This is a genomic window from Haloarcula sp. MBLA0138, assembly GCF_055632455.1.
Genome location: NZ_CM145746.1, coordinates 1,747,681 through 1,804,279 on the forward strand (window position 1 = coordinate 1,747,681; position 56,599 = coordinate 1,804,279).

General features: G+C 62.6%; 53 protein-coding genes, 1 tRNA gene and 2 pseudogenes (1 of these 56 cut by a window edge). 28 read left to right on the forward strand and 28 right to left on the reverse strand.

The window, feature by feature from the left end:
- On the forward strand, positions 1–522 hold the 3' portion of the coding sequence (locus tag ACV7JO_RS09350) for an SAM hydrolase/SAM-dependent halogenase family protein (RefSeq protein ID WP_470353142.1). 252 nt of this gene lie to the left of the window's left edge; the window shows 522 of its 774 coding nt (coding positions 253–774); its start codon lies off the left edge, out of view; the stop codon is at positions 520–522.
- A gap of 73 nt (positions 523–595) precedes the next feature.
- Positions 596–3,034 (forward strand): DUF5059 domain-containing protein, encoded by a 2,439-nt coding sequence (locus tag ACV7JO_RS09355; RefSeq protein ID WP_470353143.1) that lies wholly within the window; start codon positions 596–598, stop codon positions 3,032–3,034.
- 384 nt (positions 3,035–3,418) lie between these two features.
- Here the strand turns inward: ACV7JO_RS09355 and ACV7JO_RS09360 are convergent, their stop codons facing one another.
- On the reverse strand, positions 3,419–4,738 hold the full coding sequence (locus ACV7JO_RS09360; RefSeq protein WP_470353144.1) for an APC family permease: 1,320 nt from the start codon (positions 4,736–4,738) through the stop codon (positions 3,419–3,421).
- Positions 4,739–4,832: 94 nt separating this feature from the next.
- On the opposite strand from ACV7JO_RS09360, the gene ACV7JO_RS09365 reads away from it, so the two are divergent.
- From ACV7JO_RS09365 to rad50, 3 genes are all read left to right on the forward strand, one after another.
- Positions 4,833–5,150 carry a DUF7966 family protein gene (locus ACV7JO_RS09365; protein ID WP_470353145.1) on the forward strand — a complete coding sequence of 106 codons (318 nt, stop codon included), beginning with the start codon at positions 4,833–4,835 and terminating at the stop codon, positions 5,148–5,150.
- Between the two features lie 102 nt (positions 5,151–5,252).
- Positions 5,253–6,521, forward strand: coding sequence for a DNA double-strand break repair protein Mre11 (gene mre11, locus ACV7JO_RS09370; RefSeq protein WP_470353146.1), 1,269 nt, complete (start codon positions 5,253–5,255; stop codon positions 6,519–6,521).
- Positions 6,522–6,534: 13 nt separating this feature from the next.
- Positions 6,535–9,219 carry a DNA double-strand break repair ATPase Rad50 gene (gene rad50 / locus ACV7JO_RS09375; protein WP_470353147.1) on the forward strand — a complete coding sequence of 895 codons (2,685 nt, stop codon included), beginning with the start codon at positions 6,535–6,537 and terminating at the stop codon, positions 9,217–9,219.
- Positions 9,220–9,222: 3 nt separating this feature from the next.
- Here the strand turns inward: rad50 and ACV7JO_RS09380 are convergent, their stop codons facing one another.
- Genes ACV7JO_RS09380 through ACV7JO_RS09390 form a run of 3 tightly spaced genes read right to left on the reverse strand, consistent with a single transcriptional unit; the run spans position 9,223 to position 10,437 of the window.
- A complete protein-coding gene (locus tag ACV7JO_RS09380) occupies positions 9,223–9,714 on the reverse strand; it encodes a DUF7346 family protein (RefSeq protein ID WP_470353148.1) in 492 nt (163 codons plus the stop codon).
- A 24-nt stretch (positions 9,715–9,738) separates the two neighbouring features.
- Complete coding sequence (locus tag ACV7JO_RS09385; RefSeq protein WP_470353149.1) at positions 9,739–10,200, reverse strand: DUF7322 domain-containing protein; 462 nt, start codon at positions 10,198–10,200, stop codon at positions 9,739–9,741.
- 45 nt (positions 10,201–10,245) lie between these two features.
- Positions 10,246–10,437, reverse strand: a complete 192-nt coding sequence (locus ACV7JO_RS09390; protein ID WP_470353150.1) for a DUF7331 family protein — start codon at positions 10,435–10,437, stop codon at positions 10,246–10,248.
- Positions 10,438–10,538: 101 nt separating this feature from the next.
- Between ACV7JO_RS09390 and ACV7JO_RS09395 the strand changes: the two genes are divergently transcribed.
- From ACV7JO_RS09395 to ACV7JO_RS09430, 8 genes are all read left to right on the forward strand, one after another.
- A complete protein-coding gene (locus tag ACV7JO_RS09395; protein WP_470353151.1) occupies positions 10,539–13,355 on the forward strand; it encodes a DNA-directed DNA polymerase in 2,817 nt (938 codons plus the stop codon).
- A 149-nt stretch (positions 13,356–13,504) separates the two neighbouring features.
- Positions 13,505–14,434: an ATP-binding cassette domain-containing protein gene (locus ACV7JO_RS09400; protein ID WP_470353152.1), complete on the forward strand. Its 930-nt coding sequence runs from the start codon at positions 13,505–13,507 to the stop codon at positions 14,432–14,434.
- Between the two features lie 32 nt (positions 14,435–14,466).
- Positions 14,467–15,897: a Fe-S cluster assembly protein SufB gene (gene sufB, locus ACV7JO_RS09405; protein ID WP_470353153.1), complete on the forward strand. Its 1,431-nt coding sequence runs from the start codon at positions 14,467–14,469 to the stop codon at positions 15,895–15,897.
- 2 nt (positions 15,898–15,899) lie between these two features.
- Positions 15,900–17,111 (forward strand): Fe-S cluster assembly protein SufD, encoded by a 1,212-nt coding sequence (gene sufD / locus ACV7JO_RS09410; RefSeq protein ID WP_470353154.1) that lies wholly within the window; start codon positions 15,900–15,902, stop codon positions 17,109–17,111.
- Positions 17,112–17,286: 175 nt separating this feature from the next.
- Complete coding sequence (locus tag ACV7JO_RS09415; RefSeq protein WP_470353155.1) at positions 17,287–17,763, forward strand: ferritin-like domain-containing protein; 477 nt, start codon at positions 17,287–17,289, stop codon at positions 17,761–17,763.
- A complete protein-coding gene (locus ACV7JO_RS09420) occupies positions 17,760–18,194 on the forward strand; it encodes a metal-dependent transcriptional regulator (protein ID WP_470353156.1) in 435 nt (144 codons plus the stop codon). Before ACV7JO_RS09415 ends, ACV7JO_RS09420 begins: the two co-directional genes overlap by 4 nt.
- 54 nt (positions 18,195–18,248) lie before the next feature.
- Positions 18,249–18,321: transfer RNA gene (locus ACV7JO_RS09425), tRNA-Gln, on the forward strand.
- Between the two features lie 239 nt (positions 18,322–18,560).
- Positions 18,561–18,758, forward strand: a complete 198-nt coding sequence (locus ACV7JO_RS09430) for a hypothetical protein (protein WP_470353157.1) — start codon at positions 18,561–18,563, stop codon at positions 18,756–18,758.
- Here ACV7JO_RS09430 and ACV7JO_RS09435 read toward each other — a convergent pair.
- Positions 18,749–19,477 carry a GNAT family N-acetyltransferase gene (locus ACV7JO_RS09435; RefSeq protein ID WP_470353158.1) on the reverse strand — a complete coding sequence of 243 codons (729 nt, stop codon included), beginning with the start codon at positions 19,475–19,477 and terminating at the stop codon, positions 18,749–18,751. The two genes, ACV7JO_RS09430 and ACV7JO_RS09435, sit on opposite strands and share 10 nt — an antisense overlap.
- Positions 19,478–19,938: 461 nt before the next feature.
- On the opposite strand from ACV7JO_RS09435, the gene ACV7JO_RS09440 reads away from it, so the two are divergent.
- Positions 19,939–20,655, forward strand: coding sequence for an HD domain-containing protein (locus ACV7JO_RS09440; RefSeq protein WP_470353159.1), 717 nt, complete (start codon positions 19,939–19,941; stop codon positions 20,653–20,655).
- Between the two features lie 95 nt (positions 20,656–20,750).
- Here ACV7JO_RS09440 and ACV7JO_RS09445 read toward each other — a convergent pair whose 3' ends face one another.
- The 5 genes from ACV7JO_RS09445 to ACV7JO_RS09465 all read right to left on the reverse strand — a co-directional run bounded on the left by ACV7JO_RS09445 (position 20,751) and on the right by ACV7JO_RS09465 (position 26,274).
- Complete coding sequence (locus ACV7JO_RS09445; RefSeq protein WP_470353160.1) at positions 20,751–22,007, reverse strand: RNA-guided endonuclease TnpB family protein; 1,257 nt, start codon at positions 22,005–22,007, stop codon at positions 20,751–20,753.
- A 1-nt stretch (position 22,008) separates the two neighbouring features.
- Positions 22,009–22,401 carry an IS200/IS605 family transposase gene (tnpA, locus tag ACV7JO_RS09450; RefSeq protein WP_470353161.1) on the reverse strand — a complete coding sequence of 131 codons (393 nt, stop codon included), beginning with the start codon at positions 22,399–22,401 and terminating at the stop codon, positions 22,009–22,011.
- A 139-nt stretch (positions 22,402–22,540) separates the two neighbouring features.
- Positions 22,541–23,248, reverse strand: coding sequence for a LysE family translocator (locus ACV7JO_RS09455; protein ID WP_470353162.1), 708 nt, complete (start codon positions 23,246–23,248; stop codon positions 22,541–22,543).
- Between the two features lie 37 nt (positions 23,249–23,285).
- Positions 23,286–24,176, reverse strand: a complete 891-nt coding sequence (locus ACV7JO_RS09460; protein WP_470353163.1) for a coiled-coil protein — start codon at positions 24,174–24,176, stop codon at positions 23,286–23,288.
- A gap of 259 nt (positions 24,177–24,435) precedes the next feature.
- Positions 24,436–26,274: a glycoside hydrolase family 2 protein gene (locus tag ACV7JO_RS09465; protein ID WP_470353164.1), complete on the reverse strand. Its 1,839-nt coding sequence runs from the start codon at positions 26,272–26,274 to the stop codon at positions 24,436–24,438.
- Between the two features lie 106 nt (positions 26,275–26,380).
- Between ACV7JO_RS09465 and ACV7JO_RS09470 the strand changes: the two genes are divergently transcribed.
- The 3 genes and pseudogenes from ACV7JO_RS09470 to ACV7JO_RS09480 form a co-directional block, all read left to right on the forward strand.
- Entirely contained in the window at positions 26,381–26,554 is a 174-nt protein-coding gene (locus tag ACV7JO_RS09470) for a hypothetical protein (protein ID WP_470353165.1), read from the forward strand.
- Between the two features lie 25 nt (positions 26,555–26,579).
- Positions 26,580–27,005, forward strand: coding sequence for a DUF371 domain-containing protein (locus ACV7JO_RS09475; protein ID WP_470353166.1), 426 nt, complete (start codon positions 26,580–26,582; stop codon positions 27,003–27,005).
- A gap of 50 nt (positions 27,006–27,055) precedes the next feature.
- Positions 27,056–27,604 (forward strand): annotated as a pseudogene (locus ACV7JO_RS09480) (endonuclease III domain-containing protein); the annotation flags it as partial.
- Positions 27,605–27,787: 183 nt separating this feature from the next.
- Here ACV7JO_RS09480 and ACV7JO_RS09485 read toward each other — a convergent pair.
- Complete coding sequence (locus ACV7JO_RS09485; protein ID WP_470353167.1) at positions 27,788–28,444, reverse strand: endonuclease III domain-containing protein; 657 nt, start codon at positions 28,442–28,444, stop codon at positions 27,788–27,790.
- A gap of 101 nt (positions 28,445–28,545) precedes the next feature.
- On the opposite strand from ACV7JO_RS09485, the gene ACV7JO_RS09490 reads away from it, so the two are divergent.
- Positions 28,546–29,535: a DUF7983 family protein gene (locus ACV7JO_RS09490; protein WP_470353168.1), complete on the forward strand. Its 990-nt coding sequence runs from the start codon at positions 28,546–28,548 to the stop codon at positions 29,533–29,535.
- A 120-nt stretch (positions 29,536–29,655) separates the two neighbouring features.
- Here the strand turns inward: ACV7JO_RS09490 and ACV7JO_RS09495 are convergent, their stop codons facing one another.
- Complete coding sequence (locus tag ACV7JO_RS09495) at positions 29,656–30,150, reverse strand: type IV pilin domain-containing protein (RefSeq protein WP_470353169.1); 495 nt, start codon at positions 30,148–30,150, stop codon at positions 29,656–29,658.
- A 739-nt stretch (positions 30,151–30,889) separates the two neighbouring features.
- On the opposite strand from ACV7JO_RS09495, the gene ACV7JO_RS09500 reads away from it, so the two are divergent.
- The 6 genes from ACV7JO_RS09500 to ACV7JO_RS09525 all read left to right on the forward strand — a co-directional run bounded on the left by ACV7JO_RS09500 (position 30,890) and on the right by ACV7JO_RS09525 (position 34,249).
- The gene (locus tag ACV7JO_RS09500) at positions 30,890–31,291 is read left to right on the forward strand and encodes a hypothetical protein (protein WP_470353170.1); all 402 of its coding nucleotides are present in this window, start codon (positions 30,890–30,892) and stop codon (positions 31,289–31,291) included.
- Between the two features lie 381 nt (positions 31,292–31,672).
- On the forward strand, positions 31,673–31,882 hold the full coding sequence (locus ACV7JO_RS09505) for a hypothetical protein (RefSeq protein WP_470353171.1): 210 nt from the start codon (positions 31,673–31,675) through the stop codon (positions 31,880–31,882).
- Between the two features lie 2 nt (positions 31,883–31,884).
- Entirely contained in the window at positions 31,885–32,355 is a 471-nt protein-coding gene (locus ACV7JO_RS09510) for an SWIM zinc finger family protein (protein WP_470353172.1), read from the forward strand.
- Positions 32,352–32,630, forward strand: coding sequence for a DUF8112 family protein (locus ACV7JO_RS09515; protein ID WP_470353173.1), 279 nt, complete (start codon positions 32,352–32,354; stop codon positions 32,628–32,630). The genes ACV7JO_RS09510 and ACV7JO_RS09515 overlap by 4 nt, the downstream gene beginning before the upstream one ends.
- 39 nt (positions 32,631–32,669) lie before the next feature.
- Positions 32,670–33,617 (forward strand): DUF4268 domain-containing protein, encoded by a 948-nt coding sequence (locus ACV7JO_RS09520; protein WP_470353174.1) that lies wholly within the window; start codon positions 32,670–32,672, stop codon positions 33,615–33,617.
- A gap of 83 nt (positions 33,618–33,700) precedes the next feature.
- Positions 33,701–34,249 carry a TATA-box-binding protein gene (locus ACV7JO_RS09525; RefSeq protein WP_470353175.1) on the forward strand — a complete coding sequence of 183 codons (549 nt, stop codon included), beginning with the start codon at positions 33,701–33,703 and terminating at the stop codon, positions 34,247–34,249.
- Here ACV7JO_RS09525 and ACV7JO_RS09530 read toward each other — a convergent pair whose 3' ends face one another.
- From ACV7JO_RS09530 to ACV7JO_RS09545, 4 genes are read right to left on the reverse strand one after another with little or no spacing between them, the layout of a single operon-like run.
- Positions 34,250–34,972, reverse strand: a complete 723-nt coding sequence (locus ACV7JO_RS09530; RefSeq protein WP_470353176.1) for a M48 family metallopeptidase — start codon at positions 34,970–34,972, stop codon at positions 34,250–34,252.
- Positions 34,965–37,940, reverse strand: coding sequence for a type I restriction endonuclease subunit R (locus tag ACV7JO_RS09535; RefSeq protein WP_470353177.1), 2,976 nt, complete (start codon positions 37,938–37,940; stop codon positions 34,965–34,967). The genes ACV7JO_RS09530 and ACV7JO_RS09535 overlap by 8 nt, the downstream gene beginning before the upstream one ends.
- Positions 37,933–39,303: a restriction endonuclease subunit S gene (locus tag ACV7JO_RS09540; RefSeq protein ID WP_470353178.1), complete on the reverse strand. Its 1,371-nt coding sequence runs from the start codon at positions 39,301–39,303 to the stop codon at positions 37,933–37,935. The genes ACV7JO_RS09535 and ACV7JO_RS09540 overlap by 8 nt, the downstream gene beginning before the upstream one ends.
- Positions 39,296–40,801: a type I restriction-modification system subunit M gene (locus tag ACV7JO_RS09545; RefSeq protein ID WP_470353179.1), complete on the reverse strand. Its 1,506-nt coding sequence runs from the start codon at positions 40,799–40,801 to the stop codon at positions 39,296–39,298. The genes ACV7JO_RS09540 and ACV7JO_RS09545 overlap by 8 nt, the downstream gene beginning before the upstream one ends.
- Before the next feature lie 125 nt (positions 40,802–40,926).
- On the opposite strand from ACV7JO_RS09545, the gene ACV7JO_RS09550 reads away from it, so the two are divergent.
- The 3 genes from ACV7JO_RS09550 to ACV7JO_RS09560 all read left to right on the forward strand — a co-directional run bounded on the left by ACV7JO_RS09550 (position 40,927) and on the right by ACV7JO_RS09560 (position 44,658).
- Positions 40,927–41,454 (forward strand): TATA-box-binding protein, encoded by a 528-nt coding sequence (locus ACV7JO_RS09550; protein ID WP_470353180.1) that lies wholly within the window; start codon positions 40,927–40,929, stop codon positions 41,452–41,454.
- Between the two features lie 243 nt (positions 41,455–41,697).
- Positions 41,698–43,485: a DNA primase family protein gene (locus tag ACV7JO_RS09555; RefSeq protein ID WP_470353181.1), complete on the forward strand. Its 1,788-nt coding sequence runs from the start codon at positions 41,698–41,700 to the stop codon at positions 43,483–43,485.
- A 3-nt stretch (positions 43,486–43,488) separates the two neighbouring features.
- Positions 43,489–44,658, forward strand: a complete 1,170-nt coding sequence (locus tag ACV7JO_RS09560) for an ISH3 family transposase (RefSeq protein ID WP_470353182.1) — start codon at positions 43,489–43,491, stop codon at positions 44,656–44,658.
- 801 nt (positions 44,659–45,459) lie between these two features.
- Here ACV7JO_RS09560 and ACV7JO_RS09565 read toward each other — a convergent pair.
- From ACV7JO_RS09565 to ACV7JO_RS09600, 8 genes are all read right to left on the reverse strand, one after another.
- The gene (locus ACV7JO_RS09565; protein ID WP_470353183.1) at positions 45,460–45,639 is read right to left on the reverse strand and encodes a hypothetical protein; all 180 of its coding nucleotides are present in this window, start codon (positions 45,637–45,639) and stop codon (positions 45,460–45,462) included.
- Positions 45,640–45,737: 98 nt separating this feature from the next.
- The gene (locus ACV7JO_RS09570; RefSeq protein ID WP_470353184.1) at positions 45,738–45,917 is read right to left on the reverse strand and encodes a hypothetical protein; all 180 of its coding nucleotides are present in this window, start codon (positions 45,915–45,917) and stop codon (positions 45,738–45,740) included.
- A gap of 636 nt (positions 45,918–46,553) precedes the next feature.
- On the reverse strand, positions 46,554–46,910 hold the full coding sequence (locus ACV7JO_RS09575) for a hypothetical protein (protein WP_470353185.1): 357 nt from the start codon (positions 46,908–46,910) through the stop codon (positions 46,554–46,556).
- Positions 46,911–46,990: 80 nt separating this feature from the next.
- Positions 46,991–48,190 (reverse strand): type I restriction enzyme HsdR N-terminal domain-containing protein, encoded by a 1,200-nt coding sequence (locus ACV7JO_RS09580; protein ID WP_470353186.1) that lies wholly within the window; start codon positions 48,188–48,190, stop codon positions 46,991–46,993.
- A 66-nt stretch (positions 48,191–48,256) separates the two neighbouring features.
- Positions 48,257–48,673 (reverse strand): TRAM domain-containing protein, encoded by a 417-nt coding sequence (locus tag ACV7JO_RS09585; protein WP_470355767.1) that lies wholly within the window; start codon positions 48,671–48,673, stop codon positions 48,257–48,259.
- 94 nt (positions 48,674–48,767) lie between these two features.
- Positions 48,768–48,923 (reverse strand): DUF7837 family putative zinc-binding protein, encoded by a 156-nt coding sequence (locus tag ACV7JO_RS09590; protein WP_470353187.1) that lies wholly within the window; start codon positions 48,921–48,923, stop codon positions 48,768–48,770.
- A gap of 564 nt (positions 48,924–49,487) precedes the next feature.
- Entirely contained in the window at positions 49,488–50,459 is a 972-nt protein-coding gene (locus ACV7JO_RS09595; RefSeq protein ID WP_470353188.1) for a tyrosine-type recombinase/integrase, read from the reverse strand.
- Positions 50,460–50,462: 3 nt separating this feature from the next.
- Complete coding sequence (locus tag ACV7JO_RS09600; RefSeq protein WP_470353189.1) at positions 50,463–51,041, reverse strand: hypothetical protein; 579 nt, start codon at positions 51,039–51,041, stop codon at positions 50,463–50,465.
- A 55-nt stretch (positions 51,042–51,096) separates the two neighbouring features.
- Here ACV7JO_RS09600 and ACV7JO_RS09605 point away from each other — a divergent pair.
- A pseudogene (locus ACV7JO_RS09605) lies at positions 51,097–51,384 on the forward strand (endonuclease III domain-containing protein); the annotation flags it as partial.
- Positions 51,385–51,417: 33 nt separating this feature from the next.
- Here the strand turns inward: ACV7JO_RS09605 and ACV7JO_RS09610 are convergent.
- The 4 genes from ACV7JO_RS09610 to ACV7JO_RS09625 all read right to left on the reverse strand — a co-directional run bounded on the left by ACV7JO_RS09610 (position 51,418) and on the right by ACV7JO_RS09625 (position 56,092).
- The gene (locus ACV7JO_RS09610; RefSeq protein WP_470353190.1) at positions 51,418–52,449 is read right to left on the reverse strand and encodes an aldo/keto reductase; all 1,032 of its coding nucleotides are present in this window, start codon (positions 52,447–52,449) and stop codon (positions 51,418–51,420) included.
- A 55-nt stretch (positions 52,450–52,504) separates the two neighbouring features.
- A complete protein-coding gene (locus ACV7JO_RS09615; RefSeq protein ID WP_470353191.1) occupies positions 52,505–52,915 on the reverse strand; it encodes a disulfide bond formation protein B in 411 nt (136 codons plus the stop codon).
- A gap of 40 nt (positions 52,916–52,955) precedes the next feature.
- Complete coding sequence (locus ACV7JO_RS09620) at positions 52,956–54,101, reverse strand: sensor histidine kinase (protein ID WP_470353192.1); 1,146 nt, start codon at positions 54,099–54,101, stop codon at positions 52,956–52,958.
- 92 nt (positions 54,102–54,193) lie between these two features.
- Positions 54,194–56,092, reverse strand: coding sequence for a beta-CASP ribonuclease aCPSF1 (locus ACV7JO_RS09625; protein ID WP_470353193.1), 1,899 nt, complete (start codon positions 56,090–56,092; stop codon positions 54,194–54,196).
- Positions 56,093–56,599 lie beyond the last annotated feature (507 nt).

Here is a 56,599-nt window from a genome sequence, read left to right on the forward strand (position 1 = left end):
GGCCCCGACAACGGCGTCCTCCGCCCGGTCGCGCGAGAACTCGCGGACGGCGACGGCGTCGAGGCGTTCGTCTGGGAGTACGAGGACCCGGCGAGTACGACGTTTCACGGCCGGGACGTGTTCGCGCCCGCGGCCGCCGCGGTCCACGACGCCGGGGTCGACGCCGTCGAGACGCTGTCTGCGACCCGTCCGGCCGATGGCGTCGTCGACCTCCGGTTCCCCGAGGCGACCGTCGGCGACGGGGCGGCCGAGGGCGAGGTGCTGGTCGTCGACGACTTCGGCAACGCCGTCACGAACGTCCCGGGTCGTGTCCTCGACGGGGCGTTCGGCAACTCGGTCACCGTCGAGAACGGCAGCCGGACCGCGGACGCGCCGGTCCGGCGGGCGTACGCGGCCGTCGGCGCGGGCGAGCGGCTGGTCACCGTCGGGAGCCACGGCAACGTCGAACTGGCGGTCAACCGCGGCCGCGGCGACGAGGCGTTCGCCGTCGCGGCGGGCGAGGCGGTCCGACTGACGCTGTAGCCGAACCGGCTGTTTTTAGGACTGCCAAAACTTCGACGGACTTAAGACGTTTAGGCCGACCTAACCTAGCTGTATGGAACGACGCGACCTGTTGAAGACAGTCGGCGTGGCCGCGAGCGGGATGCTTGCCGGCTGTCCCGGCGACTCGTCGACGGGGAGTACCGACGCCGCAACCGACACCGAGGCCGACGCGGACGGCGGCGACGGTGAAAGCGAGAGCGCAGTCGGTCCGATGACCGCGGTGGCGACCGAGTGGAACGTCTACCGGGCGCGGCTGTACGACGCTGTCGCGCTGGGACGAGCGGGGTCGCCCGGCCTCGGCGCGTCGGTGGCGCAGTCGGTGTTCGCTCGCTTCGAGGGCGCGAGCGGCGAGTACGGCGCACACGAGCGCCTCGAATCGACCGACGCCGAGGCCTACGAGGGCTTCGAGGGGGCGCTCGGTTCGGTTCGGTCGGCACTGCAGAGCGGCGACGTGGCGTCGGCTGCCGACGCCGCCGCCGAGGCGGCCGGCCACCTCCGGACCGCGCAGTTGGCGGCGACCGGTGAGTCGACCACGCAGGCGCTCGACATGCTGTGGTTCGGCACCAGAGCGGCCAACGCCGGCGTCGCGGCCCGCTCGGGGTCGGTCGACGCGGCGGGTGCGGTCGCCGAGGCCGCGACCGCCGACTTCGAGGAGGCCCCCGTACACGGTGCCATCGAGGAGGCCGACGCCGAGGTCTACGAGGCCTTCGAGGGGGCGCTCTCGGGTGTCGCCGACGCCGCGTCGAACGGCGACGGCAGCGGGGTCGTCGAACAGGCCGACGCCGCCCTCGCCGCGGCCGTCGACGGGGCGTACGCGCTCGCGCCGAGCGACGCCGTCGCCGGGGCCGCACACGTCGCCGCGCTGCAGGCCCGCGGCTGGGACGCCGCCGCGCTGGCCGGCACCGGCGGCGTCGGCGCGGACTACGCCCACGCGGCCACGCTGAACACCTACCGGAGCCGGGCCTACGACGCCGGCTGGCTCGCCCGCCGCGGCGGGACCGACACCGCGGCGGCGATGGTCGAGGACGCCTTCGCACACTTCGAGGGCGCGGCCGCTCACGACCCCTTCGAGGAGGCCGACGCCGAGGCCTACGAGGGCTTCGAGGGCGGGCTCTCGGACCTCTCGACGGCCATCGAGAACGGGAACAGTTCGGGCGTCGAGAGCGCCGTCTCGGCGGTCGACTCGAACCTCGTGACCGGCATCGAGGCGCTGGCCGGCGAGGCCGCACCGGTGCTGCAGTCGGGCTTTTTCAAGACCCGCTTCGCCGACGCCCGCGAACTGTACCGGCAGGACAAGAACGGACAGGCGGCGACCGTCGTGCAGGACCTGTTCGCCCGCTTCGAGTCGAACGAACTCGGCTTCCACGAGACGCTGGAGGAGAGCAGCGAGGAACTGTATCACACCTTCGAGGAGGAGCACCTCGCCAACCTCCAGACCGCGTACGAGGACGGCGACGACGACGCGGTGTCGACGCACCACGAGGGCGTGCTGGACGCGCTCCTGCGGTTCGAGAGCGAGTACAGCCCCGCCGTCGCGGCCGGGTCGGGCGCGGCGTACATGTCCGGGCTCGCCTTCGACGCCGGCGCGGTCGACGCGCTGGGCGACGACGACCGGGCCGCGGCCCTCGGACAGCGGGCGCTGGCCTTCTTCGAATCCGGCGCCGCGGGCTACCACGAGGCGCTGGAGGAGACCGACGAGGACCTCTACCACCGGTTCGAGGACGAGGGGCTGTCGAGTGTCATCAGCGCCGCCAACAACGGCGAGGACGTGTACGCGGCCGCGAAGACCTTCTACGGCGTGGCGCTGGAGACGGTCTCGGCGCTCGTCGGCGCGAGCAGAGGGAGCGACACCGGCGCGGCCGACGTGGCGAGCGGCGTCTTCGAGACGTTCGAGCAGGCGACCGTCCACGACGCGCTCGAATCGGCCGACATCGAGGCCTACGAGGCCTTCGAGAGCGCGCTGAGCGCGTACGTCGAGGGACTGAACGCCGGTTCGGCCGACGCGGCGGCGACCTTCGCCGGTGCCGCCCGGACCGCACAGTTCGCCGTCGTCGGCGCGAGCGACGCCGCGCCCGGCACCGAGGCCGACGCGGGCGGCGACTCCGGGACCGAAACCTCGCTGTCGGGCGGGCCGAACGTCGTCGAGGGCGTTCCCGAGGACGCCGACCACGTCGTCGACATGACGGCCGTCGCCTTCGAACCGGCGGACCTCACCGTCGGCGTCGGCGACACCGTCGCGTTCACCCACGCCGGCGGCGAACCCCACAGCGTCACCGCCTACGGCGCGGAGCTACCCGACGGGGCGACCTACTGGGCCTCGGGCGGGTTTGACTCCGAGGACGCCGCCCGCTCGGGGTGGGAGGACGGCGAGGGAGCCGTCCAATCGGGTCAGAGCTACGTCCACACGTTCGAGACGGCCGGCGAACACGGCTACTGCTGTATCCCCCACGAGGCCGCGGGGATGGTCGGGACCGTCGTCGTCGAGGAGTGATTTAGGCGTCCCGAAAAACCGACAGGTTTTTGTATTTTAGGCCCTCCTAAACTATTGTATGCCGGAGCACAGTCCCCGCTTGCGGTCGGCTGAGCCGAGACGGTACGGGAGCGGTTACGCTCCGGCGCTATCCGAGCTGCGAGGGGGTGGGGTAGTCGGGTGAGGGCACCGGAGTCGTTCGACCATCCTATCGCGGCGACGCGACCGTGGGCATGGCTGCCAGCCCGCCGTCGGGCGGTTCCCAGTGTCCGTCCGACGGTCGGGCTCCGTCGCCGCACAACACGGGTTCCGACTCGTGTCTGTCCCATTTTTGCCCGCTAACGCGGGCTACTCTTTCCGGTTCGGACCGCTCCCAGCGCCGGCCGTCGCGGCCGAGTTCGACAGTCAGAGCCGCTTCGCCGCCGTCCGCAAGCCGTCGGCCATCGTCTCGCGCTCGAAGTAGAGCAACTCGACTGCGGCGACGGCGACGCTGATGACGACGACAGTCGAGAACACCGTCGGCTGGCTCCGCGCCAGATGCCACAGCAGAATCGGGCCGAACGCGACCGAGCCGAGGACGCCCAGCGCCGGCGGGACCGCCGAGACAGCCTCGCGGTCGCGCTGGGTGAACGCCAGCCAACTCATCGCACCGAAGATAACGATGAACGCGAGCGAGCCGAAGGAGGTGATACCCTCCAGACTGCCGACCGCCGAGAACAGCGCCGCGCCCGCGCCCAGCGCGACGACGGTCCGTTCGGGCGCGCCGTCGCTGTCGGCGTCGCCCAGTCGGTCCGGGACCAGTCCGTCGGCGAGCAGCCGCTTGGCGAAGTGCGCCGCCGAGAACAGCGTCCCGTTGATGGCGCTGCCCGTCGAGAACAGCGCCGCGACGGCGACGAAGGTGAAGCCGATGCCACCGAGGAACGGCTCGACGGCCTGCGCGACGGCTATCTCCGGGTTGGCCTGAATCGTACTCCGGTCGGCGAGGTTGACGACGAGAATGGCGACCAGACTGTCGATGACGATTGCGCCGACGATGGAGATGTAGATGGCCCGCGGGACGTTCGTCGCCGCGTCCCGGACGCTCTCGTAGTCGTAGACCAGCAGCTGCCAGCCCTGAAAGGAGACGAACGAGACCGCCGTCGCGGTCACCAACCCGACCCCCGTCGCCTCCGCGAGGCCGAGCGAGACCGCGTAGTCGGGCGACTGCCAGCCGAAGTACAGCCCCCACGCGCTGATGCCCCCGAGGATGGCGACTTTCAGCGCCACCAACACCTCCTCCGACGCCCCCGTCGCCCGCGCGCCGACGACGTTCAGGACGACGAACAGAGCGACGGCTGCCACCGAGGCGAGGGGCCTGACCGGGACCGCCGGCCCGACGGCGGGGGCTAGCCGGACGGCGAACTCGCCGAAGGCGAACGCGTACATGGCGATGGCCCCGACGTAGCCAAACAGCAGCGTCCACCCGGCCATCCCGGCCAGCGTGTTGTTCCCGACGAACTGCTCTATCTGCGTCACCGAACCCCCGTTCTCCTCGCCCACCTCGTTCAGCGCGATGTAGGAGTACGCCGCGCACATCGACACCAGACTGGCGGCGACGAAGGCCAGCCACGCCGCCGGACCGGCCACCCCGACGACGACGCCCAACACCGAGAAGACGCCGCCGCCTATCATCCCCCCGAGCCCGATGGCGACCGCGCCCGCGAGTCCGAGTTTTCCGTCGCTCATCTCGTGGGTCGGTTCGACGCGGAGACGGGTATGCGCTGGGGACGCGACGGTTCGGTGCCGAGGTTTATCACGGATGCCGGGAGGACCCCCGACCATGGTGGAGACGGACCGCGCGGCGGCGGCACTCGCGGCGCTGGCGGACGAAACTGCGGCCGACGGAGAGCCCGCGGACCGAGAGCGCCACGGGGACGAGCGGCCGGCAGCGGGCGACTATCAGGCTGTCATCCGACGGGCGGCCGCGGCGACCGACGACATCGAGACCGCCGCGGCCTTCCTCGACGAGACTGGACTGGCCCGGCTCGAAACGGCCGTCGAGCGCGCCGAGCGGGAGGTGAGCGGCCGCGCCGCCGAGGGACGGGCGGCCGTCGAGGCCTTCGAGTCGTTCCGGGCCGCCGCGGCGGGCGAGGAGTGAGCCGATGCGGTCGGCCCGTCGGCGTGCCGGGCACGGACCGACACCGCCGCCCGCCCCCGCTCACGACACCTCTTTAGGCCGGGCTGGCATACGACCGGACAGATGACACGGGTGATACACACCGGCGACACGCACATCGGGTACCAGCAGTACCACGTGCCCGAGCGCCGGGAGGACTTCCTCGACGCGTTCCGGCAGGTGGTCGCCGACGCCATCGAGGACGACGTGGCGGCGGTCGTCCACGCGGGCGACCTCTTCCACGACCGCCGCCCCACGCTGGTCGACATCATGGGGACGCTGGACGTGCTGGAGGACCTCGACGACGCCGGCATCCCCTTCCTCGCGGTAGTGGGCAACCACGAGGCGAAACGGGACGCGCAGTGGCTCGACCTCTACGAGTCGCTCGGGCTGGCGACCCGACTGGATAGCAAGCCGACGCGGGTCGGGGACACGGCCTTCTACGGGCTCGATTTCGTCCCCCGCTCGAAGCGCGACGACCTCGACTACGAGTTCGCGCCCCACGACGCCGAGTACGCCGCGCTGGTCACGCACGGCCTGTTCCAGCCGTTCGACCACGGCGACTGGGACGCGGCGGAACTCCTCGACGCGTCGCCGGTGGCGTTCGACGCGATGTTGCTCGGGGACAACCACGACCCCGGGAAACGCGAGGTCGAGGACGCGTGGGCCACCTACTGTGGCTCGACCGAGCGAGCGAGCGCCAGCGAGCGCGAAGACCGCGGATACAACATCGTCGCCTTCGAGGACGACGTGCGCATCACGCGGCGTGGCCTCGACACCCGCGAGTTCGTCTTCGTCGAGGTCGACCTCGGCTCCGAGGAGGGGCTGGAGCGGGTCCGCAGCCGCGTCGGGGAACACGACCTCGACGGCGCGGTCGTCGTCGTCGACATCGCCGGCGAGGGCGACCCCGTCGCACCCGCGGCCGTCGAGGAGTACGCCCGCGACCGCGGCGCGCTGGTAGCGCGGGTCACCGACCACCGCGAACTGGCCGCCGAAGACGACACCGGCGACGTGAGCTTCGCGGACCCGGACGACGCCGTCGAGGAGCGCGTCCGCGAACTCGGGCTGAGCGAGGCGGCCCGCGACATCGACGAGACGGTGCGGGCGTCGAAAGTCGCCGACGCGAACCTCGCCGACACGGTCCAACGGCGGGTGTCGGACCTCCTCGAAGAGCGCCCCGACGCGCTGGCCAGCGGCCCGGACGGTGAGGGGGCGGCCGAGGCCGACGACGCGAACGCCGGGGTCGACGAGCAGTCGGCGGCCGCCGACGAGGACGCGGCGCTGGCACAGGGGGACGGCGACCAGCCGGCCGAGAGCGAGAGCGGGCAAGCGGACATGGGGGAGTTCCTGTGAGGGGGCGTTGCTGATGCGGTTCGAGCGCGTCCGACTGGAGCAGTTCAAGTGTTACGGCGACGCCGACCTGCACCTCGACGCCGGCGTCACGGTCATTCACGGGCTGAACGGCAGCGGGAAGTCCTCGCTGCTGGAGGCGTGTTTCTTCGCCCTCTACGGCTCGAAGGCCCTCGACGAGAACCTCGGCGAGGTCGTCACCATCGGTGCCGAGGAGTGCGTCGTCGAACTGTGGTTCTCACACGGCGGCGGCGACTACCACGTCACCCGGCGGGTCCGCGACACGGGCGAACGAGCCACGACGGCCGAGTGCGTCCTCGAAACGCCCGACGGGACCTTCGAGGGCGCGCGCGCCGTCCGCCAACGCGTGACGGAACTGCTGCGGATGGACAGCGAGGCGTTCGTCAACTGCGCGTACGTCCGGCAGGGCGAGGTCAACAAGCTCATCAACGCCTCGCCGAGCGACCGACAGGACATGCTCGACGACCTCCTGCAACTCGGGAAACTGGAGACCTACCGCGAGCGCGCCAGCGACGCCCGCGTCGGCGTCGGCCGCGTCCGCGACGACACGGACGGCGCGCTCTCGCAACTCGACGAGCAGATTCGGGCCAAAGAGGAGAAGGACCTCCACGAGCGGCTGAACGGGCTGGAGACGAAGCTGGCCGAGACCGAGGCCGAAATCGAGCGCATCGAGGACCAGCGGGAGAGCGCCGAGTCGACCCGCGAGCAGGCCGCGTCGGTACTCGACGAGTACGAGGAGAAACGGGCGGAACTGGCCGACCTGCGGACCGACATCGAGGAACTGGAGGCGGCCATCTCGGAGACGGCGACCGAGCGCGAGCGACTGGCCGACGCCGTCGCCGAGCAGCGCGAGGAGCGCGAGGAACTGGCGGCGGCCCTCGACGAGACGCTGGCCGAGACCGACCTCGACGCCGCCGGGGCCGACGAGGTGGACCGCGAGGCCGTCGCGGCCCGCATCGCAGAGCTAGAGAGCGAGGTCGAGGACCGACGGTCACGCATCGAGGAGCTACGGGTCGACGTGACCGAACATACCGGCCGGGCCGAGAACCTCGCGTCGACGGCCGACGACCTCGAGGAGCGCGCCGAGGGGAAACGCGAGGAGGCGAACGACCTCGAAGCGGACCTCGAAGACGCGCGCGAGACCATCGAGAGCCGGCGCGAGAAACTGAGCCGGCTGGACGAGGACATCGCGGAACTCGAAGCGCGGTTCGAGGACGCGCCGGTCGACCGCGACGGCGTCGGGACGTTCCGCGAGGAGGCGACCGACGACCTCGAAACCGCGCGCCAGCGGGTCGCCAAACTGGAGACGGAGTTGGAGAGCGCCCGCGAGTCGCTGGCCGAGGCCGAGCGCCTGCAGGAGCAGGGGAAGTGTCCGGAGTGTGGACAGGACGTGGACGGCTCCCCGCACGTCGAGTCTATCGCCGACGACCGCGAGCGCGTCGCGGGGCTGGAAGACGACCTCGAAACGGCCCGCGAGCGCGTCGCGGAACTGACGGCGAAGGCGGAGCGGGCCGCCGACCTCGCCGACGCCGCCGACGAACTGACGACGCTGGAGGCGAACCGCGAAAGCGTCGCCCAACTCGTCGCGGAGACGGAGGCGGGACTGGACGACGACGCCGAGCGGGTCGACCGGCTCCGGGCGGAGGCGGCCGACCTCGAAGACGAGGCCGCCGAGAAGCGCGAGGCCGCCGAGACGGAACGGGAGGCCGCCGAGGAGGCCCGGTCGGTCGTCGGCGAGTGCAACCGGGAGCGCGAGCGCGCCGCGGCAGCCATCGAACGCCTCGAACGGGTCGAGTCGCTGCTCGACGACATCGGGGAGTGCGAGGCCGAAATCGAGCGTCTGCGCGAGCAGCGCGAGGGGCGCGCCGAGACGAACGACCAGCGCCGCGAGCGCCTGCGCGAGAAGCGCGAACGGCGGACGGAACTGGCAGCGACGTTCGACGAGGACCGCATCGAGGAGGCCCGCGAGGAGAAACAGCGGGCCGAGCAGTACGTCGAGAAAGCCGACGGGAAGCTCGACGACCTGCGCGAGCGCCGGGACGAACTCCAGAGCGCCATCGGCGGCGTCGAGAACGAGATCGCCGAACTGGAGGAACTGCGCGAGCGCCGGGACGAACTCGAAGCGAGGCTCGAACGGCTCGACTCGCTGTACGAGGAGACCGAACAGCTACAGGAGATGTACGGCACTCTGCGGGCGGAGCTACGCCAGCGCAACGTCGAGACGTTAGAGCGGATGCTCAACGAGACCTTCGAGTTGGTCTACCAGAACGACTCTTACGCCCGCATCGAACTCGACGGCGAGTACCGGCTAACGGTGTACCAGAAGGACGGCGAACCGCTGGACCCCGAACAGCTCTCGGGGGGCGAGCGGGCGCTGTTCAACCTCAGCCTCCGGTGTGCCATCTACCGCCTGCTCGCGGAGGGCATCGAGGGGGCTGCACCCATGCCGCCGCTCATCCTCGACGAGCCGACGGTGTTTCTCGACTCGGGCCACGTCACCCGGCTACTGGACCTCGTCGAGTACATGCGCGACGAGGTCGGCGTCGAGCAGATACTGGTCGTGAGCCACGACGACGAACTCGTCGGGGCGGCCGACGACCTCGTCCGCGTCGAGAAGGACAGCACTTCGAACCGCTCGACCGTCGAGCGCGTCGAGACCACGGTCGCGGAACTGGTCTGACGGTCAGTCCGTGCCGTCGGCGGTCGACCCGTCGTCGGCGGTCCGCTCGTCGCCGCTGTCGGCCGACGCGTCGCCACCACACAGGACTGCCAGCGCGTCGCTGGCGGTCGCCGTGGTGTCGTAGCCGCGCTGGCCGGCGACGGTCGCCTCGGTCAGCAGACCCGCGGCGCGACACTCCGCGACCAGCCCGTGGAGGTCGCTCTCACAGAGGTCCGACCCCTCCAGCAGGGCCGCGGCCGACAGCGGGCCGCGGGCGTCGAGGTCGACAAGCAGGCCCAGCGCCTGCTCGTCGCGGACCGCGGTGAGCAGGCGGCGGACGGGTTCGGGGACCGCGTCGGCGGCCGCCACAAGCGGCGGGACGCCGTCGACTGGCTCTAACGAGTCGGTGGGGAGGTGTCGGCGCTCGCCGCTGGCGGGGTCGCGCACGAGACTCGACTCCCCGGAGCGTTTCAGGAGCACGTACCGCGTCCCCGAGTCGTCCCGGACGGTTCGCATGGGTCGGCTTGCTGCCGCGGGCGGTTAGCCGTTGCGGTGGGCGTCGTCGGCCGGGTCGTCCGCTCTGGCGGTCGAGTCGGCGTCTCCCGGGTCGTCGTCGGTCGAGTCGGCGTCCCCCGACCCACCGGCCGTCGACGCGGTCGATTCGTCATCCGCGTCCCGCGACCGTCTGAATCGGCGGTACCGGACGGTCCCGTAGGCGAAGAGGACGAGGCCGGCGAGAAACACCTGCAGGCCGCGGTCGACCATCCCCTCGAAGTAGACGAGCATGGGACCGACCGCGAGCCCGAGCAGGGCGGCGTTGAACACGAGGACGAGCTTCCAGAACAGCGCGGTCACCGCCGGGTCGGCGTCGGCCGCCGAGGGGTCCGGCGGCTCGGGCGGCGACGGCCCCAGACTGTCGGGGTCGAACTCCTCGGGTTCGTGTGCGCTACGCTCGTCGAGGACGCTCTGGTTCGTCTCGGGGTCGTCGCCGATGTCGGCCACGTTCGGGATACGGCCCGAGAGTGAAATAAGCGTTCCCGCTCGGTGTCAGGCCACGTCCTGCAGCGTAACGGCGGTGTCCGTCTGGACCCACGCCAGCGGGTTTTCGGCGTCGTAGAACACTGTCCCCTCGTCTATCTCGTACGTCTCGGTGGTCTGGACCGCGTCGGGGAGCGCGGGCTCCGACCGAAGCTCGTCCTGCCCGTCCGACTCGCCGTGAGGGGATGCGGGGTGCGACATGGTCTCCAGTCGGCTGGTATGCCATTCATTGTCATATACTTTCTGCCTTCGACAATACCGACCGCGGGTGTTTTTATCGGTCATCTCGAAGAGCGTCCAACATGAGTGACGAGGCCCAGCAGGACCTCGCTGCGTTCACCCAGGACGCCGCGGACGAGGGGCGAGGCGACGAGCGACCGACGGCCGAGGCGGCGGCGGTCGCTGGCGACGGGGACGGCGGCGCGGCCGTCGTCGACGTCGACGAGCGGCAGTTCCCCGAGGTCGAGGAGACCGTCGAGTTCGTCGTCACGCAGGTCGACTACACCGTCGAGGGGCGGGGCGACGACGAGTTCCCCGTCGTCCACGTCTTCGGCCGCACCGAGGACGGCGAGGCAATCCACGCCCGCGTCTACGAGTTCAAGCCCTACTTCTACGCGCCGGCCGCGAACGTCGACGCTGACCGCCTGCGGTCGTACGACCGGATTACCGGATGGGAGGAGGCCGACCCCGGCGGCGAGCCCTACGAGTCGATTCGGGGCGAGCGGCTGGTCAAGATATTCGGACAGACCCCCCGCGACGTGGGTCAGATACGCGACGACTTCGACCACTACGAGGCGGACATCCTCTTTCCCAACCGCCTGCTCATCGACAAGGACATCACCAGCGGGGTCCGCGTGCCGGCCCGCGAACTCGACGACGGGAGCCTGAAGGTCCACCACGCAGAGGTGCGGGCGGTCGAGGCCCACGCCGAACCTCGGGTGAACACCTTCGACATCGAGGTCGACGACCGAAACGGGTTCCCCGAGGACGGCGAGCAGCCCATCGTCTGTCTCACCTCCCACGACTCCGCCCGGGACGAGTACGTCGTCTGGCTGTACGAGGCCCCCGAGGGCGCGGCCGGCCCGGACAGCCTCGCGGACTACGACCCCATCCGCGAGGACGCCGCCCTCGACGCCGAGGTACGGGCGTTCGCCGAGGAGGAGGCGATGCTCGAAGCCTTCGTCGACTACGTCGACGGGACGGACCCGGACGTGCTCACAGGGTGGAACTTCGCGGACTTCGACGCGCCCTACCTGCTCGACCGTCTGGAGGAACTGTCCAGCCCGGCCCACGACTACGACCTCGACATCGACCGCCTCTCGCGGGTCGACGAGGTCTGGCGCAGCGACTGGCAGGGGCCGGACATCAAGGGCCGGGTCGTCTTCGACCTGCTGTACGCCTACAAGCGCACGCAGTTCACCGAACTCGAATCCTATCGGCTGGACGCCGTGGGCGAGCAGGAACTGGGCGTCGGCAAGGAGCGCTACACCGGCGACATCGGCGACCTCTGGGAACAGGAACCGAAGCGCCTGCTGGAGTACAACCTCCGGGACGTCGAACTGTGTGTCGAACTCGACCGCGAGCAGGACATCGTCGACTTCTGGGACGAGGTGCGCACGTTCGTCGGCTGTAAGCTGGAGGACGCCACGACGCCGGGCGACGCCGTCGACATGTACGTCCTGCACAAGCTCCACGGCGAGTACGCCCTCCCCTCGAAGGGCCAACAGGAGAGCGAGGACTACGAGGGCGGGGCCGTCTTCGACCCCATCACGGGCGTCCGCGAGAACGTGACGGTGCTTGACCTGAAGTCGCTGTACCCGATGTGCATGGTGACGACCAACGCCAGCCCGGAGACGAAGGTCGACCCCGAGACCTACGACGGCGACACCTACGTCGCGCCCAACGGCACCCACTTCCGGAAGGAGCCCGACGGCGTCATCCGGGAGATGGTCGACGAACTCCTGACCGAGCGCGAAGAAAAGAAAGCCGAGAGGAACAGCTACGACCCTGGAAACCCCGAGTACGAGCGCTTCGACCGGCAGCAGCAAGCTGTCAAGGTGATTATGAACTCTTTATACGGCGTTCTGGGATGGGACCGCTTCCGCCTCTACGACAAGGAGATGGGCGCGGCGGTCACCGCCACCGGCCGCGAGGTCATCGACTACACCGACGAAGTCGTCGAAAGCGAGGGCTACAGCGTCGTATACGGAGACACAGACTCGGTCATGCTCCAGCTCGGCGACATCGGCCCGGAGGACGTCGAGGGCGACGTGACAGTCACCGACGAGATGCGCGAGAAGCACCCGGAGATGAGCGACGACGAACTCGAACTCGTCGCCGCGACCATCCAGAAGGGGTTCGAGCTGGAGGAGACCATCAACGACTCGTACGACGAGTTCGCGATGGCGGAACTGAACGCACAGTTCCACCGGTTCGAAATCGAGTTCGAGAAGCTCTACCGGCGCTTTTTCCAAGCGGGCAAGAAGAAGCGCTACGCGGGCAACATCGTCTGGAAGGAGGGCAAGCACGTCGACGACATCGACATCACGGGCTTCGAGTACCAGCGCTCGGACATCGCGCCCATCACCAAGCGCGTCCAGAAGGAAGTCATCGACCGCATCGTCCGCGGCGAGGACGCCGAGTCCGTCAAACAGTACGTCAGCGACGTCATCGAGGACTACCAAGGCGGGAACGTCGACTACGACGACGTGGGCATCCCCGGCGGTATCGGGAAGAAACTGGACAACTACGACACCGACACTGCGCAGGTCCGGGGCGCGAAGTACGCCAACATGCTGCTGGGGACGAATTTCCAGAGCGGTTCGAAACCGAAGCGGTTGTACCTCGACCGGGTCCACTCTGACTTCTTCGAGCGTATCGAGGACGAGGAGGGGCTGGACCCCCAGCGGGACCCGCTGTACGGTGAGTTCCGCCGGGACCCCGACGTCATCTGTTTCGAGTACGCCGACCAGATTCCCGAGGAGTTCGAGGTCGACTGGGAGAAGATGCTCGACAAGACGCTCAAGGGACCCATCGCCCGGATTCTGGAGGCACTCGACGTATCGTGGGAGGAGGTCAAGTCGGGACAGGAACAGACCGGACTCGGCCAGTACATGTAGCAGGCGACCCGTCCGCGTGGTCGCCCGTCGCGGGCGCGGCTGTTTCGTCTCCGAGAAATATTGTTTCTATATACTGAAGAGGAATACAGAGCAATGCGAAAGGTTCATGGGCGAAACGGACCTCCTTTCGGTAGACCTAACAGACTACCATGGCAGTACTCGAAATCAACAACCTGCACGCCGAAGTCGCAGAGGAGGGCGGTGAGACGATTCTCCGCGGGGTCGACCTCGAAGTCGAGTCCGGCGAGATTCACGCGCTGATGGGACCGAACGGCTCCGGGAAGTCGACCACAGCGAAGATTATCGCCGGCCACCCCGCCTACGAAGTGACAGACGGCGAGGTGCTCCTGCACCTCGAAGACGACGAGTTCGGTTCGGACTTCGAGATTCCCGCGGACCTGCGGACGTGGGACCTGCTCGACCTCGAACCCAACGAGCGCGCCGCGCTCGGTATCTTCCTCGGCTTCCAGTACCCGGCCGAGATAGAAGGAGTCACGATGGTGAACTTCCTCCGGACGGCGCTCAACGCCAAGCTCGAGGAGCGCGAGGAGCTGTTCGAGGACGACGAGGAGGACGACGCTGCCGAGGCCGAGGAGACCAACGAGGACGCCGCCGGCTACGACACCTCCCCGATGGAAGGAAACGTCGAAGAGGGCGAGATCGGCGTCGCCGAGTTCCAGGAGATACTCCAAGAGAAGATGGAGCAACTGGAGATGGACGAGTCGTTCGCCTCCCGCTACCTCAACGCCGGCTTCTCCGGCGGCGAGAAGAAGCAAAACGAGGTCCTGCAGGCCGCCATCCTCGAACCCTCGATCGCCGTGCTGGACGAGATCGACTCCGGGCTGGACATCGACCGCCTGCAGGACGTCTCGGACGGCATCAACGCCCTGCGCGACGAGCAGGGCACCGGCGTCCTCCAGATAACCCACTACCAGCGCATCCTCGACTACGTCGAACCCGACCACGTCCACGTGATGCTCGACGGCGAGATCGCCACCTCCGGCGGTCCCGAACTCGCCGCGAAGCTCGAGGACGAGGGGTACGACTGGGTCCGCGAGGAAGCCTACGAGGCCGCGTAACGCCCATACGTACACACCTGTAACATCAAACCATGAGCTCAGACCAAGACCACCTCAAAGAGACAGACACCGAGAAGCGCTTCGAGTTCAAGAAGGAGGAGAACTCCGCCTTCGAGACCGAGAAGGGCCTCACCGAGGAGACCGTCCGGGTCATCTCGGAGGACAAAGACGAACCCGAGTGGATGCTGGAGCGTCGCCTCCGCGCGCTGGAGCAGTTCCAGCAGATGCCGATGCCGGATGGCTGGCCGGGCGCGCCCGACCTCTCGGAGGTCGACATCGGGGACATCGTCCCGTACATCCGCCCGGACATCGAGACCCGCGGCGGGGCCGAGTCGTGGGAGGACCTGCCCGAGGAGATTCAGGACACCTTCGACAAACTCGGCATCCCCGAGGCCGAGAAGAACGCCCTCTCGGGCGTCGGCGCGCAGTACGAGTCCGAGATCGTCTACCAGAACATGCAGGAGCGCTGGGAGGAGAAGGGCGTCGTCTTCTGCGATATGGACAAGGCCGTCCAAGAGCACCCCGAAATCGTCAAGGAACACTTCATGACGAAGTGTGTCCCCCCGAGCGACAACAAGTTCGCCGCGCTCCACGGCGCGGTCTGGTCCGGCGGGTCGTTCGTCTACGTCCCCGAGGACACGACCGTCGAGATGCCCGTGCAGGCGTACTTCCGGATGAACTCCGAGGGGATGGGCCAGTTCGAGCACACGCTCATCGTCGCCGAGGACAACTCGGAGGTCCACTACATCGAGGGCTGTTCCGCCCCGAAGTACTCCGCCTTTAACCTCCACTCCGGCGGCGTCGAAGTGTTCGTCGGCGAGAACGCCCACGTCCAGTACTCGACGGTCCAGAACTGGTCGAAGAACACCTACAACCTCAACACCAAGCGCGCCATCGTCGAGGCCGACGGGACGATGGAGTGGGTCTCTGGGTCGATGGGCTCGAAGGCCACGATGCTGTACCCGGCGACCATCCTGAAGGGGCCGGGCGCGACGGACAACCACATCACCATCGCCTTCGCGGGCGAGGGCCAGGACATCGACACCGGCGCGAAGGTCTACCACAACGCGCCCGAGACGAAGTCCACCATCGAGTCCAAGTCAATCTCCAAGGACGGCGGCCGCACGAACTACCGCGGGCTGGTCCACATCAGCGATGGGGCCGAGGACTCCTCGACGAGCGTCGAGTGTGACGCCCTGATGTTCGACAACGAGTCCACGTCGGACACGATGCCGTACATGGAGATTCAGGAGAGCAAGGTCGACGTGGCCCACGAGGCGACGGTCGGCAAAATCGGCGACGAGGACGTCTTCTACCTCCAGAGCCGCGGTCTGGACGACGACGACGCCAAGCAGATGATCGTCGCCGGCTTCATCGAGCCCATCACGGAGGAACTGCCCATCGAGTACGCGGTCGAACTGAACCGCCTCATCGAACTGGAGATGGAGGGCTCGCTCGGATAACCATGAGCACGCAGGTACACGCGAACCTCACAGTCGGTCAGGTCGAACAGATTTCCGAGGACCTCGGGGAGCCCGAGTGGCTGCTGGAGACGCGTAAGGAGGCCCTGTCGGCGCTCGACGACCTCGAGATGCCCGACGTCATCCGGACGCCGGGGCGCACGTGGACGAATCTCGACGCGCTCGACTACGAATCGCTGGTCGACCCGCTCGACTACGCACAGGAGAAAGACCGCATCGACGCCGACGGCGTCGACGTGCTCTCGTGGTCCGAGGCGCTCGCACAGCACGGTGACCTCATCGAGGAGCACTTCGGCAGCGTCGTCGACCCCCAGCGGGACTACCTCACCGCGCTGTCGACGGCGCTGTTCTCGGCCGGGACGGTCGTCTACGTCCCCGAAGGCGTCGACGCCGAGGACGTGAAGATACGCACGCGGATGAACAGCCGGTCGCTGTTCAACTACACGCTGGTCATCGCCGAGGAGTCCGCCTCGGTCACCATCCTCGAACGGCAGGAGACCGGCGCGGAGGTCGACGACGAGCGCTACTACTCCGGCGTCGTCGAGGCCGTCGCGGGCGAGAACGCCTACGTCCAGTACGGCGCGCTCCAGAACCTCTCGGAGGAGACCTACAACTATCAGGTCAAGCGCGGCCACGCCGACACCTACGGCACGGTCAACTGGATAGAGGGTAACATCGGCTCGCGCCTGACCAAGACCAGCGTCGAGACGCGCCTGCTGGGCGACTCCTCCGAGTCGAAGATAGTCGGCGCGTTCTTCGGCCACGGGGACCAGCACTTCGACATCGGCTCGCGGGTCTGGCACGAGGCCGAACACACCGTCGCCGACCTCGTCACCCGCGGCGTCTTAGACGACGAGGCCCGCTCGGTGTACGAGGGCGTCCAAGACGTCGGTCGGGAGGCGTGGGACACCAGCTCCTACCAGCGCGAGAACACGCTGATGCTCTCGGACGAGTCCGAGGCCGACGCCTCGCCGAAGCTCATCATCAACAACCACGACACCGAGGCCTCCCACTCGGCCACGGTCGGACAGGTCGACGAGCAGGACCTGTTCTACATGACCTCCCGCGGTGTCGACCCCGAATCGGCCAAGAACATGCTCGTCGAGGGCTTTTTCGTCCCCGTCCTCGACGAGGTCGAAGTCGACGAACTCCGCGAGGACCTCGACGACCTCGTGTACGAGCGGCTGCGCGAGTGACGCGGTAGCGCCACGAGGACGGGCGTACCGCCCGTCGCCGTTTCCGTGACCCCCACAGCGGCGGCCATGCCGGTTCGCGTGCCGCCGAACGTCGCACCGAGGGGGAACCGCTTAAGTTCGGGCCTCCCCGACCTACACCCATGACAGACACGCTACGGCGCTCGGGGGTGGTCGCGTGAGCCTGACGCAGCCGGTCGCGTCGGACCACCAGCTCGCGCGGCTTCTCCAGATAGGTATCGTCCTCGAAGAGGTGGTCGAGGCGCGGGCGGGAAAACACGCCGAGAACAGCGACCTCGACGCGGAGGTGACCGACTTCCTCGAACACGCGTCGGCGGAGTCGGCCGAACACCGCCAGCGGCTCGAAGCGCTCGTCGACGACCTCGAAGCCGAGACAGTGCCCTTCGAGGAGATTCAGACGCTCGTCGAGGCCCAGTACGAGGCCGACGACGACTTCGACGGCGTCCTCTACGACCAGCTGTGTAACGAGGAGACGGCCTACAAGTTCTACGACGACCTCATCGAGGCCGTCGAGGCCGCCGAGCGACAGTTCAGCGTCGACCGCGACAGACTGCTCGACCTACTCAGAGACATCCGCGAGGAGGAAGCAGAGGGCGTCGAAGAGGTGACGGAACTCATGGAGGCACGGCAATGAACACGCAAGCGCAGTATCTCAAGGCGATATATCTCGTGCAGCAACAGGCCGACGGCCCGGCGTCGACCGGCGACGTGGCGGACCTACTGGACGTGAGCCCGGCCAGCGCGAACGAGATGATAGGGAAGCTCGAGGACCGGTCGCTACTGGAACACGAGAAGTACAAGGGCGTCGACCTCACCGACGAGGGTATCACACAGGCCCGCGATGCGCTCCAGAACTACTGCATCATCGAGCGGTTCCTCATCGAGGTGCTCGAAGTCGAGGAGTTCCAGACGGAGGCCAGACAGCTCGAGGGCGTCATCGACGAGACGGTCGCCGACCGACTGGACACCATCATCGACCGCGAGCCGCAGTGTCCGGACTGCTTCAACGCCGAGGACGACGTGTGCGGCCTCATCGAACTCGAAGCCGAGGCGACGAGCGACTGAGCGTTCTCGAAGCGTTCAAGTGCGTTCCGGCGATTGTTCCGATTGCGACCCCGGAGTCCCGTGGTGTAGCGGCCAATCATATGGGCCTTTGGAGCCCATGACGGCGGTTCGAATCCGCCCGGGACTATTCTCCGAACGAAGTCAGGACGGATAGTCCCGACCACGGATTCGAAGCAGGGAACGGAGCGAAACGGCGTGACCGCGGTTCGAATCCGCCCGGGACTATCCACTACTTGACGGCCGAGCGTAGCCACGCTACGGTGTCGGGACGACGGAATCACGACCCCCGTCAGAGACAGCGGGACCGTTCCCACGCCGCGGGAACCCCGAACCCGGTTTTTATTCGATGACGTTCGACTGTCACGTATGCAATCGGGACTGGTCCACCTTCCGGACGGGGTCGCACCGGCACACGTGGTCGCCTCGCAGCCGTTCGCGGACGTCATCGTCGGCGTGGGCGTGGCGCTGGGACTGTTCGTGCTGTACTACCGACTGGTGTTGCTCCGCGCGCGCCAGACGACCACCGAGACGGCAGGTGACGACGACGGCACCGCTCAGAGGTAGGCGGCGTCCCAGCGCATCGGCTTGCGGACGTTGCCGCAGTTGTCACACTCGATGCGGCCCATCGAGTCCATGGCGTTGGCGAGCGTGTTGCAGTTGCTACAGAAGTAGCCGTACCGCTGTTCGCCCTCGGCGTCGACGTGGACGACGTGGAACGGCGCGATGGAGCCGCTCTCGTGGTTGTCGTGGTCGACGTACACCGTCTCTCCGTCGCCGGTCTCGACCGGTTCCCGGCCCCACTGCTCGGTCTCGGAGTAGATGTTCTCGACGTACTGCCGGCCGTCGATGTCGACGCTCTCGGAGCCGACCTTCTCGAAGCCGCGCTCCTCGTAGAACGCGGTGCCCTCGACGTTGTCAGAGAGGACGCGACCGTGGAGGTGGGTCGCGCCGCGGGCCTCCAGTCGGTCGCGCGTCTCGTCGAACAGGTCGGAGGCGATGCCTTCCCCGCGGTGGGCCGGGTCGACGTGGAGCCACAGCAGCGTACCGGTGTTGTCGGCGTCGACGACGCTCTCGGAGAAGGAGACGACCTGCCCGTCGGTCTCGGCGACGAGCAGGAGGCGATCGTCGTCGCCCAGCGTCTCGGCGAGTCGGTCCTCGTCGTACCACTCCTCGATGGCACTGGTGATGGCCTGCGGACCGAGCGAGTACGACGCTTGGAGCGAGCGCCGTGCGACGTCCCGGATAGCGGGCCGGTCGGCAGGCTCGGCTGGTCGGATGTCCATGTACCGTCAGTCGGCGCGAACTGGCATAAACGTACAGCCCGGCTCTCGGCCGCGACGGCGACCTAATATATGTTCGAACACTCAATACTGTTCGGTATTGTGTACATATCGTCCAAGAAAAGCTTATATTACTGGATGTGTGAGTCGAACACGTCCACGGAGGTGGATGGATAAAACGTACCCCGCTCACACAATCGTTGTCCGTACTGGTGTGCTGGCCGGACGATAGTCCGGCGTTCGTCGAGAGTTCGGCGCCGCGCGACAGGTATCCCACTGAGCCACTACGGCCACCGTCGCGTCGCTCAACCACCCTGCCGTACTCTCCGTCTGTTCTCAATCCGTCCCGTCCGATAGCGTCGCTGCGTCTGCTCGCCGCGTTCGTCCTGTCGTAACGCTAAAGAGCCGAACGTGCCTTCTTGTCTGTAAGATGAATATCGCAACCGGTTTCGGGAGGTGGTGCCGTGGGCGTCGAGATTAAGGAGTCGCCCGTCTCGTCGGCAGAGTTCGACGCCATGCGGGAGTTCGTCCACGACTATCTGGCCGCGAGCGTCGAGAACGAGGAGGAGGGCGGTCGGATGCGCTGGTACCCGTGGCACTCCGCGGAGTATCGCTTCAACCACATCCTCAACGTGGTCGACATCGCGACGGAGATAGCGCGCGAGGAGGGTGCGAACGTCGACGTGACCCGCGTGGCGGCCCTCTTTCACGACATCGCCAAGTTGGAAGCCGAACAGGACGTCCACGCCGAGGCAGGGGCCCGCATCGCACGCGAGTACCTCACGGCCCACGGAGACTACCCGGAGTCGTTCGTCGAGCAGGTCAGCACCGCGGTCGCCGACCACTCCTATCAGGGACCGCTGACCGACCTGCCACTGGAGACGCAGTGTCTCATCGAGGCGGACGTCCTCGACAAGGTCGGTGCCAACGGGACCGCGCTGATGTTGCTACGCATGGGTTACGAGGCCCGGACCCACATGGACGCGGCCGAGATGGTCGACCGCGTCATCGAGCGCGGCCGCGATGCCGAGGAGCGCATCGAGAGCGACACCGCCGAATCCATCGCCCACAAGCGCCTCAAGCGGACGCGCTGGTTTCAGGAGTGGCTCGAAGCCGAGGTCGCCGAGATGGACGCCGCGGAGTCCCTCGACGACGTAGCCACCGGCGTCGGCGACTCGTGACATCCTCCGCGCCGTGAACGGAGAGGGAGCGAAGCTCCCTCAGGCAGTCGGGCATAGCCCGACGACGGCGCGGTTTCCCCGCATGGGAATGCCGGCTAACTACCGGCAGAGGGTTCCGACCCGACCTCTCCGAGCGTCATCTGCCGTGGTTGGCTCTGCTCGGTGAGGGTCGCGGCGCTGTCACAGGCGCTCCCATCCCGTGAGATGTCATCGCCCGCCGATTTCACTGGCAGGCTCTCACCCCACGGGTCGTGGCGGTCAGCGATGTTGACCGCCGCGTTGATGTCCGCGTGGTACTCCGACACCCAACACTCGTCGTTCGTACACCGGAACTCGTCGCCGTCCCGATACTCGACGTGGCCGCACTCGTGACACGTCTGACTCGTGTACTCCGGTCGGACGTATCTGACCGGAAGCCCCGCCTCTCGTGCCTTGTCCTCGATACGCTGTTGAAGCCGAGCGAACGCCCATGCGTGGAGGCGTCGGTTCATCCACTCGCCGTAATCGAGGTCTTCGCGGATGTCCGAAAGCTCTTCCAGCACAAGGACTGGCGTCTCGAATCGACAGGCGTACTCGACGGCCTGCCGAGACGCCTTCTCGATGATGTCTGTGAGTGCGTTCTGGTAGTGGTCGAATCGCTCGTCCATCCGCCACTGTGCGGCGTCACGCTCTTGGAGTCGCTTGAGCGTCGTGAACATCTCTTTGCGAAGGCGACGAGCCCGACCACCGGTGATGAGCAGTGGGTCAGTCGGAGTCCCCTGCTCGCAGGCACAGCCCGCGAGCAGGTTTGCTTCGCCAATGTCGAAGCCGACTGGTGTTACATCGTCGTCTGTCGGTTCGTAGTCCGGTTCTTCGACCGGGAACTCGACCGTGACGTGAAGCGTCCACGACCTGCGGTGGCGTTGCAGGCGGAGTTGCCCTGCCGACGCTTCACCGTCCACGAGATCGTACCACAGTTCTTCTTGAGCGGGGTTGATACGGAGTGGTATCCAGAAGTTCGTCCCGCGACCGGGCTGTGGCACCCACCACGTGAACTCGTAGTCCCGTGCCGGTGAGTGGTCAAACTCGGCGGCTTGGTTGGTGAGCCGAACCGGGTGGTCGTCGTCCAACTCCTGTGCATCGTAGGTTCCGTGCAGTTGCGGAACGTAGTTACACAGGGCCGCCTTCGCCTGATACGGGAGGTCGTAAGGCGTCACCACGTCGCTGGTGGCGGTCATCGTGTCACACCCGGCGTCGAACGCCTCGTGAAGTCCCTCACGGTAGGTTTCGAGGAGGTCACACAGTTTCCGCTCTTTGTGTGCTGTCGGTGGGGCGAGTGTCGCCTCCAGCGTTTTCGTGGTTGTTCCGGTCATGCTACTGGTCGTCCACGTAGTCCATCAGCACGTCAATGCTCACTTGGCCGGTCGTGGCGAGGAAGTATCCCGGTTGCCAGAACGCATCTTCGAGCGTCTGTTTCACCGCTGGGTACTCCTGCCGAATCCGGCGCGAGGTAACACCCTTGAGCGAGTTGATGAACTTGGTGAGGTCGGTGGTGGGTTTGGTCGTGAACAGGATGTGAACGTGGTCGGTTCCTCTGTCCACGTTCTTGATGTTGGCCTCGAAGTCCTCTGCAATCTCGTGAGCGACTTCAGCCACGCGCTCCAGCCGCTCATCGGTGAGGATGTCGGCGCGGTACTTCGTGACGGTCACGAAGTGATATTGGAGCGCGTAGACCGTGTGCGACCCGGACTGCAGGTGATACTCCATTTGGCCCCACCGAATATAAGATACCCAATCTCAATAACTCTTGTACCGTTGGGTATTCGGTCGGGCAGAACCGCGTGGACTGTGGCACCGGGCTTACGCGATTCACGCCCGCCGTGAACGGCGGGATTCTTTCGCTGGATCAAGATAGGGCGTCGAGCAGGAAGACGGCCCCCGAGACGGCCAACACCGCCGCGCTCGCCCACGCGACCAGCGGCGCGAGGCGCTCGACCCGTTCGCGTGCCGCGGTGACCGCGGCCGGGAACCCGGTTATCCAGACAGTGATACCGCCGAACAGCCCCGCGAGCAGCGCCGGGTGACCGGTCCGGACGACGAACAGGCCGGCGGTGCGCTCGCCGACGACCGGCAGCGCCGCGAGCACGTCGACCGTCCCGGGTTCCAGCAGGCCGACGCCGACGGTGAGCCAGAACGCGACCTGATAGGGGTTGGTCAGCGCCAGCACGAACGCCTTCCGGAACCCGTGGCTCGCCCCGACGCTGTCGGTCTCGACCGTCGAGAGCGCAGCGGCGTCCCGGACCGCGCCGTAGGCGAACCACAGCATCAACAGCCCGCCGACGCCGACCATCGCCCGGCGCAGTCCCGGCGTGTCGGTCACGAACGCCGCGACGCCCGCGAGCGCGAGAGCGAAGAAACACGCGTCGGCGGTCATCGCGCCGAGTCCGGCGCGGACGCCCGCACGCCAGCCCCGGAGCGCGCTCTCCTCGGCGATGACCGCGTTCATCGGGCCGGGCGGCGCTGCCAGCGCGAGACCGAACACGACGCCGCCGACGGCCGTCGACAGGAGCGACAGCGGGCCGACGGCCTGTGCGGGAACGAGCCAGTGATGCATCTACAGTGTGAGAGAACAGAGAGAGCTGCGCGCAGAATTACAGCTTGCCGGCCTTCTGCAGCTTCATCAGGTCCTCGGTGTCGAGGGTCTCGCCTTCCTTGAACTTCTGGTAGATCTCCTCGGCCTCCTCGCGGGCGGCCTCCTGCTTCTCCTCGCGCTGGGAGCGCTCCTGCTCCTCTTCCTTCTTGTCGAGTTCGCGCAGGCGCTTCTGGACGCGGACGAAGTCCTCGTGGTGCTGGTCGGCCGCTTCCTGGGCCTCGACGAACTTCTCGTGCATCTCGTCGGCCTCGTCACGGATCTCGTCGGCCTCGCGGTAGGCCTCGATCATCTCGTTGTGATGCTTCTGGGCCTCGTCGGCGAGTTCCGTGACTTTCTGGTGGTGCTTCGAGGCTTCCGAGCGGACCTCCTCGGCCTCCTCCTTGAGCTCTTCGAGGTCGCCGCCTTGGTCGAGCTTCTCCTGTTTCTCCTGGAGCTGCTCGCGCTTGGACTCGATCTTCTCGATGAGCTCTTTCTCGTCCTCGGAGGAGAGGACCTCGGTCTGTTGCTTGAATTCGAGGTCCTCGATCTCCTCTTTGAGCTCGTCGACCGACGTTCCCTCGTCGAGTTCGAGGTCGTTCTTGAGCTTGTCGACCTTGTCGAACAGCTCGTTAGCCTCGGCGTTGAGCTCGTTGCGCTTGTCCTTGTGCTCTTGGACCTGCTCGTTGAGCTCGTCGCGCTGCTCGCGGTGCTCCTGTGCCTCGTCGACCTTCTCGCGCGTCTCCGCGTTCAGGTCGTCGCGGCTGGAGGCCCGCTCGGAGGCCATCTGGTTCAGCTCGTTGCGGCGGTCGCGGAGCTGACCGGCGAGCTTGATGAGCTCGCCTTTCGATTTGTTTTCGAGATCCTCTTCGGTTACTGTGACGTTTTTCGATTCGTCTATCGAGTCTGCCATTGTTGAAACCTCTATGCCATCACCGCTCCGGGTCGAACAGCCGGCCCGCTACCGAGGGGCTGACACCGATAATAAGGGTTCCCTCTCATGTTGGGCGGAAGGCGATACTGCCCGAACGCAGGAGCGTTCTGGTACGTACTACTATCGGGGGATATTGTTTAAATATTCCGGTGCATGCAATACCGTGGTGACCCCTCACAAGCCCCGTGGGTGCCAGAGACAAGTGTTCACACGGTCCCGGCGCGGCTCGGCATTGTATTTAAAGCGCGTACTCGTTTTTCACGACGCGGTCGGCCACGGCGACGGCCAGCGTGACCTCGTCGCCCGACGAGAGCGTCAGCGACCCGACGGCTTCCCGGGTCGCCGGGGCGACCGTCACCTCGGTCTGTTCGCGCTTGCCGTCGTGGTCCCACTCGACGGTCACCTCGCGCTCGGCCGGCCCGTCGTGGACCACCACCACGTCGCGCTCGCCGGGTTCGGCGGTCGAGAGGACGACTTGCGTGGGCTCGAAGGCAGCCGCGAGGGCGTCGTAGGCCGGCTTGTCGGAACCGTCGCGCGCGAGGACGCCCGTCCCGGCGTCGGCCGCGTCCCGCAGAGCGTCGACCACGAGGACGCCGGCGCTCCGGCGGCGCAGCGCCTCGACGTTCGCTCGGACGACGCGGGCCTGATAGGCCTGTGAGGCCGCGACGCCGCCGTCGACCCGGCTGTCGTGGACGGCTCTGTCGAAGCCCGCCTCGTCGGCCGGCGCATCCGTCCCGAGCGACCCCGCGCCGACGCCGGCCACGACGTCGCCGAGCCCGTAGCGGTCACAGAGCCAGTCGAGGTCGGCCGTCTCGCCGTACCGCCAGCCGGGGTAGAGGGTCGCCGCGTCGGGGTCGATGCCGGGCGTGCCGACCACCGGGACGGTCGGGACGGCGTCGACGGCGTCGGCGACGCCGCGGGCCGCGGTCGCGTCGTAGTCGGCCCGCCACGCCCGCCAGCGAAAGCGGAGCCTGTCGAGCAGGCCCGACCCGAGTCCGTCGGCGAAGGGCGCGACCGGTTCGTCGTGGACCGCGACCACGGCGAGGCTCGGGTGGTTCCCGCGGGCCGCGACCAGCCGGCGCGCCACCTCGCGGCCCCGCTGTTCGTCGAACGGCCCCGGTCCCGTCAGCGGGAGGTCCTGCCAGACGAGGACGCCCCGCTCGTCGGCGGCAGCGGCGACGGCCGGCGGGACCGCCTGCGCGCGGGCCCGCACGAGGTTGGCGTTCGCCTCGGCGGCGCGCTCGATGTCGGCCGGCGTGGGGTCGGTGAGCGTCACACCCCGGACCGGGACGTGCTCGCCGTTGACCGAGAGGTCGCCGCCGTCGAGGGCGACCGACCGGAGCCCGGTCGTCACCGTCCGCTCGGCGTCGCCGACCTTCGCCCGGACGACGTACCGCGACTGGTCGCCGCGGCCCCGGGGCCACCACAGCGACGGGTCGACGGCCGCCAGCGTGTGCTCGACAGTCGCCCGTCCGGCATCCGTCTCGACGCGGGCCCGGTCCATCATCCCGCCGCCCCGGACGTCGCCCGCCGGCCGGAGCGAGAGGGTGAGGCGGTCGTCGAGTGGGTCCTCGGTCACGACCTCGGCGGCGAGATCGACGCGCGCGGTCCCGTCGGCCGCGTCGACCCGCGGGCGGGCCCGCAGCGACCCGACGTAGGGGTCGGGCCGGGTCTCGACGGTGGCGTCCCACCAGATGCCGGGGACGCGGCGCTCGGCGGGGAGCCGGTCGGTGTCGTGGAGGCCGCCAAAGCGGTCCTCGGGGCGGCGACACTGCACGACGACGGTGTACTCCGCCGCGTCGGGAAGTCTCACCCGGAGCGGGTCGACATACGTGTCGCTGCTCGCCACCCGCTCGCCGTTGCACCAGACGCGCGTGTGGGCGTACGCGCCGTCGAGGACCAGTATCGCGTGCTCGTCGTCGCCGTCGCGCGGGTCGGCAAAGCTGGTTCGGTAGGCGACGGCGTCGGCGTCGGCGAACTCGGCCGGCCGCCCCGGCACCGACACCGGCGTCCACGACTCGGGGGTCGGCAACTCGTCGTCGGGCGCAACCGCTGCGCCGCGCCACTCCAGCGACATACCCGTCTCCGCGTCCGCCGTGGGCATATCCTTTATCCCCGGGTCCACTTTCACTTTCACTCCGGGGATGGCTCGCCTTGACGTACCTCCCGGTCCTCGCTCCGGTATGTTCGACCACCTGCTCGACGGAGCGGTCCCGACGTGTGACGCGGCCGACTGCGACCGGCCGCTGGACGACCCGGCGCTCGTCTTCGAGACCGACGCCGGCCGGCGAGAGGCCCACGAGTGCGCCTGCGGTGCGGTGACGGTCACCGTCGCGCGCACCGAGTCGCCCCGCTGAAGTGCGCCCGCGAGAGAGTCGGCGTATGCCTCTCGAAGAGGTCGTCAGGGCCACCGGCCACGAACACGTCTCCGGCGAGCACGCCAGCACGCTCGAACTGACCAGCGACGACTTCCTCACGCCGGCCGGCGACTGCATCCTCGGCATCGAGGCCGACCGCGTCCCGGCCGACTTCGACGCGGCGTTCGCGGACGCCTGCCGGGACCGAGCGGCGACCGTCACCGCCACGCTGTCGGCGGCCGGCCACTCGGTGACAGTCACCGGGAGCGGCCACCCCGACCTCACCTTCGACGGCGACCGCAGTCACGTCCTCCGGACGAGTGACTACGTCGACGACCGGACAGTGATGGTCGACGCCGACGCTGCCGCCAGCGACATCGACCGCACGCTGGTCGCGGCGCTGGCCGACGGTGCCGACCTCAAGATGACGCTGCGGGTCGACCCGGCCTGACCCCACCGGTTCGGTGAAGGGGTTTAGTCGGTCCCGCCCCATCTGCCGGTATGGCCGACCCGGAACCCGACGAGAACATCAGCGGCGGCGACGACGGCGGCGGACGCGCGGCCTCGTTCGACCCGGCGACCGCCGGCACCCGCGCGGCGGCGGTCGTCGACAGGCTGGGCGACCTGTACTGGACGAAGGCCTACGGCGGCCGCCCCGCCTTCGAGTGTCTGGTCCGGACGATTCTCAGCCAGAACACCTCCGACAAGGCGAGTCAACCGGCCCACGATGCGCTGATGGACCGGTACGGTCCCGACGGCGACGGCGGGCCGGACCTCGCGGCGACGCTCGCCGAGGCCGACCAGCAGCGCCTCGCCGAGACCATCTCCTCGGCGGGCCTGTACAACCAGAAGTCGGAGCGGATAGTCGCCATCGCCGAGTTGGTGTGTGCGGAGTACGGCGGCGCGGCCGCCTTCGACGAGTTCGTCCGGACCGGCGACCCCGACGCGGTCCGGGCCGAACTGCTGGAGATGAACGGCGTCGGCCCCAAGACGGCCGACTGCGTGCTCCTGTTCGCCGGCGGTCGCGGCGGCGTCTTCCCCGTCAAGACAAGATATTCTTATAGACTTACTATACTCAAATCGGCTATTTGAGCGGCAAAATCCGGGGGTCAGACTAACTTTGGTCGGGGTATTTCGCAATTCGAGCGCCTTCATGCGCTTTCGGCTCTAACTTGTTATGACAGATTTCGTATATTGATGTTTCTGATAGCGATTGAACCTGACGCGTATCGGTCAGCAGTATTCGCAGTCGCAGAACTCTCGACACACATCATTATCGCAGTTCGCGTTTCTCGCGGTACAGTATCCTCGACCGTGAGTGATTAGCAGGACGTGGAATGAGTACATGATTTCGTCGGGAACTGCTTCCGAGAGTATGTCATGCGCCTTTTCTGCCGACGTATCCGGGGAAATCAGTTGGAAGCGTTTAGCGAGCCGTTCGCAGTGGGTGTCCACAGGGAAGTACGGTTTCCCGAAGCGGAACAGTAGAACAATTCCGGCAGTCTTCGGCCCAATCCCCTTGATGTTGGTAAGCCATGTTCGGGCTTCTTCCACGTCCATGTTCTCGATGAACTCGACAGAATACTCGCCACCTGTATGTTCACGAACCGTGCGTAGTGCGTCCTGAATCCGCGTTGCCTTCTGATTGGCTAATCCGGCGGTTCGGATAGAATCTACGAGGCGGTCATGGTCTGCTTCTTCAATGGCTTTGTAATCACGTCCGAACTCGTCAAGTAGGGACTCCCACGCCCTGTCTCGGTTTTCGTCTGCGGTATTCTGTGAAAGAATCGTATGGATAATTGAGTCTATGGGTTCCATGTCCGACGGCGGGTCAGGACTGCCGTGTTCCTCAAGGAGCGCAGAATGAATCTCACGGATTCGCTCTTCCATATCCTATCAAACGACAGCGAATCATTGATTCCTGCGATTCTGTGGTGTTGTCTCCATCGAATCACCTGAAATCTTTATTCTACCTGCCCGTACCCGCCCTCATGCCCTTCGGAACATCGTGGCACACGCTTCTCGACCACCTTGAGGAACTCCCATCCGACGCAACCCTTGTCACCCCACTCTCGCGCAAGGCGTTTGGCGTGACCGACGTACAGGAACATCGGGTGCTTATTGAGTACCGCGACGACGACGAAACCATACCCCTACAGCGCGACCAGTTCGAGACGCTGTACCAACGTGTCAATGAGTCACTTGGCGAGTTTGACCTTGACCGTCTTCCGCCCGACGCCGAACCCTACGCCACCGTGCTGTCCCTACACCCACGCTTCGAGGTGGACGACCGGGAAGGCACGCTAACCGAGAGTGGCCAGTCAACGGGGTCGCCGTTGGTGGAAGCCCAGAGTGGTGGCGAGACCGACGAGACCGAGCGTCAAGAGCCAGACGTGGCTGTCTACAGTGACGCTCTACTGCTGATTGATGCGCTCGAACGGCATGACGTGACTACCATCGAAGACGTGGAAACGCCCGCTCTGGTGAACCTCTATACTCTGCTGTCGGACGTACAGCGCAACGCCAACGACCTTCGCCAAGACGTGCGGGCTGTCCTTCTCGACCGCCTACACCACGACCAGCCGGTGTCCGGTCAGTTCGGGTCGGTGCAACGGACCAGTCGTCGTAACCGGTCGCTCAAGGACGATGAACTAGTGCTGAACGCCTTTGAGTCGGCTGGAATCGACCGTGAACGGCTAACCACCGTGGACTCCAGCAAGGTGGACGAAGCGCTCGACGTGACCGAGATTTCCGAGACAGACGTGTACGAAGTCGAGGAAAGCGAGTACGTTCGGAAGGCCGACGTTGACGAGGAGACGAAAGAAACCCGCTTGCAAGGGCTGAAAGACCAGCTTGCGTCGACCGAAGGCGAGGAAGCCGAAGAACTTCGTGAGGAAATCGAAGAACTCGAAGACCGGATTGCCGAACTCACCGAGTTCCGGTCAGGTCGCTCTTTCCACGAATCGTCGGGCAGTGGATAGTAGTACTCACTACGCCATTGTCACTTGAAGATAATTAACCAACGTCCATCATTTTCTCGAAGTACCGTCGGTTAATAACAGGAAACAAAGACCCAACAAAGCCGGAAATGAGCAAATCAGTCAGGTGGCAGTCAGTGTTTCCTTGATTGGGATAGAGTTTGTTGGTGTGTGGACAACGCGAACGGTTATACTATCACCGCTGTTCAGCTGACAAGGAGTCCCAGCTATGCGGAAAGTTGCTGTTTCACCTGCTTCCCATTGTCCACCGGCCTCACCAATTGGCCCGCCAACAGAATTAGCGGAGTTATCAAAAATGTCGTCGCCGCGAACGTACTGACTTGTCGGTTGTGGGTCCCCGCCACTTGCCGGGAGATTTACCAGTCGACCAGTCTTACCACAGGCATCTTGTGCGTCAACAACAATCTCAAGCTCTGACGCAGTCAGTGTGTCTCCTGCAACATGCGTAAGTCGAACAATCCCGCCGTCGAAGCCATCTTGTGAGACGAGTTCCCCACTCGACTGGCCAACAACAGGGCCGGGCTGATTGGCCTTGTCAGTAAATCCGAGCGCAAACACCGAGATTGTCGCGGCGAGTATCACCACGATAGCGACCATTAGGATATTCGCTATGACCGGTGAAACGGCTCGTGACGACGAACTCACTGTGTTCTACTTGTTGGGTACGTTGGTACTAATTGGTTCGTATTGACTAACTCGACATGTCGGAAGTCGAACCGGACAGGGAAGCGTAACGCCAGTCGCCTATTCATCCGGCCATGAGCGGGATTTTCGACCGCTCTGCCTGATTTTTGGGGTCAGCCATCCCTCGGTGTTCAATATGCCTACGAGCGATACCAGACAGGATTCCACCGTTTTAGAATGGCGGTTACAGCCGTTGCAAAGGCAATACTCACGAGAAATGCGATAGTAGCGTTAGTCCATCGTTGGATTCCAGTCATACCCGCCCGATACCAAGCGAACACTGCGACAGTGATGCCGATAATTACGATACTCGCAGTCTCGTCTGTGGAAAATCCGGTCATCGTTCCTGCCCCCTGTATGAAGATACACGGCTATACAGTGTCCACCCGATTGCCGAGACCGCGACGAGAAGGCCGATTACCGTGGGGACAGTGGTTTCAGAGCCGTTGAAAGACCACCCAAAAAACAGGTAGCCGACGATGGCAACCAGTGCAACAGTAGCACCGACGGCCCTAACCGCCGCTGAATCCGAGCGACCTGCGCCGGGCATATGTGTGTCTAACATCCCGACAGAGTGTTAAGTCCGGGGGCGAGTTGTGAACCCTGAAACTCTCCCACGCGCTTTTTTATACACGCTACTTACACGTCTTTCATGCCCGAGTCCCCGTCTCTCCGTAACCGACTGCGTGCTGACCTGACAGACAATCAGTGGGTGACGGTAACAGCGATTGGACTGGCGTTGGTGGCGTTCATGCTGGTGTCGCTCGATAGTAGTCCACTCCCTGTATCAGCCGACTTCGGTGCCGAGTTCCTGCTGTCATTGAGTCTCATGGACATGGCCTTTGCCTATGACGACTACTGGCCTGTCGAGTACAGGCCGATGTACGCGGTCATGTGGACACTCTTGTTCGGAGTAGTCACGGTTGTCGTCTTCTTGAGCGTCTACGAACTCGGGTTGTCACAGGCCGGAAATACGACCGCGAGTATCGCGGCGTTCTTAGTAGCGGTCGGTCTTCAGTTCGGGAGCGCTGTTCTGTACGCTCGGATTCGTTGACGACGCCGATTTTCTCTCGTATTCTCATTCCTTATTCCGCAATGAACGATAGTGTTGGGCCGTCTACTCTCTGTTTCGGGGTTCGCCCTACCGTCAGCAGAGCCATATACCCGCCTGCTGGCGGCGTGAGCGCGGTCGCCACCGGAGCGAGTGGTATCGACCGTCGTTTCTGACGTGCGCTCTGCGGCTCTGTGCGGCTGTGTGAGCGGTAGGGTATTCTTTTGGCGCATTTTATACTATAATCTTATAACTCAAAAGAATTATAGTGCCACGGAACCTATATTCAAGTGAAGGCGACCGCTTCTCGGGGCTTTGCTCGCAGTATAAAGGCCCGCGTGTTAGAGGCACGCGAGCGGTGGCCTTCTCGTCAGGAGAACGCCAATGCCAACTACGAACGCCGAGAGTCAAGAGCGTACCGACCAGCAGATACTTCGTCAGCTACCGGGGTTCCATCTCGACTCCGGGTCGCCATGTACCTGCGGCGTCGACGCCATCCGGACGAGCAAGTCGGTCGGGTACAGCGACTTCGTGACCTACACCCACCGATGTACCGAGTGCGGCACCGAGTTCGTCACCTACATCGAGGGGTAACGATGTCGGAACTCGCCTCTTCCGACGTAGTCGACCTGCTGGACGCCGACGTAGCGACGGAGAAACGCGCCCAGTGGGAAGCGTTCGAGTTCACCGTACTCGGTGGCGGCGACGTAGAGGTGGTCAACGACTCCCATGCAGACGCCGACGACCACACCTACATCGTTCACGTCGAAGGCGGTATCCCGTCGGACTGTACCTGCCCTGCGTGGGAGTTCCAGCCCGGCGCGTGCAAGCACATGGTGGCTGTCGCTATCAGAGAGCCGGTCCTCGACGCGGCGACCGACACGCCGACCACTCGCACTGACGGGGGAACCACTGTCGACGTGGCCACCGAGACCGACACCGACGATAGTGACGGGCGACCCGACGACTGCGACTGTGGCGACTGGAACGCCGGTCTCGGCCTACCCTGCTGGCCGTGCTACCGCGAGGGCTTCGAGACTCCCGCCGGAACGGGGGAAGACGAATGACCCGCCCCAGTCCGGCGTCGGCACTGAACGGGAGCCAGACCGGACGAATCTGTGACCGGTGTAACAAGCGCGTCAGGACTGGCGACCCCGTCAGGGTCTACGCCACCCACTACGACGGCGATGGGTGGGTCATGCGTCGACTGTGGTGCGACGACTGTGGGAGTTCGACTATCGGGACCGAGACCGCTGGGGCCGACGAAGCACTGGTCAAGGCGGTGTTCTGGGAACATCGGCTGGCCGGTGTCGAGACTGTCGACCGGAGTCGGTCAGGGTAGCAGGCACGTTTTTCACTGTTGGCTCGGTGGCTTCTGGGTATGCCCGAGTTCGCATCGCTTGAATCCCAAGAGGTACGCGAGTACTGGGAACATGAAGCCCAGCAATTCACACCGTGGCTGGCGGGTGAGATACAGGGCGAAGATGTATCAGAGTTAGAAGACGCGCTCGGACTGGACCTTGAGATTATAGAACAGGAAAAGAGCGTTGGACGCTATAACGTCGATATTCTGGCCGAAGAGACGGACGGGAACCGTAACGTTGTCATCGAAAATCAACTGAATCCGTCCGACCACGACCATCTCGGCAAGTCTCTCGCCTACGCTTCCGGTGTCGATGCTGATATTATCGTCTGGATTGCGCCCCGGTTCTATGACGAACACCGAGACGCGATGCAGTGGCTCAACGAGAACAGCCGCGAGGGTGTCGACCTGTTCGCTATCCGGCTGGAAGTCTGGAAAATCGGTGACTCTGACCCCGCTGTCCGGTTGAATCCCGTCGCAGAACCGAGCGAGTGGAAAGAGAAGGCACAGCGCTCGGAAAGCGAGTTGACCGACATTGAGAAGCTTCAAGAAGAGTTCTGGACCCAGTTCCGAGACCGAATACAAGAGCGTGATACGCCGTTGAGCGCACGGAAGCCGAACCCCCAGCACTGGTATAACAACCCGATTGGGAAAACTGGGTTTGAGCTTGCGTTCATATTCAACTCCCGCGACGACGAACTCCGGGCGGAACTCATTATCCGAGATAACGCCGAAGCGTTCGACCAACTGGTTGCGGAAGCCGAACAAGTCGAATCAGAATTTGAGCGGGAACTGACGTGGCACGAACCCGAAGAGACGCGGGCGGGGAAAGAGCGAAGCCGAATCGCGGCCACGAAGTCTGCTGACGTGACCGACCAAAACCAGTGGGACGAATATCTCGACTGGATGCTTGAACACGGCGAACAGTTCCACGAAGTATTCTACGACCGGATTCAACAGCTATAGCCGACACAGCCGTCCATCATACGTCGGTCTCGTGATAGACGAACCGGCTGGAGTTATACACCCCCACCGCCTGTTATGAATCAGTGACAGAGGTAACGGTCGCTAACGTCGTCGGGACAATCACCTACCAGCAAGAGATTGCATTAGACGCACTGGCGGATACATTCTCGACCCGCGACGAAATTACCGATGTGACCTACGAACCAGCAGAGAACCACTGGCTCCAAACCCGATTCGCCCCTGACGACACCTATGTCGCCTTCTATCGGAGTGGCCGGTGTTCAATCGCGGGCGGCAACTCAACCGAACACTTCCACGAGGTCGCCCGGCGCGTCAATCAGGTCATGAAAGATATTCTTCAGTATGAGTACGAACCGACTGTCGAAATCAGCAACATCGTTGCCACGGCGGATTTCGGGTCACAGCTTCCACTCGAAGCGCTTGCGCTCGAACTCGGGATGGAACAAGTCGAGTACGAACCCGAGCAATTCCCCGGTCTCATGTACCGCGAATCGGACCACGTTATTCTGATTTTTGCCAGCGGAAAGGTTCTCTGTACCGGTCTGACGAATCTCACAGATGTAGCCGACGCCGTCGGTGAGATGTTTGACAAATTACGGCCACTCGCCTAATCACACGTCGTCTTCGCTAAAAATCAGCCGCGTACTGTTCTCTTCCAGCCATTCGGCTTTCTCCTTGTAGTCCGGAACGTACCGGCCAACCCGTTGCCAGAACTCCCGTCCGTGGTGCTGTTCGGTGAGGTGGGCGAGTTCGTGGACGACCAGATAATCAATCACGTCAGGTGGAGCCATAACCAGCCGCCAATTCAGGCTAATCGTCCCGCCAGTCGAACAGCTCCCCCACCGGGTTCGCTGGTTTCGGAGTTCCAGCTTCTCGTAGTCGACGCTCATCTGTTCCGCGTAGTGGTCCAGACGGTCTGTAAGGTAGTCCCGTGCCCGACTTCGGTAGAAGTTCCGCAGAACAGTCTTGACCGACGATTGGTCGATAGCGCTTTGCCGGAGTCGAATCGTATCGTCGGTCACGCTGTGTTTGGAACGTGGCTCGATTACGAGTTCCCGGTCAACCCCCAAGAACGGGAACCGCTCGCCAGCCTCGAAGCGTCGGTCGGGTACTTGGTCTCGGTAGGACTCATACGACCGATGCTTGTCCAACACCCAGGCCGCGTTCTCTTTCAGTAACTCCGACGGACGTGGTTCGTCCGATTCCGGCACGACGACTGTAACACCGTGGATGTCTACGTCGATTCGTGGTTCCGTCGCGTCCCCGCTCTGGCGAACATCGTACTCGATGGTGGTTCCCAACAGGTTGATGTTCCGCGACCGAGTCTTACTCATGGTTCTGAATCAGGTAGTCCCGCATGGCGTCTACAAACTCGTCGTCACCCTGAATCAGATGGCCCAGGTCGTACTCTACGACCAGTACGTCTAGCAGGATACGTTCGATTTCGTTAATCGTCTGCTGGTTGGTCTGCCAACCCGCATAGCCACGGTCCACCCGGTCACGGAACTCGGAAACGATGGCCTCTGCGATGTCTTCGGATTGGTCTTCAGAGTCGACAGCGTCGGGAGTCTCTTCGGTTAGGTGGGTGTAGATAGCGAAGGCGGCGTCGTCCATCCCCTGTTCGTCGGCTTCGTCTTCGACGGCCTGAATCTCCTCTTCGACCGATTTCAACGCTTCAACGGCTTCTGGGTCGCTGATGTCCTCGCCCTGCCAGCGCTCTACGATGTCGGTCACACGCTCGCTCAATCGCTTGTAGCGGGGGTTCTGGTTCTCGCGTGGGTGCAGGTGTTCGCGGGTCGCGTGAGCAATCTGGGACGCTTTCACGCCGGGATTATCCAATCCTTCTACGTCTTCGAGGTATTCCTCTCCGAGCTTGTACGTCGGGAAATCGTCTTTGATTTCGGGGATGTCGACGTTCTCGTTTAGAATCTCGCGGGTCTTCTCTCGCATGTCTTCGTCGGGGTCTTCTTCCCCTGACGTGGTTCGCTTGAACGCGACGTGAACCCGACTCAACCACTTGTAGTCTCGCTCGATTCCCTCGCTAACGAGTCGTCCGTCGGGTGCAACGGCTTCGTAGAGGTTCTGGAGTCGCCGGAAGCCCTGTTTGAACTGGCGGCGTTCAGGGTGGGTGCTAACTCGCTCGACAGCTTCGTAAGCGGCTTCCTGCGTGTCGTCCTTCGGAATCCCATCGAAGATGTCCATGACTGTCTCCAACTGGTCTACGAGGTCGTCGTAGAGTTCGTCTTTGTCGCGGGCGGCGTAGGCTTTCGTCTCGGCGTCGTAGTCGAGCGCGTCGTCAATGTTCTCGAAGACTCCCTGGAAATCCACGATTTCGCCGTTCTCTTTGCCTTCGGCGGGCCGATTCGTCCGGGCGATGGCTTGCATTAGGTTGTGGTTCTTGAGATTCCGGTCAAGGTACATCGTCTTCAGAATCGGAGCGTCGAAGCCGGTCAAGAGCATGTTGTGGACGACCAGCAGTTTCGGCGTCTCTTCTTCGGCTTCCTCGTCGGTCTTCTTGAATTGCTTGACAATCCCATCGCGCTCGTCAGGGTCCGTGTGGAACTGCTGAATCAGGTCCGAGTCGTCGTTGGTAGCGGTGTAGAGAACTTCGACTTCCTCTTCGCTTCGGCGCTCGATGAGCCGTTCACCATACATCGCCGCTGACCGTCGGCTTGGGGTGACGACCATCCCCTTCCAGCCGTTCGGGGATACGTGTTTGTCGTAGTGCTGGTCGATTGTTTCGACTGTCTTATCGACGCGAGGTTCGATTTCGGCCAGCGTCGTCGCATTGACGTTGTTCTGTATGAACTCGCGTTTCTCGTCGGTGGTCAGCCCTCGGAACTCTCGCTCGAAGCGCTCGTCCAACCCAGCTTCGTCTATCTCCCACTCCATCTCGTGACGGAGCGTGAAGTAGACGGGGAGAATCAGGCCGTCGTCAATACCTTGCTTGACGGAATAGCGATGTAAGTAGTCTTCACCCTCGGGCGAAAACTCGCGGAACGTGTTTCGGTCTTCGTGGCGCTCGCCCTCACGGACGGGAGTTCCAGTAAAGCCGAAATGGTAGCAGTCGGGAAGCGCGGCGTCGAGTCGACTCCCGAGGTCGGCTTCCATGAAGCGGTGGGCTTCGTCGGACATGACCACCACTTCGTCGTTGCCCTGTACGTCCGGCTCTACGTCCTCGAACTTCTGGATGGTGGTCAGGACCAGTTCGCTTTGACCTTCTTGGATAAGCGTCTCCAAGTGGTCGATACTCTCGGCTTCGGTCCAGCGGTCCAGCGAGAGATTCGCTAGTTGGTCCCGCATCTGGCTGTTGAGCTTGTCCGTGTCGACGATGATGAACACCTGTGGGTTGCGGGCTACGTCGCGTGACAGCAAGTTCTCGGCGGCATAGAGCATGGTGAACGACTTCCCCGACCCTTGGGTGTGCCAAACCAGTCCGTTGTCATGTTCGTCGCGGTCGACACGACCGAGAATCGCGTTGACCGCGTAGTACTGCATGTATCGAGGGATGATTTTCGCGGTGCCGCCAGTCTGTTCTTCGTAAAAAACGAAATTCTTCAGCAGGTCCAGTACCGTCGACGGATTGCAGAGCGCCTGGACTGCCTGTTTCATATCGTTATCGTCCTGGTACTTTTCGGGGGCGTCGTTCCAGGGTTCGTAGAACTCTTTCGACGCGCCGACAGCGCCATAGCGCAGTTCCATCGTGTCGGCGGCGACGTTGAATAGGCCGGGGACGAACAGCCGAGAAACGTCGTCTTCGTATTCTAAGAGGTCGCTGACAGCGTCGTGCCAGTCGTTATCTTGGGCGACACTCTTCAGTTCCATCGTGACCAGCGGAATCCCGTTCACGAAGAGATTCACGTCGGGACGGATGGTCGTCTCCCGCGAGACCGAGAACTGGTTCACCGCGTGGAAGCGGTTGTTCTCTGGGGTTTCGTGGTCTATCAGGTCGACGTAGACGGTGTCGCTGGACCCGTCGGGTCGCTGGACCGAGAAGGTCTTGCCCTTCGTGAGTAGTTGGTGTACGGTCTGGTTGCCGTCGGCAAGATTCTCGGCGTCGAGGTCGCGTTTCAGCGACGAAATGAACTTGTCGACGTTGTCTTCGGTCACTTCGTCGTTGAGTTCGATAACCTGTTCAGCCAGTAGATTCCAGTAGACGACTTCGTGACTCTGGCGCTCGTATGCGTCGTCAAGGGTGTTCGCGCCACGGTCGCCGTCTTGGCCGTGGGTCTCCCATCCGACGCCGTCAAGCCAGGATAGAATAGAGCGTTCGACGCCCTGTTCGGACGGGATACTAACCATGCTGTGTAATGCTGTCTGGCACCTCTATGTTAGTGTCGGTTGTCCGGATTGTTCCAGACAGCAGGTCTTGCATGAGGCCCTGCTTGACTCTCCGAAGATGGTCAGCATATCTTGATTCCTTTTCAGCCAACTGGTCACAGACTGACAGCGATGAGACCACCTCTTTTTGACTTTCTATTGGTGGACAGAATATGTCGAATTTAATGAATTGACCCTTACTCACTATGGGTGTTCGTGTCTGACCAGCCTGTGATTGTATTAGATTCGATATGGACTTTAGATGATAGTATAAGAACTCTGGAATCATTTCGTCGCTATTGACCACAACAGAATTGATTTGCTGATTGGTAGCAAGTTCCCGACCAGCGATTCTAACCTTACCCATATCCATACCGATACAATCCATCATAACTGACCCGTCCGGAATGGGTCGTGACTTTTCAGAGCCTTCGTTAGTTAGAGTTCTACTACCTTCGTACACGTACTTTTCCTCACCAAAGTCTTCCGGAGTGACAAACGGTAGTTCTCCGCCATAGTATTCGTCATTCTTCGTTGAAGGAGTATCGCCTGTCACTACCTCACCGATATTGCCGATTTTTGTGATTTTCCAGTCTGCCGGAACGGTGTATTTTTTTGGCCCCAATTGCTTTTTCACTCGTTCTTCCGAATATTCCTCATCAATAGACTGTTTGCCGAAGTGTTTTCGTAACAGACCGGTTTGTAACCGTTCGTATCGGTCAATTAGCTCCTCGGTCTTCTGAATCGCTTGGTCGATGTTGTGGAGTACAGTGGCGATTTTGCGCTGTTCTTCGAGTGATGGAAGCGCAATATCGAGTTCCCGACGGAACACAGTAAATGGGACACGCTGACGGCCAGTAGACCCACGCATTCGGGAGACAGCGTAATTATGAACGGGGTGTGACTTCCCCACGTAGTAGAGAAACCACGGGTTCACTCTGCTTGTCTCTGGAGAGAGAACGGCGTACTCGGTTGACCCGATGCCAACCTTGGTCTCCATCTCGGGAACGAGTGCGGCCTTGCCGTTCTCGGTACACGGCGTGATTCGCGCAAAGAGCGTGTCTCCAGCGGTGAACGTCTTGCCACTGTACTCCGAAGCATTCCGTTCACCGAAGTACATGGGCCACGGAAGCTCCGTGTCGAGCGCGTCCATCTCTATGTAGGCGTTCGGTTCTTTGTCGGGCTTCGGATTGGGATTTACGTCATACACGTCGGAGCCGTCCACGAGTTCCCAGTCCGTCGGTACCTGTCCCCAAAACCGACTTTCAGGTTGTTCTGGTTCTGACTCTTCGTCATCTTTGTCTGCTGAACCCACGAACTCATCCAGGGTGGCTTCTTCACTCATAGTTCAGTGCTTCCATGTGCTGGTCCACTGTCGCCTCTATCTCGTCGCGCTCGGCCTGTAGCTCCCGAAGCGTCTCCAGTTCCGCTTCTACGTTGATGTCTTCCTCTGGCTCTGTCGTATCGACGTACAGCGCGATATTCAGGTTGTAGTCGTTCTCCCGAATCTCGTCCAGCCCCACTGTTCGACTGACCCGCTCTTCGGTGGTCCAATTCCGGAAGCTCTCGATGACGTGGTCGACCCCTTCGTCAGTCAGTTCGTTCTGGTTCGAGAGTTCGCGGTAGAAGTCCTCGTCGGCGGCGTGGATGAACTGAACCTCTCCCTCGCGCTCGGGTGGCTTGTCCGTATTCAAGACAAGGATAGCCGACGGAATTGTATTGTTCTGAAACAGGTTCTCGGGTAGACCGACGATAGCTTCCACGAGGTCGTCTTCGAGCATCGGCTTCCGGTAGCGCTGTTCGTGCTTGCGGAACAGCACGCCGTGGGGAATGACGATAGCGGCCTTCCCGCCGGAGTTGTCGCCCCGGTCAGGGTCTTTCAGTTGCTCGGCCATGTGCATAATGAAGGCGTAGTCACCCCGGTCGGCGCGGGGAAGCTTCTCGTGCCAGTGGAAGCGGCCCCACGGGTCGTCCTGAAGCTCGTCTTTCGCCCAGTCTGCCGAGAACGGGAAGTTCGCTAAGACGTAGTCAAACCGCTCTAACTCGTTGCTGTCGTCGTTCGTGAACGCGGGACTGGCCAGCGAGTCTTCGCGGGCTATCTCGCCTTCTAAGCCGTGTATGGAGAGGTTCATCCGGGCTATGGCGGCGATGTCGGGGTTGATTTCCTGGCCGGTGAATTTGAGCTTCCCAGGGTCGCCACCTTGCTCTTCGCGGTAGTACTGCGCGGCTTCGGTGAGCATCCCGCCGGAGCCGACTGTCGGGTCGTGGAAGGTCTCGCCGTCCTCGAAGTCGTCCACCAGCCTAACGCACAGACGGACGATGTGGGGCGGTGTAAAGAACTGCCCGCCGTCTTTCCCTTCCTGGGACGCGAAGTGGCGTACCAAGTCCATGTACGCCTCTCCGAGCATATCTGGGGGTACGCTATCCCGGTCGAGGTCGTGCTTCGATAGATGTTCGACCAACCGACCGAGCCGGTCGTCACCGAGGGCGTCGGCGTCGATGTAGTCGGCCAGAAAAACGCCGGTCAGGTCCGGGTTCGCTTCCACCAGTGCGTCGAAGGCTTCGTCAAGCGCTTGGTCGATGTTGTCGTTAACGGCTCGAATATCTTTCCAGAGGTGTCCTTCGGGAACGACGGGGATGTCGTAGAGGTTGTCCCGCCGAGCGAAGTCTTCTCCGTACTCTTCAACGTTCTCGGCGTACTGTTTCTCGAACTCGTCGGAGATGGATTTGTAGTAGACGAGAGGTAGGATGAACTCTTTGTAGTCTGTCGGGTCGACGGCGTCTCGGATGATGTCAGCACACTTGAAGAGATGATTTTCGAGTTCGTCCGGAGATAAGGTCATATCACCATCGTTACCCGGAGCCATCATATGCTCTGCGGTGGAGCCGTCGTCGGCACCGAAAGGCAAACCACTACATCGCATGGGTTGTACGCAACACTATCTCCGCAATGGACATCGTGAGTACGATGGGCAGTGGGTCGCTGGGGCGGGAGTTGGACTTACAGACGCTCGTAGAAGCGCTTGAGAGCCGTCTGGGCGACGTTGACGCCAACTTTACCAGCAACGGTATGGCCACGGTGCGACTCGAAGACGACGGCCCTGCTTACACTCTCTACCGAACTGGGACGTTCCAGATTCGGGGGGCAGAAACCGAAGACGACCTTTCCGATTCGGCTGACCGATTCCAAGATGTTCTTTCTCAAGTCGGCGTTGAGGTACCCGCATACGAGTTCACCCACGTCACGTCGGTCTTCATCGAAGACTTCGACCAAGACGTGAATCTGGAAGCTCTGACTATCGCTCTCGGTATGGAGAACACGGAGTACGAACCAGAACAGTTCCCTGGTCTTATCTATCGACCGGCAGAATACGAATTAACCCTACTCGTCTTCGCCAGTGGAAAAGTGATTGTGGGGGGTACGACTAACAGAACTGAAGCCCGGTCGGCACTGGCTCACCTGGAAACTGAACTGGGGAAAGTGAGCCGAACATAGAAATCCTGACACTCTGTGAGCGAACGAGCGCAAGCATAGCGCCAGATTATTCCTGCATATTCCTATATATAACTTGTCACTTCATCCCAGCACTTGGAATGAATAGTAGATTATCTTACCACTTCAAAACCAACATTCATTGTATTCAAGGCCCACAAAATGGGTGTATCATGGCGAGTGGAAGCCGAACCTCAATTACGTGCGACCCGGACACGCTCGAAACTATACGAAATTTGAAACGGTGTGGGGAGACCTACGATACCCTACTCCAAAAAATGGCCGAGCAGTACGAGCCAGAACTGCACACCTGCTGATGAGGTCAAGAACAGTGGGCTGGCCCTGACCAGACCACCTGACTACAATTCACACACTACTCCAACAATGGAAAACAAGAACTCAAAGACTGAAAAATCAACGAATAGCACCGAAGATACTGAAACGGACCTTTCCCCTGCCGAGGTAGCGGCAGACATCACGGGGGATGAAAATACTTGGTTCTACCCAGAAGACTGTCTAATCACAACCCACGCTGTCCGAGACGTTTCGGCGGAAGAAATGAAGCGTGCCTTTGAACAGCAGAAGTTACCTGATGGAAATTCTCTCTCTACTCTCTCGGTGCTACTGAAAAACCCGAAGCCAGTCAACGATTATCTCGACAATCCGGAGCCTTGGTCGGTAACATCAATTGACGAGACAGTTCCTTGGGAAGTGATTCGCCATGTCTACGAAAAGTCTGGTGCCGGTGAAGCAAGGCAAAAAGCAGTAGAGCGCTTGGTAGAAACAAGCGAGTTCGCTGTGGACCCAGATAGCGGCGAGTTGCTCCTCTACAGTGATGAGACGGGAATATATGAACAGAACGCCGAAGAGTGCGTCCGGCGCTTATTGGAAAAGAAGCTCGGACAGTTCAATAGCGAGCGAGAAGCAGACAGAATAATATACAAACTGAAACACCATAATAATATATTAAGAGAATCCGTATCAAAAAACTCGAAAGTTTGTGTTAAAAACGGTGTCCTTGACCTCTCAAAACCAAAGAAGCCGAAGCTTCTCCCACACAGTTCCGAGTACCATTTCCGGTCGCGGGTAAGTGCGGAGTTTGACGCAAGCGCTGACTCACCACGGTTCGACCAATTCATTGCAGAACAGGTGGCTGACAAGGATATTGCCAAACTTCAGGAGTTCATCGGTTACATTGTAGGCTCGCCAAACGACGTTCTATTTGATAAATCTCTGATATTAGTAGGTGAGACTGCCGCAGGCAAAAGCACATTCCTTGATACAATTACAAGTCTTTTGGGCGAAGAAAACACCTCGCACCTCACGCTTCAACAGATGGTAGATAGCCAATTTGCACTGTCGAAAGCTCACAACGTTCATGCAAACATCTGCAATGACCTGGATGATAGTGCAATTCAAAACACAGGAAGATTCAAACAGCTTGTATCTGGAGACGCGGTTGAAGCGAACCGGAAGTACGAAGACCACTTTAGCTTCGAGATGACAGCTAAGCAGATTTATGCGACCAATAAGGTTCCAAGTATCAACGACCCAGATGATGCCTTCTATCGACGGTGGCTCCACGTTCGGTTCCCCGAATCAGTATCTGAAGATGCTCGTGATGGGAACCTGAAATCTAAACTGCAAGACGAATTATCGGGAATCCTGAATTGGGCACTTGACGGCTATGCGAGGGTAATAGAGCAAGGTGGGTTCACCAGAGAGCGCTCAAGCGAAGAGAAACGCGACCTCTGGCAAACCCACGGTGACTCGATTGACCAGTTTGTGAGTTCCGAGCTTGGAATGGCCAGTGATTCTAAAGTTCCGAAAAAGAAATTATACGAGAAATACACGGACTTTTGTTATGAGAATGGGCTGGCGGTCGAAAGCAAAAAGCAATTCACCAGCCATCTGAAACAAGAATACGGTATTACGATTTCACGACCGGTAATTGATGGCGACCGCACTCGTTGTTACCGAGGTGTAATATCAGTACCTCACAAAGCTCGCAAGTTGAAGGAGTCCGCTTGCTGAGTTGTGTCCAAGCAAGCAAAGCAAGCGGACAGTGAAATCCACGAAGACCAACTTCTTAACTTCCTCGTCAACCGGCTTGACGAGGAAGTTTCTCTCACCCTGGCGAATAACGCTGAAATCGATCCCGAGGACATCTACGAGGTCCTCGTCGGCGCGACCGCCGACGGGACCTCGATCTCCACGCTGTGCAACTCCAGTGAAGACTCGCCATCGGCGAACACGATCCTCTACCACCTGCGGACGAAGTTCGAGCCGGAACGGCTCGAACGAGTCGCTAACACACTCCTTCGGCAGGATGTCGTCGAACTGCTCCCCGAGCAGGTGGAGGTCTGCGCAGACCTCCACCTGCGGCCCTACTACGGTGACGAAGCCGACACAGACGGCCTCTACCACTCGGAAGCGAAGCGGGGAACCACCGCGTTCCACGCGTACGCGACACTCTACGCGCGTGTGAAGAACAAACGCTACACGCTGGCGGTGCGCCGTCTCGAAGACGGCGACACCGCCAGCAGCGTCCTCGCTGAGTTCCTCGGTGTGCTTGACGGCCTTGACACCGAGGTCAAGGCCGTCTACCTCGATCGCGGATTCTACGACAGCAAGTGTCTCACGCTGCTTCAGGCGCATAACTACGCCTACGTGGTCCCGATCATCCGGTGGGGTGAGGCGATTCAGCAGGAACTCTCGGAAGGCTGGAGCCGCGTCATTCAACACGACCTGACAGGGAAACTCGACGGTCATAGCTGGACCGTCGAGTTTCCCGTCTACATCGACTGTACGTACCTGAATGGACGGTATGACGAGAACGGCGTGGCGCGTCACGGCTACGCCGCTGACGCGCCGTTCATCGAGACTCCACGCGACGCTCGATACCACTACTCGAAACGCTTCGGTATCGAGTCGAGCTATCGCTTGTCCGAGCAAGCGATAGCGACGACAACGACACGAGACGCAACGGTGAGACTGATGTACGTCGTGGTGAGTCTGCTGTTGCAGAACGTCTGGCGGTATCTCCACTACGAATACGTGGCGACGCCCCGCCGAGGTGGGCGTCGCCTCTGGTGGTGGCCGTACAAGGAGTTCGTGAATATGGTTCGCCGGGCCGCGTGGACGGCCCTCGCGGTGCGTCGGGCCGTCCCCGCAAACCGGCCACCTGACGACCGGTTTCATCGGTAGTCACTTACCAGGATCGCCGCCTTGTGAGTGGCTACGCTGTCGCGTCGGCGGCTGACCGCCGCCGACAGCGACAGCTCCGTCTCCGATTAGTGTTGTTCAACCGCTATCGACGACTCATCACGACAGAACAGGTGACTTAGGTCAGGCTAACTGGTGATGCTTTGTGAGGTACTGAATATTGCATGACGGCCCCAGTCCGTTCTCCAACACTGATTCTGGACCAGAGGTAGACGCAGACACCGAAGACACCGAAGACACTGCCAGCATACACACCCAACCAAACAGTTCCCCATGGAGTAAAGCTGAACAGAAAACAGGTCGAGACGAAAGTCAAGATTCGGATATACCCGATACCTTTGAGAAGGAGACTGACAAGAATAAAGAGCAAGACAGTGATTTACCAGATGCTTTTCTAAACTAATTTTGCGTCCATGATGTCCAGGGAAATGCATACCCGTAACACGTAGCAATGAAGAGCTATCCGAAGTCCGATATTGTTTCTCTGCTCTTCTTGGACATGCTGGACGAATAAGGATTCAGGCAAACTGGTCCAGCATGTCCAAGGTTTCTCCCTACAATGTTCATCAGTTGCTGTACTTCTACTGGGTAGAAAATATTGTTCCGATAGATGTTGGACATGCTGGACCGAGAACGTATTCAGTCCAGCATGTCCAGGGTTTCTTCGTACTATAGAATGTGAATAGGAAGGAGCTAAAACAAAAATAGAACGCAGGTGAACCCTGGACATCTTGGACATCGGTTCCGTTCTTCATCTGCGGACACAAATCTCTCTGTCCGTGTTCAGACCTCACGATAGCCGTAGACGATTTCGAGTGCAATTTCGGCGTTCCGAACAGCCTCTCCGAGTCGGGCTTGGACTTCCGGGTCGTCCACTTCTCGACGCAACTCGGAAAGCCGAAGGCAGAAATCTTGGATGGTTGCTACAGTGCGTTCATCCTCTGGCCGCAATGGGTCGGTCATGGTGGCCTACATGATTCGTCGGAGTGTAAACTTGTAATTGTATTTTAGCCGAGAAGAAATTTCAAGAATAATCGCTAATAGGGCTATCAGCGAGAGAGTTAGTCCGGGTTGACGGGAACGTAGAGGTCGCCGTCGAACCGAATAGCCCCTTCGGGTCCGTTGTCCGGCTCCTTGTCGAGCTTCGCGTGGCGAGCGCCGATAGCCAAATCGTAGACCGACGACCGGTGTCCAGTCTCGACGTTTTCGTACAACGCCGGTGGGGTGTCGTTTTCGCCCATATCCGTCTTTATCGCTTCTACCGGCAATAGCCTTGTTCCCCCGAGGTCGACCCCCAAAAATTGGTTTGATTCTCTCTGCCGATACTTTCGCTTGCTCAACCTACCCCCGAAACACCCGAAAACCACTCCGGACGACACCGGGGTCGACGCCGTCACTCGTTCGTGAGTGTTGTCTGTCGTCGCTCTCGTCGTCTTCAGGGATAGTTGGACCCAACCGACCAGCAGAATCGCTGACGACCCGCAAGCGCCGTAGAGCGCCGCTATTCGATAGAGTACGAATGTGGCAGAATAGGCGGTGAATCCTACTGTATCGGCGGAATCGGGGTCCGTCTTCTACGTTGTCGTAGTAATCATGGTACACTGCTTCACACCCCGCCTGCGGGGTATGCATATCAGTACTTTCACACAATATGATTGTGGATTCCGGCTCTCCATCGACGGTTTGGGACTGCCGACGAACCGCTGATAGGGGTATTAGCGGGTGCCGGTGTCTACCTGTCGCGCCGCCGTCGATTTATTCGGCGGCCCTCGCCCTCACTCTCGGAGTTATTTATCACCACACCAACACCGACCCAGCCAAGTCCGAGTTCGGAAAGTTCGGCCCGGCTATCCGAGGTTGGAATCGCGTTGGCTGGTTTATATTTCAAGTGCATCGAGTCGACCGTAGGTAGCTCCCTCTTGCTCCGTCAACCCGTATTCGGCCAGATACTTCCGAACGGTCGCGGGGGTGCAGTCGAAGCCTTCGCAGTCAGCTATCTCGGTCGCAGATAGGCTCTCTTCGACGTAGAGTCGACGCAAGGTTGGTTCATGTGTCCACGGCTTCAATACACCAAGGCTGTCCATGTGTACGGTAACTCGACTCTTCCGGACTCCTAACTCGTATGCGATAGCTCGGGGCGACAGTCCGCGCTCGTGATAGGCCCACCACAGGAACTCCCGGTCGCTCCACGGCTCGGTATCGGGGATGTCGTCTTCGGAGAGTCGGAACGTCATGAGCAATAATATGTGATTCGTGTAATAGTAAATTCGGTCGAAAACCGTATTGCGGGGCTGTGACCAACGAGCGGCGGGAATTAGAGCATATCGTCTGTTGTCTCTGCTGTACGAAGCGCTCCGAGAGTAGTATATCGAAGACCTTGCGGGTACTTCGTTTCGTAGGGAACGGGGTCGTCCAACTCATACAGACTCTCCGGCTCAAAGCGAAGGTCGTCCAACTCATACAGACTCTCCGGCTCAAAGCGAATCACCATCTTATCGTCTGCTATTTTTGCACCGTCAGCGTACTCTTCGATGGGACGGGATAGTTCAGCCTGTTCGGGCGGAACTACATCTTTGACCGAAGCGAAGTATTTCACTTGACGCACATCGCCAGTCACATACATCGCTACGTACTCGAACTCACTCCCAACACGAACAAAACCCCACGCATTATTCTCTTTCAAAAAGGGCAGACCAGATTCCTTCGTCGGGAACACTGCGACTTTCGCGTCCTCGTCACCATCCACCTCGGCGCGTCTAATCCGACCAGCGATGTGATTGTTCGATGGTTCGATACCACCACCGCCACCACCTATCGGGTCGTCCGTACCGCCATCGCCGTTTGCGTCAATTTCCGAGTCTATGTCTGCCACGAGCCGGTCAATCATTTCTTTTGCCTGTGTTTCTGCCAGTGACGAGATAGAGTCAGAAACCTCGTTTGCCAGCGTGTTCGAGAGTTCGACTGCCAAGTCGTCCTTGTCTGTTTTGAGAGTTCGGCGGGCTTTTCGGAGTTCGTTGATTCGACCGAGAATTTTGCCGGACTCACCGGACTCGATAGTACCTTTCTCGTAGGCTTTCAGGACGGCAAGACGGTCGGGAAGGTCATCGAGGGCTACGTCACCGACTCTTTGGACATCCACGTTAGAGGCGTCCACACGTCGCTGAAAGAAGCGATACTGCTTGCCGTTCGTAAGGATTCCGTAGGTGACGTTCTTGTTCGTCATGTACGACGACAACTGGTCTTCGTGGTCATCGGTCAGAGAGGTATCCGCACCCTTGGCTTCGAGAAAAGCGACTGGCGCTCCATCCAGAATCAGTGCATAATCTACCTTATACGTCTGTCCAAACGCCTCGACGGAATATTCAAGTTGGGTGTTTTGCGGAATCTGCCAGTTGAGAAGGGTCAAGAAGTCACGCAGAACAGCCGCCTTCGTGTTGGCTTCATCCATCTGTGGAGAAGAGCCAAGAACAGCTTCAGATTGTTCGACATATTCATCAACAGCATCCCTATTCATGTTGTCCTGTCACGTCACAGGGACGGTTTATCAAACCCTGCGAATGAATCTCGGTGTGAAAGTGTATCAGCCGGGTAAATTCATACGCTCAACCACTTCGGCAAACGCGAGGTTCTCTCTGACGTTGGTGATTTCGACAGTAACCCGTTCACCGGGACTGGTGTCACTCACGATAACAACAAATCCACGCTCGACGCGAGTGACGCCGTCGCCTTGGTCGCCAAGACTTTCGATTTCAACCGTCCGTCGTTCACCCTCTTCCACTGGTGGGTCAGAGTGGTCGGGACTGTCGACTCGGTCAGCCTCGGTATCGTCATGGCTCTCACCTTCGACCGGTCCCGGTAGTACTGCCACCCGATACGTTCCGTCGGGTTGTACGTTACCGAGGTCTACCTCTTGCTCTGGGACTTCGATAACAAAGCTTCCGTCTTGCTGGTCAACCTCGGCTGAAAAGAGAGTCAGTAGTTTCGTCGGAATCTCCATTATACGTCTCTGGTGTTCCATCACCACTCGCTCTACTTTGCTCTACGGGTCGTTGAACGATTCCTGCCGTCCTATGGGGAAAACCACTGTTTGGTCACTCCGGCGCGACCACGTCGTCACAGACCGGACACTCGGCCCAAACGCCCTCGCTACCGTCGTCTTTCTCGTACTCAACCAGAAGCCACGCAGTAGGGATGGGTTCGCCGCAGTCCGGACACCGACCGAGTATCTGCGTGTCGTCGGGCGTCATGGAAAGGGATTGGAAGGAGCGTGTGACAGTGGTCCTTCCAGTCGAAAATTCGGCGGCGTCGAAGGTAAACCTTTGGCGCGTGAGCGCCCCAAGAGTCGATTTGAGCGGGTCTGAACCATCCCGTAGGGTTATGACCGTCGACACTGTTCACGTCGGTATGGGCGTCCGCTCGCTGGTCACTCGGCTACTCACAGACGGTGGGTCAACAGTCGTAGTCGAGTGTCGCCACTGCGGATGCGAAACCGAACCCGACGCGGACGAGTGTCTGAACTGTGGGTCAGACGAAATCGGTCGCTACAGGATTGAGTAGGTCGTCGGGACGCAATCAGTCAATATCGCCAATGTCCACACGAACGCGGTCGCCCTCGAAGAACTGTTGCATACCGTAGAAGAGTGAAGGGACGAGTTAGTCCTGTCTTCTCTCCGTCCACTCGCACCCGCAGGACTCGCAGGTGTAGTGTTCCTTGACGAGCGTCGGCTCGGTTTTCTCGAACATCTACACATCGCTGTTGTCACCACAGCGCGGGCAGGTCGCGTCTACGCGTCGGGCGAGGGGCACGGGAATCACCCCTCGACCGAAAAGTCCGGCGCGAACTCACGCTGTGCTTTCTTCAGCGCTTCTTGGTCGTGGTCGAGATATTTTCGCGTCGTCTCGATAGATTCGTGGCCCATCAGGTCGGCCAGCCGACTAATGTCACAGCCGTTGCGAACCATGCTCTCGGCGTAGGTGTGGCGGAGAACGTGGCTCCGAACCTTCCACTCTTGATTCCCGTTTGAGTCGGTACGAGTACGCTGTTGGATTCCTGCGCGTTCAGCGGCTTTCTTGACGACGCGGTTGTATCCACTTTCGGAGATTTTCGGTGCCGACCGAGAGACGAACACATAGGGAGAATCGTTCGCGGACTTGAATCTGTCCCGGTAGCCCTCATTGAGCCATTGTTTCATTAGGATAGCCACGCCGTCACTGAATTGAAGAGTCCGCCATTCAGCGCCGCCCTTCTTCAGCGTCTCGTAGGTAACTTCTTGAGCGTCAAGGTCAACATCCCGAAGGCGAACATTGACCAGTTCCCCAACTCGCGGCCCGGTTTCGAGTTGGAGTTTCATCATGAGAGTGTTCCGTACTTTCGGGGCAGTAGCGTTGGATAGCAACTGCTCTGCCTCTTCTTCCGAAAGGGCGATGTAGTCCTTGTTTCCCTGTCGGAGAACCTTTCGCGCTTCCGTGGTCTTGTAGTCGAGATAGTCGGTGTAAGTGACTTTCTCGCGTGGATTCTCGTCTTCGGAGATGTAGCCCTCGTTCACGAGGAACTCGAACAGTTTCGTGACTTGCGCCATGTAACTCGAAACCGTCCCGTCCGACCGACCGGTCGATTGCAAGTGCTTCAGGAAGTCACGAACGTCCGTTCGCTCGAAGTCTCGAACGTCCTTGTCGGCCCATTCGTCAAGCCATTCCATCACCATGCGCCGCTTTCGGTGGGTATCGTGGGCCAGATTCTTCGCTTCCTCTTCCGCGATGAACTCTTCGAGAGGGTCTTGCATTGGTTACACCTCTTTGTAGTAGCGCTTTTTCCCGTCGCCCGTTTCTTCGCTGAATATGAGGTGCGTTTCCGCGAGAAGTATATCGAGGGCGTCGTAAATTTGTCTCTCGGGCGTATCGAACGCTCTTGCTAACGCCTCGGTTGTCCCTTCCCACGCGTGGGCCTGCTTCTGTATCTCCGGGTCGGACTCCGCCTGTGCCTGCGTCTGAAGGTTTTTACGCTCTTCGCGCCACGCGTGGGTGCCGGGCTTCTCGTCAGGTAGCAGGCTGAACACCTCGTTCGCTAATTCCTCGGTCTGTGGGTCTTTGCGAACAGCAGATTGTAGCGTATCTACCTGTTTCTCGACGCTGTTCATTCGGTCGTTCAGGTCAACTACGGAGTCCCGAATCTCTCGAAGGAGCGCCTGACTTTCCTCGTCAGTTCCCTGCGTGGTTTCCTGCTGGTTGCTCACTTCACGATTGACGGCGAACCGAACGAACTCCGACCGCGTGGTGAAATCACTCTCTTCCTCGATGTACTCGTCCCACTCGTCCAACGTACCCCGCGCCAGTTTGATGTTCACTTGGGCGTCCCGGTCGCTCATGATTCTGTTTAGACATTATGGCGCTGGTAGTATAAATTTTATTGACTTTTAAGTGCTCTTCCCCGTCGACACGCACGTCCACCGCATCGCTCGCCGGATGGGACTGGCCCCCGCCGACGCCGACCACGAGGCGGTCCGGGAACACCTCGAACGGGACGTGCCGGCCGAGAAGTGCGGCTTCGGTCACACGGCGATGATTCAGTTCGGCCGGGAGTACTGCAGCGCGCGCAAGCCCGCGTGTCTGGACGACCCCGAGGCCTGCCCGCTCGCGGACGCCTGCGAGCAGGTCGGGGTCGACCCCGCGACCGACTCGGTCGTCGACCCGGCGGAGACGGTAGAGTGACGAGAGAGCCGCGAGCAGCGGCCGGAGACGCTCTCAGGCCCGGTGGCCCCAGCGGTCACCGTCGTCGGTGTACCGGGCGTCGACGATGCGGTTGAACTGGTCGTCCGACAGGGAGACGTCGACGGCACCGACGTTCTCGTCGAGTTGGTCGACGGTCCGCGCGCCGACGATGGGGACGCAGGTGATGTCGGGCTGTTCGACCAACCAGCGCAGGGCCACCTGCGCGGGCGTGGCGTCGAGTTCGTCGGCGACGGCCCGGAGTTCGTCGAGCACGTGCCAGCCCCGCTCCGAGAGGTAGTACTCCTCGAAGGAGTCGTAGATGTCGCCGCGGGCACCCGCTGGCCCCTCGAACTTCGTCGGGTCGTCGTCGTCCGTGCGCTCGTACTTCCCGGTGAGAAAGCCCCCGGCCAGCGGCGAGTACGGACAGACGGCGATGTCTTGGTCGGCGCACACGTCGAGGTAGTCGGTCACGTCGTCGCGGTAGCCCGCGTGAAACAGCGGCTGGGTCACGTCGAACTGTTCGAGACCCTCGGCGTCGGCCTTCCACAGCGCCTTCGTGAGCTGCCACGCGGCCATCGTCGACGCCCCGAGGTAGTGGACTTTCCCCTCGCGGACGAGGTCGGTCAGCGTCCGCAGCGTCTCGACGATGTCGCTGTCCTCGTCCCAGCGGTGGATGTAGTAGAGGTCCAGATACTCCGTCCCCAGTCGGTCGAGCGTGCCCGCTATCTGGGCGCGGATGTGTTTCCGCCCCAGTCCGGAGTCGTTGGGGCCGGGTTCACCCCGGCCGTCGAACGGGAAGTACACCTTCGAGGCGAGGACGAAGTCCTCGCGGTCGTGGTCGTCGAGCCACTCGCCGATGTACCGCTCACTGGTGCCGTTGGGCGTCCCGTAGACGTTGGCGGTGTCGATGAAGTTGATACCGCGGTCCCACGCCGCGTCGAGCAGGTCGTGGGCCTCCTCGCGGTCCGTCTCGACGACGCCGCCGGTCTCCCGGCCGAAGCGCCACGTCCCGAAACAGAGCTGTGAGACCGTCGTGCCCGTCGAACCGAGTCGGGTGTACTCCATGCCGCTACGTCGCGGCCGACGCCCAAAACGCTGGCGTGCCCGGCAACCGCGCCGGCTACCGCGACCGCCACCACGTCGTGCCGACGACGGCGGTGACGAGCAAGAAGGCCGCCAGCGCGAGGTTCGGCACCGTCAGGCCGAGGACGCGGTACTGCACGGCGGCACAGCTCACCGCGCCGATGCCGCAGGTGGTCTGGCTCACCTGTAGCCACGAGTGGTAGCCGGCCAGCGCCGCGCCCAGCGTCGACAGCGGGAGCGCGGTCCGCGCGACGGCCGGCCGCCGCTCGGCGGCCGCGACGCCGAGGACGACCACCAGCGGGTACATGCAGATGCGCTGGTACCAGCAGAGCCGACACGGCGTCAGCCCGAGGCCGAGCGACAGCCAGAGGCTCCCCAGCGTCGCGGTCAGCGCGACCACCGCCGCGGCGGCGAGCGCCCGCCGGTCGTCGATAATCGTCCGTGTCACGGCTCAGAAGTCGCGTCGCCGCCGGAAGAGTCTCCCGGAGTCAGCCGTCGGCGAACTCGACGCCAGTGACGACGAAGCGGGCCCCGCCACGCTCGCTCTCGGTCACCGACACCGACCAGCCGTGGGCCCGCGCGGCCTGCCGGACGATGTTGAGTCCGTAGCCGGTGTTGCCGTCGGCCGTCGAGTAGCCGCGCTCGAACACCGCCTCGCGTTCGGACTCGGGGACGCCGGGACCGTCGTCGGCGACGTAGAAGCCGGTGGCGTCGTCAAGCCGGCCGACCCTGACGCTGTCGCCCCCGTGTTCGGCGCTGTTTCGCAGGAGGTTCTCGAACAGCTGTTGGAGTCGCGTCCGCTCGGCCACCACCGTCGCGTCGGTGTCGACGGCCACCGCCAGTTCGCCGGTCTCGACCGTCTGGCGGCACCGCTCGACCACGTCCAACAGCGCGACTGGGCGCGTCGAGTCGACATCTTCCCCGTGTCTGGCGAGGCTGAGCAGGTCGTCGACGAGCGCCGACATCCGGTCGGTCGCGCGCCGGCACCGCTCGAGGTGGTCGTCGTCGCCGGTCGTCCGGGCGAGTTCGAGCGCCCCGTCGAGGACAGTCAGCGGGTTCCGCAGGTCGTGGCTCACGATGCCGGCGAACTCCTCCAGCCGCTCGTTTCGCCGCTTCAGTTCGCGCTCTCGGTCCAATTGGGCCAGCGACGCCTCGACGTTCTTGCCGAGAATCTCGACCAGTTTCACGTCGGTGTCGGTCATCGCCGCCTCGGACTCGGTGCCGACGGTCAGCAGGCCGTGGTCGGCGACGGGGACGACGATAGCGGAGTGGACCGGCAGGTCGACAGCGGCCCGCTCGGTCGAGACGGTCACCTGCTGTGACTCGTCGCGCTCGTAGGCCGTCCAGAGCCACTCGCCGCGCTCGTGTCGAATCGCCGTGGTCGGCTCGACGCCGTCGTCGAGGTACGTCTCGATGGCCGCGGAGACGGCGTCGGCGGTCAGTACGCCCTCGTCCTCGTCGGCGTGCCAGAAGATGCTGAACGGGTAATCGAGGATTTCGGTCGCGGCGTCGACCGCCACACAGGCGACGCCGTCCCGACTCTCGGCGTCGATGAGCCGGCGAGTGGCCGCGTGGAGCTGTTCGATTCGCTCGCCGCTGGCGTCGCCGGTTCTGTCACCTCCTCGAAGGGTCATTACCGCAACCGGAGGACTCGACTCTGAAAAGTGTTGTAGATTTCCGCTCGCGTTCGGCCCGCAGCGTCCGGAACGGCGAATCGCGGAGCGTGTCAGCGGAAGCGGAACGTCTCCAGGTTCTCGGGCGCGAAGGTCCGCATGTTGTACTCGTGGTACAGTTCCGAGGAGAGGTCTTGGGTCGCGGACTCGTCGCCGTGGACACAGAGCACCTTGTCCGGCCGGGGGTGCATCGTCTTGACGAAGTTCTCCAGCCCCTGCCGGTCGGCGTGGCCCGAGAAACCGTCTATCGTCTCGACGCGCATGTTCAGTGGCGTGCTCTCGCCGCCGTCGACGGCGACCTTGTTCATCCCGCGCTGGATGCGCCGGCCGAGCGTCCCGTCGGCCTGATAGCCGACGAACGTCAGCGCCGAGTCGGCGTCGTCGGCGAGGTGGCCGAGCCACGACCGGACCGGGCCGCGCGAGACCATTCCCGCGGGCGCGAGGACGACGGCAGGGTCGCCGTCGGCGATCTCCGCGCGGTCGCGCTCGTCGGCGTCGAAGTCCTCGAACACGTCCGCGAGGAAGGGGTTGTCGTCGCCGAACAGCCGGTCTTTGAGCCCGTCCCGGAGGTACTCGGGATAGGTCGTGTGGACCGCCGTCGCCTCCCATATCTGGCCGTCGAGATACACCGGCACGTCCGGCAGGTCACCGTTGCGGGACGCCTCGGCGAGCGCGAGCATGACCTCCTGTGCCCGGCCCGCGGCCGAGGCCGGCACGAGCGTCGTCCCGCCGCGCTCGGCGGTCTCCTGTACGACCTCGACGAGCTTTCGCTCGGCGTCGCCGCGGTCGGTCTGGTAGTCGTTGCGCCCGCCGTAAGTGGACTCCAGCACCAGCGTCTCGACGCGGGGGAAGTCGTTGACCGCGCCGTCGAACAGCCGGCCCCCGTCGTAGTCGATGTCGCCGGAGAAGGCGACGTTGTACAGCCCGTCGCCGATGTGGAAGTGTGAGAGCGCGGAGCCCAGCATGTGGCCGGCGCTGTGCAGCGTCAGCTTCACGTCGGGTGCGATGTCGGTCACGTCGCCGTACTCCAGCGGAATCGTGTGTTTGAGCGCCTCCCGAACCATCTCGGCGTCGTAGGGCGGGGCGGGGCCGGTGGCCGTCTCGACGTAATCGAGCGCCAACAGCCCAAAGAGGTCCCGCGTCGGTTCGGTGCAGTAGATGGGGCCGTCGTAGCCCGACTCGTACAGCGTCGGCAACACCGCGGAGTGGCCCAGATGCGCGTGGGTCAACACGACGGCGTCGAGCGTCGACGGCCCGGCCCCGAGGGCCTCGGGCACGTCCAGATACGGCGTCTCGTCGCGCGCGCCGGGCTTGTGGCCGCAGTCGACGAGGACCCGGGTATCGGCCGTCGAGAGGACGAACGCCGACCGGCCGACCTCCCGACACCCGCCCAGCGTGGAGATGCGGACCCACTCCTCGTCGGACATCGGCTCGCGGTGTATCTGCCGGCCGACCCGTTCGAGGATGTCCCGCCGCTCCTCCCGTTCCTGCGTGAGGAAGTTCCGGACGTTGGCGACCGTCGCCGACTCGATGGGCGGGGTGCGGACGACCTCGGGCGTCCACCCCACCGCCTTCGTGATGTCCCGCAGCGTCGACCCGTGGCGGCCGATGACGGCCCCGGGCTTTTCGGCCTCGACGATGACCTCGCCGGTGTCGCGCTGGAAGTCGAGGTCGGTAACGCCGGCCTCGGCGGGCACGATGTCGCGTATCTCCGGCTCGGCGTCCTCCGGCCGGGTGAGCACGTCCTGTGTCGGTCGGACCGAGATGCGCTTGCGGAGCTTCGAGGCGAGTCGCCGGACGAGTTCGTCGTCGGCGGCGAACGCCTTCGGGTCCCGGGTGTAGATGACGAGTTCGGGGCCCTCGTAGGTCACGTCCGCGACGGTGACGTGGCCGGGTATCTCTTCGTCTATCGTTGCCTTCACGTCCTCTAGTTGCTTTGCTACCGTACTCATATATCGAAGTCGTACTGTCCTCGTTCGAGACGGGCGTCGCCGGACGGCGCGGTCGCGTCTCGACGGGACGGACACGCTGTAGTCATGCGGTCGGTTGCGAGTTGCCTCCGGACGGGTCGGCCCGGAAAAGCGGCCTCTATCCGAGGGTATCTCTCGGGAATATAAAAGCCTTGGCACTATCCGGTGATGTTCCACCGCTAACGAGACGAGACTGATGGGAGTAAGACGCTATATTTTATATACCAGAATAGATTAACTCTATCGCACACGGACAGTGTCTAGGAGTGTGTGTGTAACAGTTTGCTGAAAATAGAAGGAACTAAGTTGCTGGCGAAATGACATAGAGTGCAGTCCAACAAAACGGCTGCGTGGCCAGCAGGCATGTGTCTTGGATAGATTGTGCCTGCTGGCTTACAGCTGGCCAACCACCAGACACCGAAAGTCTGGCCGGACCATCGTAGCGTTAGGTCTGGCTGGATTTACGGTTTCCGGTCGGTTGGCAGGAGA

Coding starts and splice junctions, on each gene's coding strand:
- ACV7JO_RS09355 (WP_470353143.1), top strand. CDS start 596: ATGGAACGACGCGACCTGTTGAAGACAGTCGGCGTGGCCGCGAGCGGG.
- ACV7JO_RS09360 (WP_470353144.1), bottom strand. CDS start 4,738: ATGAGCGACGGAAAACTCGGACTCGCGGGCGCGGTCGCCATCGGGCTC.
- ACV7JO_RS09365 (WP_470353145.1), top strand. CDS start 4,833: ATGGTGGAGACGGACCGCGCGGCGGCGGCACTCGCGGCGCTGGCGGAC.
- mre11 (WP_470353146.1), top strand. CDS start 5,253: ATGACACGGGTGATACACACCGGCGACACGCACATCGGGTACCAGCAG.
- rad50 (WP_470353147.1), top strand. CDS start 6,535: ATGCGGTTCGAGCGCGTCCGACTGGAGCAGTTCAAGTGTTACGGCGAC.
- ACV7JO_RS09380 (WP_470353148.1), bottom strand. CDS start 9,714: ATGCGAACCGTCCGGGACGACTCGGGGACGCGGTACGTGCTCCTGAAA.
- ACV7JO_RS09390 (WP_470353150.1), bottom strand. CDS start 10,437: ATGTCGCACCCCGCATCCCCTCACGGCGAGTCGGACGGGCAGGACGAG.
- ACV7JO_RS09395 (WP_470353151.1), top strand. CDS start 10,539: ATGAGTGACGAGGCCCAGCAGGACCTCGCTGCGTTCACCCAGGACGCC.
- ACV7JO_RS09400 (WP_470353152.1), top strand. CDS start 13,505: ATGGCAGTACTCGAAATCAACAACCTGCACGCCGAAGTCGCAGAGGAG.
- sufB (WP_470353153.1), top strand. CDS start 14,467: ATGAGCTCAGACCAAGACCACCTCAAAGAGACAGACACCGAGAAGCGC.
- sufD (WP_470353154.1), top strand. CDS start 15,900: ATGAGCACGCAGGTACACGCGAACCTCACAGTCGGTCAGGTCGAACAG.
- ACV7JO_RS09420 (WP_470353156.1), top strand. CDS start 17,760: ATGAACACGCAAGCGCAGTATCTCAAGGCGATATATCTCGTGCAGCAA.
- ACV7JO_RS09430 (WP_470353157.1), top strand. CDS start 18,561: ATGCAATCGGGACTGGTCCACCTTCCGGACGGGGTCGCACCGGCACAC.
- ACV7JO_RS09435 (WP_470353158.1), bottom strand. CDS start 19,477: ATGGACATCCGACCAGCCGAGCCTGCCGACCGGCCCGCTATCCGGGAC.
- ACV7JO_RS09445 (WP_470353160.1), bottom strand. CDS start 22,007: ATGACCGGAACAACCACGAAAACGCTGGAGGCGACACTCGCCCCACCG.
- tnpA (WP_470353161.1), bottom strand. CDS start 22,401: ATGGAGTATCACCTGCAGTCCGGGTCGCACACGGTCTACGCGCTCCAA.
- ACV7JO_RS09455 (WP_470353162.1), bottom strand. CDS start 23,248: ATGCATCACTGGCTCGTTCCCGCACAGGCCGTCGGCCCGCTGTCGCTC.
- ACV7JO_RS09460 (WP_470353163.1), bottom strand. CDS start 24,176: ATGGCAGACTCGATAGACGAATCGAAAAACGTCACAGTAACCGAAGAG.
- ACV7JO_RS09465 (WP_470353164.1), bottom strand. CDS start 26,274: ATGTCGCTGGAGTGGCGCGGCGCAGCGGTTGCGCCCGACGACGAGTTG.
- ACV7JO_RS09470 (WP_470353165.1), top strand. CDS start 26,381: ATGTTCGACCACCTGCTCGACGGAGCGGTCCCGACGTGTGACGCGGCC.
- ACV7JO_RS09475 (WP_470353166.1), top strand. CDS start 26,580: ATGCCTCTCGAAGAGGTCGTCAGGGCCACCGGCCACGAACACGTCTCC.
- ACV7JO_RS09485 (WP_470353167.1), bottom strand. CDS start 28,444: ATGGAAGAGCGAATCCGTGAGATTCATTCTGCGCTCCTTGAGGAACAC.
- ACV7JO_RS09490 (WP_470353168.1), top strand. CDS start 28,546: ATGCCCTTCGGAACATCGTGGCACACGCTTCTCGACCACCTTGAGGAA.
- ACV7JO_RS09495 (WP_470353169.1), bottom strand. CDS start 30,150: ATGGTCGCTATCGTGGTGATACTCGCCGCGACAATCTCGGTGTTTGCG.
- ACV7JO_RS09500 (WP_470353170.1), top strand. CDS start 30,890: ATGCCCGAGTCCCCGTCTCTCCGTAACCGACTGCGTGCTGACCTGACA.
- ACV7JO_RS09505 (WP_470353171.1), top strand. CDS start 31,673: ATGCCAACTACGAACGCCGAGAGTCAAGAGCGTACCGACCAGCAGATA.
- ACV7JO_RS09510 (WP_470353172.1), top strand. CDS start 31,885: ATGTCGGAACTCGCCTCTTCCGACGTAGTCGACCTGCTGGACGCCGAC.
- ACV7JO_RS09515 (WP_470353173.1), top strand. CDS start 32,352: ATGACCCGCCCCAGTCCGGCGTCGGCACTGAACGGGAGCCAGACCGGA.
- ACV7JO_RS09520 (WP_470353174.1), top strand. CDS start 32,670: ATGCCCGAGTTCGCATCGCTTGAATCCCAAGAGGTACGCGAGTACTGG.
- ACV7JO_RS09530 (WP_470353176.1), bottom strand. CDS start 34,972: ATGAGTAAGACTCGGTCGCGGAACATCAACCTGTTGGGAACCACCATC.
- ACV7JO_RS09535 (WP_470353177.1), bottom strand. CDS start 37,940: ATGGTTAGTATCCCGTCCGAACAGGGCGTCGAACGCTCTATTCTATCC.
- ACV7JO_RS09540 (WP_470353178.1), bottom strand. CDS start 39,303: ATGAGTGAAGAAGCCACCCTGGATGAGTTCGTGGGTTCAGCAGACAAA.
- ACV7JO_RS09545 (WP_470353179.1), bottom strand. CDS start 40,801: ATGACCTTATCTCCGGACGAACTCGAAAATCATCTCTTCAAGTGTGCT.
- ACV7JO_RS09550 (WP_470353180.1), top strand. CDS start 40,927: ATGGGCAGTGGGTCGCTGGGGCGGGAGTTGGACTTACAGACGCTCGTA.
- ACV7JO_RS09565 (WP_470353183.1), bottom strand. CDS start 45,639: ATGACCGACCCATTGCGGCCAGAGGATGAACGCACTGTAGCAACCATC.
- ACV7JO_RS09570 (WP_470353184.1), bottom strand. CDS start 45,917: ATGGGCGAAAACGACACCCCACCGGCGTTGTACGAAAACGTCGAGACT.
- ACV7JO_RS09575 (WP_470353185.1), bottom strand. CDS start 46,910: ATGACGTTCCGACTCTCCGAAGACGACATCCCCGATACCGAGCCGTGG.
- ACV7JO_RS09580 (WP_470353186.1), bottom strand. CDS start 48,190: ATGAATAGGGATGCTGTTGATGAATATGTCGAACAATCTGAAGCTGTT.
- ACV7JO_RS09585 (WP_470355767.1), bottom strand. CDS start 48,673: ATGGAGATTCCGACGAAACTACTGACTCTCTTTTCAGCCGAGGTTGAC.
- ACV7JO_RS09590 (WP_470353187.1), bottom strand. CDS start 48,923: ATGACGCCCGACGACACGCAGATACTCGGTCGGTGTCCGGACTGCGGC.
- ACV7JO_RS09595 (WP_470353188.1), bottom strand. CDS start 50,459: ATGCAAGACCCTCTCGAAGAGTTCATCGCGGAAGAGGAAGCGAAGAAT.
- ACV7JO_RS09600 (WP_470353189.1), bottom strand. CDS start 51,041: ATGAGCGACCGGGACGCCCAAGTGAACATCAAACTGGCGCGGGGTACG.
- ACV7JO_RS09610 (WP_470353190.1), bottom strand. CDS start 52,449: ATGGAGTACACCCGACTCGGTTCGACGGGCACGACGGTCTCACAGCTC.
- ACV7JO_RS09620 (WP_470353192.1), bottom strand. CDS start 54,101: ATGACCCTTCGAGGAGGTGACAGAACCGGCGACGCCAGCGGCGAGCGA.
- ACV7JO_RS09625 (WP_470353193.1), bottom strand. CDS start 56,092: ATGAGTACGGTAGCAAAGCAACTAGAGGACGTGAAGGCAACGATAGAC.